Origin of the sequence: Acinetobacter sp. BMW17 (assembly GCF_001592855.1) — a bacterium.
GTDB lineage: Bacteria > Pseudomonadota > Gammaproteobacteria > Pseudomonadales > Moraxellaceae > Acinetobacter > Acinetobacter johnsonii.
In genome coordinates, this window is sequence record NZ_LSOD01000013.1 from 1 (window position 1) to 52,403 (window position 52,403).

The 52,403-nt window shown below is 43.3% G+C and carries 45 protein-coding genes, 3 tRNA genes and 7 pseudogenes; 30 read left to right on the plus strand and 25 right to left on the minus strand.

Going from position 1 to position 52,403, the window contains the following annotated elements; genetic code table 11:
• From AXW61_RS02740 to AXW61_RS02790, 11 genes and pseudogenes are all read right to left on the minus strand, one after another.
• A partial coding sequence (locus tag AXW61_RS02740; RefSeq protein ID WP_171254039.1) for a transposase domain-containing protein occupies nucleotides 1–397 on the minus strand: 397 nt, incomplete at its 3' end.
• A 94-nt stretch (nucleotides 398–491) separates the two neighbouring features.
• Nucleotides 492–1,298, minus strand: a complete 807-nt coding sequence (locus AXW61_RS02745; RefSeq protein WP_062032169.1) for a putative RNA methyltransferase — start codon at nucleotides 1,296–1,298, stop codon at nucleotides 492–494.
• Between the two features lie 69 nt (nucleotides 1,299–1,367).
• Nucleotides 1,368–2,486 (minus strand): phospho-N-acetylmuramoyl-pentapeptide-transferase, encoded by a 1,119-nt coding sequence (gene mraY, locus AXW61_RS02750; RefSeq protein WP_004691502.1) that lies wholly within the window; start codon nucleotides 2,484–2,486, stop codon nucleotides 1,368–1,370.
• A complete protein-coding gene (gene murF / locus AXW61_RS02755) occupies nucleotides 2,487–3,896 on the minus strand; it encodes a UDP-N-acetylmuramoyl-tripeptide--D-alanyl-D-alanine ligase (protein WP_062032171.1) in 1,410 nt (469 codons plus the stop codon).
• 9 nt (nucleotides 3,897–3,905) lie between these two features.
• The gene (locus AXW61_RS02760) at nucleotides 3,906–5,402 is read right to left on the minus strand and encodes a UDP-N-acetylmuramoyl-L-alanyl-D-glutamate--2,6-diaminopimelate ligase (RefSeq protein ID WP_062032174.1); all 1,497 of its coding nucleotides are present in this window, start codon (nucleotides 5,400–5,402) and stop codon (nucleotides 3,906–3,908) included.
• A gap of 7 nt (nucleotides 5,403–5,409) precedes the next feature.
• Complete coding sequence (gene ftsI, locus AXW61_RS02765; protein ID WP_004978097.1) at nucleotides 5,410–7,233, minus strand: penicillin-binding protein PBP3; 1,824 nt, start codon at nucleotides 7,231–7,233, stop codon at nucleotides 5,410–5,412.
• A gap of 12 nt (nucleotides 7,234–7,245) precedes the next feature.
• Entirely contained in the window at nucleotides 7,246–7,578 is a 333-nt protein-coding gene (gene ftsL / locus AXW61_RS02770; protein ID WP_058870427.1) for a cell division protein FtsL, read from the minus strand.
• A complete protein-coding gene (rsmH, locus tag AXW61_RS02775) occupies nucleotides 7,578–8,501 on the minus strand; it encodes a 16S rRNA (cytosine(1402)-N(4))-methyltransferase RsmH (RefSeq protein WP_062032177.1) in 924 nt (307 codons plus the stop codon). The genes ftsL and rsmH overlap by 1 nt, the downstream gene beginning before the upstream one ends.
• A gap of 187 nt (nucleotides 8,502–8,688) precedes the next feature.
• A complete protein-coding gene (locus AXW61_RS02780) occupies nucleotides 8,689–9,708 on the minus strand; it encodes a sulfate ABC transporter substrate-binding protein (protein WP_010327653.1) in 1,020 nt (339 codons plus the stop codon).
• Between the two features lie 252 nt (nucleotides 9,709–9,960).
• Nucleotides 9,961–10,829: pseudogene (locus AXW61_RS17475) on the minus strand (sulfate ABC transporter substrate-binding protein); the annotation flags it as partial.
• A gap of 17 nt (nucleotides 10,830–10,846) precedes the next feature.
• Nucleotides 10,847–11,905, minus strand: a complete 1,059-nt coding sequence (locus AXW61_RS02790) for an RNA-guided endonuclease TnpB family protein (protein WP_005401363.1) — start codon at nucleotides 11,903–11,905, stop codon at nucleotides 10,847–10,849.
• A gap of 20 nt (nucleotides 11,906–11,925) precedes the next feature.
• On the opposite strand from AXW61_RS02790, the pseudogene AXW61_RS17090 reads away from it, so the two are divergent.
• The 7 genes and pseudogenes from AXW61_RS17090 to tnpA all read left to right on the plus strand — a co-directional run.
• Nucleotides 11,926–12,081: pseudogene (locus AXW61_RS17090) on the plus strand (transposase); the annotation flags it as partial.
• 82 nt (nucleotides 12,082–12,163) lie between these two features.
• A complete protein-coding gene (locus AXW61_RS02795) occupies nucleotides 12,164–12,511 on the plus strand; it encodes a transposase (RefSeq protein WP_228254560.1) in 348 nt (115 codons plus the stop codon).
• 76 nt (nucleotides 12,512–12,587) lie between these two features.
• The gene (gene tnpB / locus AXW61_RS02800) at nucleotides 12,588–12,923 is read left to right on the plus strand and encodes an IS66 family insertion sequence element accessory protein TnpB (protein ID WP_062032182.1); all 336 of its coding nucleotides are present in this window, start codon (nucleotides 12,588–12,590) and stop codon (nucleotides 12,921–12,923) included.
• A gap of 74 nt (nucleotides 12,924–12,997) precedes the next feature.
• A pseudogene (locus tag AXW61_RS02805) lies at nucleotides 12,998–14,419 on the plus strand (IS66 family transposase); the annotation flags it as partial.
• Nucleotides 14,420–14,994: 575 nt separating this feature from the next.
• A complete protein-coding gene (gene ltrA / locus AXW61_RS02810; RefSeq protein WP_062032239.1) occupies nucleotides 14,995–16,656 on the plus strand; it encodes a group II intron reverse transcriptase/maturase in 1,662 nt (553 codons plus the stop codon).
• A gap of 104 nt (nucleotides 16,657–16,760) precedes the next feature.
• Nucleotides 16,761–16,988: pseudogene (locus AXW61_RS02815) on the plus strand (transposase domain-containing protein); the annotation flags it as partial.
• A gap of 32 nt (nucleotides 16,989–17,020) precedes the next feature.
• Nucleotides 17,021–17,284 (plus strand): annotated as a pseudogene (tnpA, locus tag AXW61_RS02820) (IS200/IS605 family transposase); the annotation flags it as partial.
• Between the two features lie 72 nt (nucleotides 17,285–17,356).
• On the opposite strand, the pseudogene AXW61_RS02825 reads toward tnpA, so the two are convergent.
• Nucleotides 17,357–18,600 (minus strand): annotated as a pseudogene (locus AXW61_RS02825) (transposase).
• 446 nt (nucleotides 18,601–19,046) lie between these two features.
• On the opposite strand from AXW61_RS02825, the gene AXW61_RS02830 reads away from it, so the two are divergent.
• The 5 genes from AXW61_RS02830 (at nucleotide 19,047) to AXW61_RS02850 (ending at nucleotide 22,604) form a co-directional block, all read left to right on the plus strand.
• Nucleotides 19,047–19,331 carry a hypothetical protein gene (locus tag AXW61_RS02830; protein WP_062032184.1) on the plus strand — a complete coding sequence of 95 codons (285 nt, stop codon included), beginning with the start codon at nucleotides 19,047–19,049 and terminating at the stop codon, nucleotides 19,329–19,331.
• 148 nt (nucleotides 19,332–19,479) lie between these two features.
• Nucleotides 19,480–20,988, plus strand: coding sequence for a glutamate--tRNA ligase (gene gltX, locus AXW61_RS02835; RefSeq protein WP_062032187.1), 1,509 nt, complete (start codon nucleotides 19,480–19,482; stop codon nucleotides 20,986–20,988).
• Nucleotides 20,989–21,080: 92 nt separating this feature from the next.
• Nucleotides 21,081–21,156: transfer RNA gene (locus AXW61_RS02840), tRNA-Glu, on the plus strand.
• A gap of 152 nt (nucleotides 21,157–21,308) precedes the next feature.
• Complete coding sequence (locus AXW61_RS02845; protein ID WP_010327661.1) at nucleotides 21,309–21,650, plus strand: membrane protein; 342 nt, start codon at nucleotides 21,309–21,311, stop codon at nucleotides 21,648–21,650.
• Between the two features lie 150 nt (nucleotides 21,651–21,800).
• On the plus strand, nucleotides 21,801–22,604 hold the full coding sequence (locus AXW61_RS02850) for a DUF4198 domain-containing protein (protein ID WP_062032189.1): 804 nt from the start codon (nucleotides 21,801–21,803) through the stop codon (nucleotides 22,602–22,604).
• Between the two features lie 67 nt (nucleotides 22,605–22,671).
• On the opposite strand, the gene ettA is transcribed toward AXW61_RS02850, so the two are convergent.
• The gene (gene ettA, locus AXW61_RS02855) at nucleotides 22,672–24,333 is read right to left on the minus strand and encodes an energy-dependent translational throttle protein EttA (protein WP_004691537.1); all 1,662 of its coding nucleotides are present in this window, start codon (nucleotides 24,331–24,333) and stop codon (nucleotides 22,672–22,674) included.
• Between the two features lie 295 nt (nucleotides 24,334–24,628).
• On the opposite strand from ettA, the gene AXW61_RS02860 reads away from it, so the two are divergent.
• The 3 genes from AXW61_RS02860 to AXW61_RS02875 all read left to right on the plus strand — a co-directional run bounded on the left by AXW61_RS02860 (nucleotide 24,629) and on the right by AXW61_RS02875 (nucleotide 27,970).
• A complete protein-coding gene (locus AXW61_RS02860) occupies nucleotides 24,629–25,906 on the plus strand; it encodes an aminotransferase class I/II-fold pyridoxal phosphate-dependent enzyme (protein ID WP_062032192.1) in 1,278 nt (425 codons plus the stop codon).
• A 308-nt stretch (nucleotides 25,907–26,214) separates the two neighbouring features.
• The gene (locus AXW61_RS02865) at nucleotides 26,215–27,102 is read left to right on the plus strand and encodes an SDR family NAD(P)-dependent oxidoreductase (RefSeq protein WP_062032195.1); all 888 of its coding nucleotides are present in this window, start codon (nucleotides 26,215–26,217) and stop codon (nucleotides 27,100–27,102) included.
• A gap of 550 nt (nucleotides 27,103–27,652) precedes the next feature.
• Nucleotides 27,653–27,970, plus strand: coding sequence for a hypothetical protein (locus AXW61_RS02875; protein WP_004691542.1), 318 nt, complete (start codon nucleotides 27,653–27,655; stop codon nucleotides 27,968–27,970).
• A 57-nt stretch (nucleotides 27,971–28,027) separates the two neighbouring features.
• Here the strand turns inward: AXW61_RS02875 and AXW61_RS02880 are convergent, their stop codons facing one another.
• Nucleotides 28,028–30,379, minus strand: coding sequence for a Tex family protein (locus AXW61_RS02880; RefSeq protein WP_062032200.1), 2,352 nt, complete (start codon nucleotides 30,377–30,379; stop codon nucleotides 28,028–28,030).
• 336 nt (nucleotides 30,380–30,715) lie between these two features.
• Between AXW61_RS02880 and ompR the strand changes: the two genes are divergently transcribed.
• From ompR to AXW61_RS02900, 4 genes are all read left to right on the plus strand, one after another.
• Nucleotides 30,716–31,480 carry a two-component system response regulator OmpR gene (gene ompR / locus AXW61_RS02885; RefSeq protein WP_004691545.1) on the plus strand — a complete coding sequence of 255 codons (765 nt, stop codon included), beginning with the start codon at nucleotides 30,716–30,718 and terminating at the stop codon, nucleotides 31,478–31,480.
• Between the two features lie 303 nt (nucleotides 31,481–31,783).
• On the plus strand, nucleotides 31,784–33,244 hold the full coding sequence (locus tag AXW61_RS02890) for an ATP-binding protein (RefSeq protein WP_005401377.1): 1,461 nt from the start codon (nucleotides 31,784–31,786) through the stop codon (nucleotides 33,242–33,244).
• A gap of 206 nt (nucleotides 33,245–33,450) precedes the next feature.
• Nucleotides 33,451–34,968, plus strand: a complete 1,518-nt coding sequence (locus AXW61_RS02895; protein ID WP_004978127.1) for an acetyl-CoA hydrolase/transferase family protein — start codon at nucleotides 33,451–33,453, stop codon at nucleotides 34,966–34,968.
• A gap of 129 nt (nucleotides 34,969–35,097) precedes the next feature.
• Complete coding sequence (locus tag AXW61_RS02900) at nucleotides 35,098–35,517, plus strand: GNAT family acetyltransferase (RefSeq protein WP_004691549.1); 420 nt, start codon at nucleotides 35,098–35,100, stop codon at nucleotides 35,515–35,517.
• 10 nt (nucleotides 35,518–35,527) lie between these two features.
• Here the strand turns inward: AXW61_RS02900 and AXW61_RS02905 are convergent, their stop codons facing one another.
• From AXW61_RS02905 to AXW61_RS02920, 4 genes are all read right to left on the minus strand, one after another.
• Nucleotides 35,528–36,280 carry a class I SAM-dependent methyltransferase gene (locus AXW61_RS02905; protein ID WP_062032203.1) on the minus strand — a complete coding sequence of 251 codons (753 nt, stop codon included), beginning with the start codon at nucleotides 36,278–36,280 and terminating at the stop codon, nucleotides 35,528–35,530.
• 144 nt (nucleotides 36,281–36,424) lie between these two features.
• Nucleotides 36,425–36,500, minus strand: a tRNA-Phe gene (locus AXW61_RS02910).
• A gap of 137 nt (nucleotides 36,501–36,637) precedes the next feature.
• Nucleotides 36,638–36,713, minus strand: a tRNA-Phe gene (locus AXW61_RS02915).
• 186 nt (nucleotides 36,714–36,899) lie between these two features.
• Nucleotides 36,900–37,277: a GNAT family N-acetyltransferase gene (locus tag AXW61_RS02920; protein ID WP_004691552.1), complete on the minus strand. Its 378-nt coding sequence runs from the start codon at nucleotides 37,275–37,277 to the stop codon at nucleotides 36,900–36,902.
• A gap of 92 nt (nucleotides 37,278–37,369) precedes the next feature.
• On the opposite strand from AXW61_RS02920, the gene hisB reads away from it, so the two are divergent.
• From hisB to hisA, 5 genes are all read left to right on the plus strand, one after another.
• Entirely contained in the window at nucleotides 37,370–37,963 is a 594-nt protein-coding gene (gene hisB, locus AXW61_RS02925; RefSeq protein ID WP_004691554.1) for an imidazoleglycerol-phosphate dehydratase HisB, read from the plus strand.
• On the plus strand, nucleotides 37,963–38,580 hold the full coding sequence (gene hisH / locus AXW61_RS02930) for an imidazole glycerol phosphate synthase subunit HisH (protein ID WP_062032205.1): 618 nt from the start codon (nucleotides 37,963–37,965) through the stop codon (nucleotides 38,578–38,580). The genes hisB and hisH overlap by 1 nt, the downstream gene beginning before the upstream one ends.
• A 290-nt stretch (nucleotides 38,581–38,870) precedes the next feature.
• Nucleotides 38,871–39,380, plus strand: a complete 510-nt coding sequence (locus AXW61_RS02935) for a DUF805 domain-containing protein (protein ID WP_062032208.1) — start codon at nucleotides 38,871–38,873, stop codon at nucleotides 39,378–39,380.
• A gap of 114 nt (nucleotides 39,381–39,494) precedes the next feature.
• Entirely contained in the window at nucleotides 39,495–40,163 is a 669-nt protein-coding gene (locus AXW61_RS02940; protein WP_062032211.1) for a 3'-5' exonuclease, read from the plus strand.
• A gap of 79 nt (nucleotides 40,164–40,242) precedes the next feature.
• Nucleotides 40,243–40,974: a 1-(5-phosphoribosyl)-5-[(5-phosphoribosylamino)methylideneamino]imidazole-4-carboxamide isomerase gene (hisA, locus tag AXW61_RS02945; RefSeq protein WP_004691558.1), complete on the plus strand. Its 732-nt coding sequence runs from the start codon at nucleotides 40,243–40,245 to the stop codon at nucleotides 40,972–40,974.
• A gap of 76 nt (nucleotides 40,975–41,050) precedes the next feature.
• Here hisA and AXW61_RS02950 read toward each other — a convergent pair whose 3' ends face one another.
• Nucleotides 41,051–41,599: an XRE family transcriptional regulator gene (locus AXW61_RS02950; RefSeq protein ID WP_062032213.1), complete on the minus strand. Its 549-nt coding sequence runs from the start codon at nucleotides 41,597–41,599 to the stop codon at nucleotides 41,051–41,053.
• 90 nt (nucleotides 41,600–41,689) lie between these two features.
• On the opposite strand from AXW61_RS02950, the gene AXW61_RS02955 reads away from it, so the two are divergent.
• Complete coding sequence (locus tag AXW61_RS02955) at nucleotides 41,690–42,565, plus strand: DMT family transporter (protein ID WP_062032216.1); 876 nt, start codon at nucleotides 41,690–41,692, stop codon at nucleotides 42,563–42,565.
• A 96-nt stretch (nucleotides 42,566–42,661) separates the two neighbouring features.
• On the opposite strand, the gene AXW61_RS02960 is transcribed toward AXW61_RS02955, so the two are convergent.
• The gene (locus AXW61_RS02960) at nucleotides 42,662–44,074 is read right to left on the minus strand and encodes an FAD-dependent oxidoreductase (RefSeq protein ID WP_062032217.1); all 1,413 of its coding nucleotides are present in this window, start codon (nucleotides 44,072–44,074) and stop codon (nucleotides 42,662–42,664) included.
• Nucleotides 44,075–44,114: 40 nt separating this feature from the next.
• Complete coding sequence (locus AXW61_RS02965) at nucleotides 44,115–45,446, minus strand: APC family permease (RefSeq protein ID WP_171254040.1); 1,332 nt, start codon at nucleotides 45,444–45,446, stop codon at nucleotides 44,115–44,117.
• A 99-nt stretch (nucleotides 45,447–45,545) separates the two neighbouring features.
• Between AXW61_RS02965 and AXW61_RS02970 the strand changes: the two genes are divergently transcribed.
• Nucleotides 45,546–45,905: a transposase gene (locus AXW61_RS02970; RefSeq protein WP_062032223.1), complete on the plus strand. Its 360-nt coding sequence runs from the start codon at nucleotides 45,546–45,548 to the stop codon at nucleotides 45,903–45,905.
• Between the two features lie 338 nt (nucleotides 45,906–46,243).
• On the opposite strand, the gene AXW61_RS02975 is transcribed toward AXW61_RS02970, so the two are convergent.
• From AXW61_RS02975 to AXW61_RS02985, 3 genes are read right to left on the minus strand one after another with little or no spacing between them, the layout of a single operon-like run.
• A complete protein-coding gene (locus tag AXW61_RS02975) occupies nucleotides 46,244–46,636 on the minus strand; it encodes a hypothetical protein (RefSeq protein ID WP_004691561.1) in 393 nt (130 codons plus the stop codon).
• A 28-nt stretch (nucleotides 46,637–46,664) separates the two neighbouring features.
• Nucleotides 46,665–47,294 (minus strand): DUF1294 domain-containing protein, encoded by a 630-nt coding sequence (locus AXW61_RS02980; RefSeq protein WP_062032225.1) that lies wholly within the window; start codon nucleotides 47,292–47,294, stop codon nucleotides 46,665–46,667.
• Between the two features lie 13 nt (nucleotides 47,295–47,307).
• Complete coding sequence (locus AXW61_RS02985) at nucleotides 47,308–48,258, minus strand: homoserine kinase (RefSeq protein ID WP_062032228.1); 951 nt, start codon at nucleotides 48,256–48,258, stop codon at nucleotides 47,308–47,310.
• Nucleotides 48,259–48,368: 110 nt separating this feature from the next.
• Between AXW61_RS02985 and hisF the strand changes: the two genes are divergently transcribed.
• The gene (gene hisF / locus AXW61_RS02990; protein WP_207778907.1) at nucleotides 48,369–49,130 is read left to right on the plus strand and encodes an imidazole glycerol phosphate synthase subunit HisF; all 762 of its coding nucleotides are present in this window, start codon (nucleotides 48,369–48,371) and stop codon (nucleotides 49,128–49,130) included.
• 140 nt (nucleotides 49,131–49,270) lie between these two features.
• Nucleotides 49,271–49,666 carry a hypothetical protein gene (locus AXW61_RS02995; RefSeq protein ID WP_240487429.1) on the plus strand — a complete coding sequence of 132 codons (396 nt, stop codon included), beginning with the start codon at nucleotides 49,271–49,273 and terminating at the stop codon, nucleotides 49,664–49,666.
• Nucleotides 49,667–50,022: 356 nt separating this feature from the next.
• Here AXW61_RS02995 and AXW61_RS03000 read toward each other — a convergent pair whose 3' ends face one another.
• Complete coding sequence (locus AXW61_RS03000) at nucleotides 50,023–50,661, minus strand: hypothetical protein (protein WP_062032233.1); 639 nt, start codon at nucleotides 50,659–50,661, stop codon at nucleotides 50,023–50,025.
• A 110-nt stretch (nucleotides 50,662–50,771) separates the two neighbouring features.
• Between AXW61_RS03000 and AXW61_RS03005 the strand changes: the two genes are divergently transcribed.
• On the plus strand, nucleotides 50,772–51,773 hold the full coding sequence (locus AXW61_RS03005) for an AraC family transcriptional regulator (protein WP_062032236.1): 1,002 nt from the start codon (nucleotides 50,772–50,774) through the stop codon (nucleotides 51,771–51,773).
• 130 nt (nucleotides 51,774–51,903) lie between these two features.
• Nucleotides 51,904–52,314, plus strand: a pseudogene (locus AXW61_RS03010) (aquaporin); the annotation flags it as partial.
• Between the last annotated feature and the right edge of the window lie 89 nt (nucleotides 52,315–52,403).

The following is a 52,403-nucleotide window of genomic DNA, read 5'->3' on the forward strand; positions in this document are numbered from 1 at the left end:
CATCTACAGCACAAACGCATAGACCGTGAAAGTTGCTATATTGTTGTTGTGAGTCTTTAAACCATGCCTGACTTAATGTCGAAAATAAAGCACTTATGGGTTCTAAGCCTAAGCGTTGTCTTGCTTGTACGGATGCACTCGGTACACAGTATTCTGCCGTACCGAAAACAAGTTGCAATTGTTGAACCACATACCAAATCGGTTGATTTCGAAATAGAGCAAGTCCGATTACCAGCCAAACAACATGTTCAGCAGGCAGTTTTCTTTTTCGAATTGATGCTTTACCTGTTTGGTCTAAGCAATCTTCAATCCAGTTTAAATCAATCAATTCACTGAATTGTGAAAGTGAAGGTAAGGTTTGTTTTAATGTTAAATCTAGATTCTGAGATAAATTCATAAAAAAAGAGCGTATTTACATACGCTCTTTTTACAGCATTTTAACTTTTTTTGCTTAACTGACTGGCATTACGCATCTGCGGGCTTTTTTATACTTATGCTTTTTTCTGAAACAGTAAAATTTGATACTGTGCATGTAAGTCAAGAGCTGCTTGTGACTCTAAGGCTTTACGGCGCTCTTGTTTTGCTTTATAGGCATAAGGGGTCATGGCAATCAGGTTTTTTAAGTCCTGCTGATTAAGCTTAAGTTCAGCATCAACAACATCATCACTCACCAAATCAAACGCATCATTCAACTGCTCTACAAATTTGCTCGGTTCATGCGGCTTCACCTCTTCGAACAAAGCCTCACGCATTGCATATAAATGCTGAGGCGCAGGCGTCACCACCAACAAATATCCTTGCGGCTTGAGTACCCGTAAAATCTCCTGTTTTGGAATCGGGCTAAACAAACTACTACACAGATCAATCGATTGATCTAGCACCGGTAAAGTTGCCCCTGTACCCACCACCCAAGTAATGTTTTTATTGATTTTCGCAGCCACTTGAACCGCATTTTTTGCAATATCTACACCGACACATTGCAGCACTTCAGCCTGCATCGCATCGGTGTAATAGCCTTCACCACAGCCGATATCGAGTAAATTTTCAATACGTAACTCACGTACCTTATTGACCACCGCTTGCTGTAGCGGCGCGTAATGACCTGCACTTAAGAAGGCACGGCGGGCTTGTACCGACTCAGGTGTATCCCCCGGATTTTTGCTGTGCTTATGTTGAACGACATGCAGATTGACGTAGCCTTGTTTCGCCACATCATAACTATGTGAATTCGCACAGCGCCATGTTCTTTCGTTTAAAGTTAAAGCCTCACGACACACAGGACACATGAGCAGATTCATTATTTTCTCCAAGACATTACCTCAAGCATAAAAAAAGCCGGCAAATGCCGACTCTTTTCATACTTTTGCTTAGCGCAATTTTAAGGTCATTAGCCCTAAAACTACCAGCATAATTGTGATAATCCAAAAACGAATCACCACTTGGGTTTCACGCCAGCCTTTTTTCTCATAATGGTGGTGTAATGGCGCCATCAGGAATACCCGTTTATTGCGCATTCTGAGGGAACCAATTTGCAAGAAGACTGAAATCGCTTCGACCAAAAACACACCAGCCATAATGGCAAAGACAATTTCCTGACGAACCATGACCGCAATTGTACCGAGCATTGCGCCCAATGATAATGCACCCACATCACCCATGAAAACCTGAGCAGGGTGTGCATTAAACCAAAGGAAGGCCAAACCTGCGCCAATCATAGCTGCACAAATCACCACCAATTCAGAGGCAAATCGTACATAAGGAATATGTAAATAATTGGCAAAACGGACATCACCAGCCAGATATGCAAATACACCTAAACCCGCTGCAACCAGTACCACAGGCATAATCGCTAAACCATCCAATCCATCGGTCAGGTTCACGGCATTTGATGCACCATTAATCACCAAATAGGTGAAAATGATAAAACCAATACCCAACGGAATCACCGACAAAGGAATACTTAAATCTTTAAAAAATGGAATTAGCAGATCCAGCATATTTGCGGTATGTACAGGATTGCTCTGTTGCTGCGCAATTACATATAGTGCAATACCAGCACCCAATGATGCAAGCGAGGTCCAAAAGAACTTTTTACGGGCAGGTAAGCCTGCATTGTCTTTATAGCGAATCTTGATCCAGTCATCGGCCCAACCCACTGCACCAAAAATCACCATCACTGCCAAGACAATCCATACATATGGGTTGGATAAATCTGCCCACAACAGTGTAGAGATACCAATTGAGAGTAAGATCAACACACCACCCATGGTTGGTGTGCCCATTTTTTTGGCATGATTTTCAGGAGCATATGAACTCACGGCTTGACCATATTTGAGTGCTTGCAACTTGCGAATCATCACAGGACCGAGCACTAGACCAATGGTCAGTGCGGTTAAAACACTGAGCAAGGAACGCAATGTTAAATAACGAACCACCTGAAACGAACTATGGTAGCCCGCCAGTTGTTCAAATAACCATAACAACATTTAGAGTTTCTCCATCAAATCAGCCATCAACGTTTCCATATGGGTATAACGAGAACCTTTAAACAGGAAACTCATAGACTGGGGTTGATGTGTTTCAATTAAACTGAGTAAGAACGGCAAAGCCTGCTCTTGAGTTAAAAAAGCCTGCATTTTTTTGCCATATTGAGTGCTGCGTGCGCCTTCTTGTGCCGCAGGTGCAAATTCACCGACAGCCACTACGAAGTTCAGCCCTTTCACTGAGACCAAATCACGCCCCAGCATATAGTGCTGCTGCGCAGCAGAGCTACCTAGCTCACCGATATCGCCCATCACCATCACTCGAACCCCCTCTTGCTGTGCAAGCACTTCAGCAGCGGCACGCATCGAAGTTGGGTTAGCATTGTAGGTATCATCAATCAACAAATGACGGCCTTGTTGAATAAAGTTCAAACGCCCTTTTGCACCGACCGCTTGCTCAAGGCCAAGCACGATATCATCCAAGCTAATACCAATCGCTAAAGCAAAAGCTGCCGCAGCAGTTGCATTTTGAACATTATGCTCCCCAGCAAACGGTAAATTCACCTGACGCACGCCTTGCGGGGTATTTAGCTTAAACGTTGCCGATTGTGCCTGTAACTCAATCTCAGTCGCAAAAATTTCACCACCCGCACCAAAGCTGAGCACCTGTTCAGTTTGTACTGCTTGGCGAATGCTATCGGCAAAATCATCAGCTGCAGGAACAATAGATGTGCCATTTGGGGCAATATGCGCGTAAATCTCAGACTTGGCACGGCAGATGCCATCGCGCCCACCAAACTCACCCAAGTGTGCTGTACCAATATTGATAATGCCTGCAACCAAGGGTTGGACCAAATTCGAGGTATAGTCAATTTCACCTTGATGGCTTGCACCCAATTCCATCACTGCATATTGATGCTCAGGACGTAATTCCAATAACATGACTGGCACACCCAAGTCGTTATTCAGATTGCCACGGGTCACCAACGTTGGTGCTATACGTGACAAAATACTGCCTAACATTTCTTTGGTGGTGGTTTTACCACTACTACCCGTCAGCGCAATCACTTTTAACTGTGGATTTTGTGCACGACGATAAGCCCCCAGCTGTCCCAATGCCAAACGTGTATCAGGCACCACCAACTGACAAATCTCTGCATCTATAGGCTGACTCACAATGGCCACTTGGCAACCTTGTTCAGCAACTTGCGTAATAAAAGCATGTGCATCAAAACGTTCGCCTTTGAGTGCCAAGAAAGCATCTCCTGCTTCTGCATCACGTGAATCCGTCAAAATACGTTTGATATCGCTGTTCGGCGCTTGATCATTTAGCCAATAACCTTGGGTAGCTTCGAGCAACTGTGCGGCGGTCCATGACACTAAAGGCACTGTGCTGGTTGTTGAGGTATGCATATGATTTCCTTAGTGTGCAGGATAAGCAGAATCAATAGTGTGGTGCTGTGCATCAATCGCGGATTGCACTTCGACGACATCGTCAAACCAATGCCGAACATCCTCTATTTCTTGATAGTTTTCATGACCTTTGCCTGCAATCACGACAATATCACCCGCTTGGGCCTGTTGAACGGCAAATTTAATCGCTTCACGACGATCATGGATTTCATGAACCACACGGTTTGAGAAATTAATCCCCGCTTTCATATCAGCAAAAATTTGCTCAGGATTTTCGGTCCGTGGGTTATCTGAAGTCAACAACACCACATCTGCTCCGTTTAATGCTGCTTGGGTCATGAGTGGGCGTTTGCCACGGTCGCGGTCTCCGCCACAGCCAAATACTGCCCAGAGTTGCTGTTTCACATGACGCTTTAACGTGCTTAAGACTTGCACCAGAGCATCAGGCGTATGCGCATAATCAACCACAAACAAACGCGCATCATCACGAATCACCTGCATACGACCTGGTGCACCCTTGAGCTGTGCTGTCGTAGCAACCACATCGGCTAAATCAAAACCCGCTTGTTCAACCATAATTAAACTTGCGACCAAATTTTCAATATTAAAATGACCCAATAATGGGTTCTGTACCTGATATTCGGCCTGTGCCGTACACAAGCTAAAGTTTGCACCCGTCAGGCTATATTGAATATTCTTCACCTGATAGTCTGCAGGCTGCGTGGTTGAATAGGTTAAAATTTTCGGTTGAGCTGGATTATTTTTTGCCGCTTGAATCATGACTCCAGCATGCGCATCATCCAGATTAATCACTGCAACTTTCAATGATGGAAATTGAAACAAGTGAGATTTAGCTTCGGCATAAGCCTCAAGCGTGCCATGGTAGTCCAAATGGTCGCGACTTAAGTTGCTATATGCAGCAATTTCAATTTCACTGCCCGCTAAACGGCCTTGTTCCAAACCATGTGAAGAGGCTTCAATCGATGCAAATTCAGCCCCTTGCTTGGCATAGCCATGTAGTGCATTTTGTAAATGCAGCGCATCTAAAGTGGTATGCGACGATGCTTCTAAATTGGGTAAAATGCCATTACCTGTGGTTCCCATTACCGCACATGATTTGCCTTGTAGCATCAACAGTTCTGCGACTAAACGAGAAATGGTGGTTTTACCATTGGTTCCTGTCACTGCTAAAATACGAGCAGGCTGTACTTGGCTAGTGGCCAACAAAAATTGCTTTTGCCAACCTCCCATCAAGTGGCGTACATTCGGCACCATAATACTGTTTTCAAGCCCAAGCTTAGTTTCACTCACCACTGCTAGAGCCCCTTTATCCAAGGCTATTTGTGCAAACTGCACTGTTTTTTCAGGTTGTGAAAGTGATGTCAGCGCAATAAAAATTTGCCCTGCCTGTACTTTACGACTATCAAGAACAAAACCTTGAAATGGCTCTGCCATCCATTCAGCGCTGAAGTTAGCGGTGTAGAGTTGTTGAAATGTAATGGACATTCATCACCTATCTCTTGATTACAGGAGCATCTAAAGGTTTATCTAAAGGCACGTTCATTAAACGTAAGGATTCTTGCATAACACGGGCAAATACAGGCGCGGACACCGTACCACCATAGTAGGTCCCTTGCGGGTTTTCGACCACCACCACCATCGCTAAACGCGGGTCGCTAACGGGTGCTACACCAGCAAAAAGTGCACGATATTCATTGGTTGAGTAGCCTTTACGGTCAGCACGCAACTTATGTGCGGTTCCTGTTTTACCCCCCACACGGTAACCCGGAATAGTCGCACGAGTCGCGGTACCACCTGGTAAGGTTGCTGTTTCCATCATCAACAAAACTTGATCCGCAATTTTTGGATCAATCATTTGTTCACCACGGGGCGGTGCATCCAACTTATACAAACTCAAAGGCATTTTCACACCTTTGTTGGCCAACATGGCATAAGCATCCACCAGTTGCAGCACAGTCGCATTTAAGCCATAGCCATATGCCATGGTCGCCACTTCCGATACATTCCATTTACTTGGCGGAAGAATTAAACCACCACTTTCACCCGGGAATTTAACCGCAGAACGCTGACCAAAACCAAGACGTTTATAAAAAGTCGGTAAAGTTGCATAAGGGAGAGACAAGGCAATTTTAGCCACACCCACGTTAGAGGATTTTTGGATAATCCCACCCAAAGTTAGTGGACCGTAGTTATGTGTATCTCGAATGGTGTGGTTACCGACTCGCATCGAACCCGGAGTGGTATTAACCACAGTATTCGGCATGTATTTTCCGCTTTCCAAAGCCATTGAAATGGTCAAAGGCTTCATGGTTGAACCCGGCTCGAAAGAGTCAACCGCACCACGGTTACGCATGGCGTCTTTATTGGACAAACTATTTTTATCGTTCGGGTTATACGACGGCCAAGACGCCATCGCTAAAATTTCACCTGTTTTCACATCGACCGCAATTGCTGTTGCAGAACGTGCATTATTGGCTACACCAGCAGCGGTCAGTTCACGGTACATAATGTATTGAAGGCGCGAGTCAATACTGAGCGTAATATTTTCGCCTGGCTCAACTTCTTTAATTACCTCTGCATCTTTAAAACGATTGCCCTTTTTATCTCGAACAATTTGCTGCTCACCATCAATACCCGACAGGCGTTGATTCAGCTGCATTTCTAAACCTTCAATACCCGAACCTTCACTGTTGGTCAAACCAATAATTTGCGCATTCGGTTGTGGTTGCGGATAGTAACGCTTGTAGTTCTTTTCGGTATACACCCCTTGGAACTCACGTTTCGCAATCAGTTCAGCTTGCTGAGGTGGCACTTCTTTTTTCAAGACCAAGTAGCGAGAACGCGGACGTTCATTCAGCTTCCGCTTCAGTTCTGCACGATCCATGCCCACAGCATCAGCCAGTTCATCCAGATTTAGGTTTTTGTCTGGTAATTGACGCTTCAATTTACGATTGTGCGGATCTTTGGCTAATTCAGCAGTAATCTCATCAAACAGTTTTTTATTATCAAAATAATCACGTGGATCAATCACCACTTTCATGATCGGCGTACTGATCGCCAAAGGCACACCATGACGGTCATAAATCACACCGCGCATGGCTTTAATTTTTTCAGTTCTTAAAATATTGGCATTGGCTTTGTTTTGCAAAAACTCAGTATTGATGACCTGTACGTAAAAAGCACGTCCAACCAAAGCAATAAAGCAAGCTAAAACCACCGCCCACATGAGATAAAAGCGCCACATTTCAACCTGTAGAGCCGATTTTTCAGTCACCGCTTGCTGTTTTTTACGAGTGGGTTTACGCTTTTCTACCATGTTACAGCGGCCTTATTTTTTGTCTTCTGAAGTCGTGGGTAAAGAAATCACTACGGTTTGCGCCGCAGGTGGTGAATACATGCGCAGTTGCGTCACCGCGCGCGTTCCAATTTGTGCAGTTGCGCCAAAAGTTTGCTGTTCAATCAGCAAACGGCCCCACTCTGCATTTAAGTCATCACGCTCGCGCATAAAAGAGCTCATTTCACGATAGTCATGACGGTATTCAAACACTTGAAACACCACCATCATGGCACTAATAAATACCAGCACCAATAAAATGGCATAGGCAATCAGCTTCTTAAACTTTAACTTTGTTGGAATTTTTTCAACGACTTCAGTTTTCATTATTCGCCTTTAAGTGCTAAGCGCTCTGCAACTCTAAGCCATGCACTACGTGAACGTGGATTGGCTTTAACCTCGGTATCACTTGCTTTCACACGTGATACTTTCTTTAAACGACGTGTATCGGGTCGTTGTTGTGGCATACCCCAACCCATGTCTTCCTCAAGTGTCGACTCTTTTTGAATAAATTGTTTAATTAATCGATCTTCTAAGGAATGGAAGCTAATCACAGCCAAGCGACCATTCGGTTTTAATACGTCTACCGCTTGCGGTAGGAAAACTTCAATATCTTCTAATTCTTTATTAATGGCAATACGAATTGCTTGGAAAGTTCGTGTTGCGGCATGTTTATTTTTTTCCCATTTCGGGTGCGCCACTTTCACAATTTCAGCCAACTGCGCGGTGGTTTCAATCAACCCAGCTGCTTTAATAGCTTTGGCAATACGACGGCTATAACGCTCTTCACCATATTGGAAAATAATATTGGCTAACGCCTCTTCCTCAATATTGACCAACCACTGCGCTGCAGTTGGACCTTTTGAATTGTCCATACGCATATCCAGTGGTCCATCTTTCATAAAACTAAAGCCACGCTCCGCCTGATCAAGCTGCGGTGAAGACACGCCCAAATCGGCCATAACACCATCGACCAAGCCAATGCCGCGTACTTCTAACTCATGCTTAAGGTCAGCAAAGCTGGCATGGATAATTTTAAACCGTGGATCTTCTTGTTCTAAAATCGCGGCTGTTTCCAGTGCTTGCGGGTCTTTATCAAAACCATAGACACGTGCATTTTCATCCAGCTTAGACAACAGCAAGCGTGTATGTCCGCCACGACCAAACGTCCCGTCAATGAAAATCCCTGTATTGCGATCTGCTACCAAAGCATCAACAGTTTCGTGAAGTAATACAGAAATATGCGACATAAAGACTCAATATGATCGGAAGGAAAAATGTAACTGCACATTATTACCTTGTTTTAACAAAGCTCCAAACGACTTTTTGTAGGGAAATATTACTTTTCATAGACAAAACCGTTTTTAAACGGCATTCATTATCAAAAAAGCCTCCCAAGGGAGGCTTTTTAAGCAGTAGCTGAAATAATGAACTGGATTATTTACGGCTATTATAGATTTGGTCGAAGGTCGCCCCATTCATAAAGTGGGTCTTTTGAGCATTGGCCCAACCACCAAACACTTCATCAATGGTGAAGGTTTTTAACGGTGGAAATTGCGCTTTATATTTTTCTAAAACCGCAGCATTACGCGGACGATAGAAGTGTTTCGCCGCCATTTCCTGACCCAGTGGTGAATATAAATAGTTGATATAACCCTGTGCTAACCACTTGTTGCCATTTTTCGCCACGGTCTTATCCACGATTGCCACCGAAGGCTCGGTTAAAATCGAGATCGATGGATAAACAATATCGAACTGATTTTTACCTAAAGTTTTTTGTGTCACTAAGGCTTCATTTTCCCAAGTCAATAACACATCACCAATGCGACGTTCTGCAAAGGTGGTCATAGACGCCCGTGCCGCAGAGTCCATCACTTTCACGTTATGGTACATTTTACCCACGAACTCTTTGGCTTTGACCTCATTGCCACCAGGTTGTTTCAGTGCATAACCCCAAGCAGACAGATACACCCAACGTGGTAGACCGCCTGTTTTAGGATTAGGCGTAATAATTTGTACACCCGGTTTGGTTAAATCAGACCAGTCCTTAATTTTTTTCGGGTTGCCTTTGCGTACCATGAACACAATGGTCGATGTATAAGGCGCAGAGTTATTTGGGAACTCTTTTTGCCAACCCGGCTGAATTTGACCTGATTTAACAATTTCTTCAATATCATTGGCTAAGGCCAAGGTCACCACATCCCCTTTTAGACCATCCACGACCGAACGGGCTTGTTTACCTGACCCCCCGTGTGACTGTTTAAAGTCAACCGTTTGTCCTGTACGGCTTTGCCAATAGGCACCAAAGGATTTATTGAACTCATCGTAAAATTCACGTGTTGCATCATAGGATACATTGAGCATAGTACGGTCAGCCGCTTGAGCTGATGTCATACTGAATGTCAGACCTGTTGCCACTACGGCAGCAGCCCAAAGAGATTTCAAATGCGTTTTCATGGCGTATTAAATTAAATATCAAGAATTATGCTAAATATATGAAACAAAATCATAAATCGCAATTCGCTTTTGTTTTTTAAATACCCGTTATTTTTACATCACTAAGACTTAGTGAATTGTTTTTATTTAAAATAATAGCAAACACTTTACTTATTCTTATTATATACATTTTTATGCTTAAAATATAATAAAAGTGGATATGCCTATATCCACTTTTATGTCGGAACGTGATCGCGTCAAACCACAGCACGTTTATTTTTCAGTATAAATTTGATCAAAGATCGCACCATTTACAAAGTGAGTTTTCTGCGCTTTGGCCCACCCTCCAAAGACATCATTAATATTAAAGGTTTTTTGCTTTGGAAATTGCGCAAGGTATTTGTTCGCCACTTGTTTATTTCGTGGACGGAAGAAATGCTTCGCCGCCAACTCCTGCCCTTTTGGCGAATACAGATAGTTTAAATAGCCCTTGGCCAAATTTCGATTGCCATTTTTGTCCACCGTTTTGTCTACAATCGCAACTGACGGTTCCGCTAAAATCGAAATAGACGGATAAACAATATCGTATTTGTCTTTACCTAGGCCTTGGGTTGCCAGTAAAGCTTCATTTTCTCAAGACAACAACACATCACCTATGCCTCGTTCAGGCAAACGTGGTCAATGAACCTCGTGCACCTGAATCAAGCACTTTGACATTTTGATAAAGTTTTTTCACCAATTCTTTGGCTTTAGCATCATTACCTCCCGGTTGTTTTAATGCATACCCCCAAGCAGATAAATAGATCCAACGCGGCGCACCGCTTGTTTTTGGATTTGAGGTAATGATCTCACCCCCGGCTTGGTTAAATCATTCCAGTCTTTAATTTGTTTGGATTACCTTTACGCACTAAAAAAACAATGGTTGAAGTATAAGGTGCAGAATTATTTAGAAATTCTTTTTGCCAGTTTTTATCAATTTGTCCAGTATTCACAATTTCATTGGCCAAGGCCACCACATCTGCTTGGAGACCCGTTGCAACGGCACGTGCTTGCTTGCCCGATCCACCATGAGACTGTTTAAAGTTGACCTCCTGCCCAGCTTTGCTTTTCCAATACTGTCCAAAGGCTTGGTTATATTCTTGTTGACATCCTCCCAGACCTAAAGAACGGGGATTCCTCCTCCGAGACGCTCATGTCCGAGCGCAAGAATATTCAGTGCGGAATTTATATCCCGATCATGGAGCGTACCGCACTCCATACACTGCCATTCTCTTATTCCAAGACCTGCTCTACCTTTCGGACTGCTAGAGCGTGAGCCACAGCACGAACATGTTTGGGTCGTATAGGCTTCGTTGACTTCTCCATACCATACTCCTGCGTTCTCGCATTTATACTTGAGCATGGTTCTTAGTGTTGTCCAACTGGCATCTAACACTGACTTCGCTAATCTAGTTTGTGCTAATGCTTTAGCATTCACATTGCCAACAAAGATTGCTGCATGTGCATTCACCAGTTTATGGCTGAATTGATGCAACATATTTTGGCGTATATTTTTAATCTTGGCGTGAATCGCTTTGACACGTTTCTTATTTTTTGCTCTTTGAGCAATGCCAAGTTTTTCCTCATATTGGCGATAGATTTTAGGAGCTTCGAGTTTCACACCATCTGAACAAGTGGCTAAATCTTTCAAACCCAAGTCTATGCCAATTGAGCCTTTAGCTATAGCTTTAACTTGTTGAATATCATCAACCACAAGGCAAACATACCAACGTCCACGACTGTCTTCTACAAATGAGCCTGTTTTGACGTTGTATTTGCTTAGTCCGTAGCTGTCCCATAGTTTGAATTGGTGCTTGCCATATTGCACATAGCCATCGGCGTATTTAATGGCTACTTTCTTAAAAGGTATCCAGCCTAATGAGCGTCTTGCAGATTTGTTGTTACTGACACGCCATTTTAGCTTGGCTTTTTTAAACTGCTTTCTTCGTGTAACTAATTCTTCTGCAATTGCCTGTATGGTTTGGCTATGTAAGTTACATTCTTTTGATGTGCCTTTCGTGTATTGAGCAATATCGTATGCTGAAAAGAATTGTTGTTTACGTTGTAGGTGCTTGAAACACAAATCATTGACATAATTCCAAACAAAGTTCACCTCTACTGCTAGTTGGTCTAGCATCTTGCAATGTTTGTCTTTTATTCGTAATTTAAGTGTTTTCATTACTAAAATATATTTGGTCTATGAGCAATAGTCAAGAGATTAGAACAGGTCGTCATTGTGTTTTTAATATGCACGTTCATTTAGTCTTTGTCGCTAAATATCGTAGAGATGTTTTTACCAAAGCAATGCTTGAAACAATGCGTGAAGTGTTTGAGCGTGTTTGTTTAGACTTTGAAGGTAAGCGTCCGCTGAACCCCACTTTTTCTAACTCATTAATACCGCGATAGTGTCCACTAAAATTTAAGTGGACACCTATTTATGGATTTAAAGACAGTTATAGACAGCACACCAACGCTAAAAAAGCCCCGTCGAACCTTCACGGCTGAATTTAAACATCAACTTATTCAGCAATGTCAGCAGCCAGACACATCAGTGGCCAAGGTGGCAATGCAACATCAGGTCAATGCGAATCTGTTGCATAAATGGATTCGTCAGTCCAGATCAATGGTTCCATCATTAACACCCCATCTATTCCACAGACCGACTTCCTTCCCGTCATTCTTCACCCGACTCCAGTCAGACAAGAAGCACCTCCGCCACCTGTACCAGAGAAGAAAGTTGTCGCTCATATTAGGATTCCACTACATGAGGAACCAGGTTCCGTAAGGGGTCAGATGATCGAGATCGACTGGCCGGTGGAGTCAGTAACTGAATTACTGGTGCTGATCCAGGGTTTGACTCAATGATCCGTATTGATGAAATCTGGCTTGCTACCCAGCCGATGGATATGCGTGCAGGTATGGATACTGTCATGGCTCAGGTGCTGAGAGCCTTTGGCTACATCAAACCGCATTGCGCTTACCTGTTCTGTAATAAACGTGGCCATCGCATGAAACTGCTGGTACATGATGGATTGGGTATCTGGCTGTGTGCCCGGCGGCTGGAACAGGGAAAATTCCACTGGGTTCAGCTTCATCAGGGTGAAACCGTAGCCCTCAGTCCGGAACAGTTACAGGCATTGATCCAGGGTTTGCCTTGGCAGCGCATTGGACGACAGCAGGTGGTGACTATGCTCTAAACCAGGCTCGTCCATTCTGCCATCCTCCAAACGTTCTATTTCCTCTGCATCATGACCTCAGGCATACTGCGGTCATGAATACGCTGCCTGATTTAAGCCAACTGACCCATGAACAACTGCTGGAATTTACCAGACAGTTGGCGATGCAGCATCAGTCTCTGGCACAATCTAAACAACAACTGGAACAATCAAATCAGCAATTAGATGCCAGAGTTCAACATCTTGAAGTCACCAATCAGCAATTAGATTCTAAAGTTCAACATCTTTCTATTCTCAATCAAAAATACGAGCATGAACTTGCGCAGTTTAAACGGCATAAGTTCGCCCAGAAGAATGAACACTTAACGGCCAAACAAATCCATCTGTGGGATGAAGCGGTCGAAGAAGATATCGCAGCAGTTGATCTGGAACTGGAGCGGCTGAATGCAGATAAAACCGATGCAGCGACACAGAAAGCCACAGTCAACAAACCTAAACGTCGACCACTGCCAGATCACCTGCCAACCCTCCGTATTGAGCACGAACCTGCCTCAACGCAATGCAGCTGTGGCTGCACATTGCGTCGTATCGGCGAAGATATCAGTGAAAAACTAAATTTCAGGCCGGCACAGTTCTATAAGGAACAACATATCCGTGGTAAATGGGTCTGTGATCAGTGTGACATCCTGACTCAACAAGCGATGCCTGCGTATGTTATTGATAAAGGAATCGCTACACCTGAATTGCTCAGCCATGTGCTGGTTTCCAAATACGCTGATCATTTACCGCTATATCGTCAACGTCAAATCTTTCTACGCGCAGGTATTTATCTCTCCCGATACACATTATCTGACTGGATTGGACGCTGTGGGGTAGAACTTGAACCTCTGACCAATGCCTTAAAACAGCTTGTGCTTCAACAGCGGGTGATTCATGCAGATGAAACACCAGTCATCATCATGCAGATGGGGGATGATGAGAAAAAACCGAAGAAAGGTTATGTCTGGGCCTATGCCACCACACAGTACAATCCAGTTCAGGCGGTGATCTATGACTTTCAAGATAGCCGTTCAGGTCAGCATGCTGAAGAGTTCCAGAAAGGCTGGCAGGGGCATCTGGTCTGTGATGATTACAGTGGTTATAAAGCACGCTTTAAATCAGGCCAGGTCATTGAGGTGGGCTGTATGGTGCATGCACGTCGTAAATTGCATGAACTGCATGTGACCAAAAAAAGTCAGGTCGCTGAACAGGTATTAGTGCTGATTCAGAAACTGTATGCCATAGAAGCATAACTCAGGAAAAAGACGGATGGTACAGCAGAACACCGCCGCGAATACCGACAACAGCATAGTCAACCGGTGATGCAACAACTGTATGAATGGCTCAACCAACATCAACTGACTGTGCCATCGAGTTCTCCAACCGCCAAGGCGATCAATTACACTCTAAAGCGTTGGCCAGCTTTAAGCCGCTATCTGGATGATGGCAATCTACCGATTTGCAATAACTGGGTGGAAGTGCGACACGAAGTCGCTTAATGAAGTTGTTCCCCCTGCGGGAACCACCCGTGTCACCGGGTGAATCTAGAAGGCTGAATAAAGAGCGCCTTCGACAATGTAACGAGGCACCGCAAGGTGCGGGGTATCAATCGTGAGAGGCGTACCCTTCTGGCAGCCATAGCCGGACAAGGGCTAGATAATCGGTATGGTGAACACATGTGAATCTGCGTAACGATCGTTAAGTTGAACGAGCGGAAATGGCTGATACGCTCGAACCAAAACGGTAATGGAGGTGGGAATTGCGTCTTTCGATTACGCATTCGTGACCCATACGCCTCCCGGTCGATAGCAGGCACCTAAGCCGATGTACTTCAGTAAGCGGAACGTGGAAATCCCGTATTACTCCCATTGGGAAAGCAGTTTGCAAAAACTGCCCATGGTGATGCGGGCGAAGGAACGAGGAAAAAGCGAATGCCAGTCTGTAATGGGTTGGATAGAGGTTGAAACATTACCCCACGCGAAAGCGGGCTGACGTCCTTATGGTCTCTCATCACAAGAGAGTGTGTAGAACCCTTTTAATGGAGGGAGAGCAAATGAATGCAGCAGTATCAGCGTGTGCACCTTCCAGCACATCGTGGGACAGCATCGATTGGATTGCTGTACAGCGTCATGTCAGAGGGCTGCAAGCGCGTATTGTGAAGGCGGTACAAGACGGCAGGCATAACAAGGCGAAAGCTTTGCAATGGCTGCTGACTCACTCGTTTAGTGGCAAAGCATTGGCCGTCAAACGAGTGTCTGAAAACAAAGGCAAAAACACGGCTGGGGTCGACAAGGTGACTTGGAATACACCCAAGGCCAAGACCGGTGCGATGATGTCGTTGAAGAGGCGAGGTTACACGCCCCTTCCGCTTCGGAGAGTCCTTATTCCGAAGAAAAATGGCAAGATGAGACCTCTCGGGATACCCACGATGAAATGCCGGGCCATGCAGGCGCTCCATCTGCTGGCTTTGGAACCCATCGCGGAGACCATCGCTGATCGGAACTCTTATGGGTTCAGACCGCAACGCTCAACCGCGGATGCTGCAGCACAGTGCTTTGGTGTGCTGTCAAGAAAAGTAAGTGCGGAGTGGGTGCTAGAGGGTGACATTCAAGGCTGTTTCGACAATATCAGCCATGACTGGATGATCGCCAACCTCCCAATGGACAAGGTGATTCTACGGAAATGGCTCAAAGCCGGTTACGTCTACCAAAGCAAGCTGTTTCCCAGTCTTTCCGGAACACCGCAAGGAGGTATTATCTCCCCGGTGCTGGCCAACATGACCTTGGACGGACTGGAAACGATGCTGGCGAAGAGGTTCTCTAACGCCAAATGGACAGGCAAAAAGCTGCAACTGGTACGGTATGCGGATGATTTCATCATCACGGGGTATTCTAAAGAGTGGCTCGAAAATGAAGTTCGTCCTGCCGTGGTTGAATTTCTGGCGCAGCGCGGTCTCGTGCTCTCTCAGGAAATGACCAAAATCACGCACATAGGGAACGGGTTCGATTTTCTTGGCTGGAACGTACGTAAGTACAACGGCAAGCTACTGATCAAGCCGTCAAAGGCAAACATCAGTGCTCATCTTGACAAGCTGCGAGCATTAATCAATGCAAACAAAGCGACACGACAGGCCACTTTGATCGGTTTGCTCAACCCGATTCTAAGGGGTTGGGCCAACTATCATGGTCATGTCGTTGCCAAGAAGGTTTTCAACCAGGTAGACAACGCGGTGTGGGAAATGCTCTGGCGATGGGCTGTACGTCGCCACCCTCGCAAAACACTCCGATGGGTCAAAGATCGGTATTTCAAAGTACAAGGAGCGCGTCGATGGGTGTTCTCATGTGATGAACAGTCCGCCGATGGTCGGAAGCGACAATACACATTAGTGTCTGCCTCGGACACGCCAATTGTGCGACATATCAAGATCAAGGCTGCTGCTAACCCTCATGACCCCGCATGGGATGAGTACTTCGAATCCCGATGGGGTAAAAGAATGCTGGTCTCCGCAAAGGGGCGAGCCAAGCTGTATCGGGTGTGGCTAAAACAAGGTGGTCGCTGCTGCGCCTGTCTTAAACCAGTCACCAAAGATACACCATGGCACAGCCGTCATATTGTGAAGCTAAGTCATGGTGGAACGGATGCAGTTGCTAATCTTGAGATTTACCATCTGTATTGTCCGAGGAGTGTTCAGTTTGCCAATGTCAACGATGTATAACCGGGTGCCGAATGGCGCCTTAGCAGAGGCTTGAGCCGTGTGCTGGGAAACTCGCATGCACGGTTCTTAGGGGGTTGGACGTAGGTAACTGCGTCTGACTACCCGACAATCAAATGCGACCTTGGGCGTTGGGACGTAAGAACTGGTTATTTGCCGGCTCGCTGCGTAGTGGTCAACGAGCGGCCAATATCATGACCCTGATCCAGTCAGCAAAACTGAATGGGCTGGATCCGTATGCCTATCTCAGTGATGTGCTGAAAAGGTTACCGACCCATAAAGTGACCCAAATAGAAGAATTACTGCCACACCGCTGGAAATCCAACCCAAGTTAAAAAATAGCTATGGGGTTCAGCGCACGCTTACCTTTGAAGCCGAGTTGGCAGAATTTGATGGTGAAGATGATCATGTCCATCTACTTGTGCATTATCCGCCAAAGGTCGCTATTTCTAGCTTGGTAAATAGTTTAAAAGGTGCTTCCAGTCGTATTTTACGAACCAAGCACCCTGAAATTAGAAGCAAGTTATGGGGTAATGCTTTGTGGTCGCCTAGCTATTTCGCTGCATCATGTGGTGGTACACCTATTGGGATTATCAAACAATATATTCAGCAACAGCAAACTCCGCATTAGCAATCCTAGCTAATCCCCACAAGGGGACTAGCGGATTGCAGCCTTACATCCCCGCCCTGAAGGTATAGGTATCTACACATCTTCGTGTGGATACCCCAACGCAATTTTAGCCATTTCCTTTAACTCATCCACCGAATAACTTTCCAGTAGCTTCAAGGTGTTTAATAAGATTGAAAGTCCAGCAAGTATTGATGGTGCACTTTCTCTTTTCCCTCGCTTTTGCTGTCGCCCAGATAGTCGTGTTAGTACGGCTCTTACTCGATTAGTTTGTTCATCATTACAGCGTTGTATTCGCCATGTCAGTACGCAGGCCATACTCGCAACAAGTAGTTTTCTTAAAATTGCTTGAGGGGTCGTTTGGAGCCACGATTCAACATCATGACCCGCTTGTTTTAGAAGCTTGAAGTAGCTTTCAATTGACCAACGCCAATAATACCAATTAGATAGCTCTGTACAACTGATCTCTTTTGCAACATTACTCAGTAAGCTCCAACGACTTAAAACCTTGCCTGTAGCATCTTTGACCTGCGCAACAACTAAACGGACATCAACGGGTTCACCAACCTGAGGAGCAACTCGCTTTCCTTCTGTATTACGTTGTTTAGGTTTGGCACTTCGTGTGATTCGAATGTCAGCCTCACCAACATGGAGTATGACTTTTTGACCTTTATATTCAATACATTTGATTTCGTGGGTTGCCACTTGATCAGTAACATCTTTAAGTTTAAGTGTTTGTCCTAGATATTCAACAGTATTACTTTCTTTACCACGAATTAACCACTGATAGCCTTTCTGTTCAAACTCACGATAATGAGCTACTGAATCTCCTTCACGATCAATGATATGCACCATTTTCTGCTCAATAGGCATCGCCTCTATATGATCGTTTTGCTGCATTAGTGCATTTAGATGTGTTTCTGGATCGGCAAATTGATCATCAAAGGTAGAATAACGCCCAGTCGAATCCGATAGTGTTTGAGCGATTGGAGCAATCGGCAAGCCTTGCTCTGCATCAACAAGGAGGCTGCTTTGTAATTCATAAGATAAATCATTGGCATGAGTACGTTTTATGCGGTTTATTTTATTGTCATGCTTTACATATTGTAGTTGTGACCAATGTGTGCAACCAAAATATATTTATGCTTAAGCTGGGCTACTTGATCAAATACAAGTTTTTCAATAGGTTGATTTAACTGATGAAATGAAACATTTTCATTATTTAAAAAACGCCAAACCGCCTGAGTAGTAGCAAAGCTCGATTTCTGGGTGGTTGCGAGATCTTTTATAGCAGGAGCTAAAGAAGCAATAGGGTTCATCATGAGGTTCACAAGTTGCTCGTATCGTTTAACCAATCGAGCATCTAATCGAGTTATCGTAAAGTTTAATGCATGCTGCCTACGATAACTCGATTAGGAATAATTGTGTAGATACCTATGTCCAAAGGGAGAGGTTTTACGGCTATACTGATAAAAAGATATATCTAAAAGGACTATTTTGTGCACTTTTAGGGATAAGCCCATATCCATCCTCCACAGATCAAGCTCAAAATCTCCATGCTATCTCCACAGTTATTTGGTACAAAAAGCCAAATGATTTATATTTGATGTTTAAATGTCAATTTAGCCCAAATTTGTTTATAATTTTGTAAATTGTGTGACACATTTCTACTTTTTTATTTGTAAAATCGGTTAAATTGAAAATAGATTACCAATGACTTTAATAAAAATCTGTTCCAATACCATGTTGAGAGGGGGAAAAGGACATGAAATCAACATTTTTACATACCGTTACGTTGAGTATCGGCTTGGCTTGTTTTAGCCAACTGGGACATAGTGCAGCCATTCAAAGCAATGATAAAGCGACGATGCCAACTGAGAAAACATCGTTGATCGAAAAAGCGCTCAGCCAACAAAAAGGCAGTGACCGAACCACAATGACGGATACTGATTTAAAAATCATGACCTCAATCAAAGTTGCACCGACACAAAATTTCTTTGCTACACAAAACCAGCGCTTTAGCCGTTTTGTGCAATCATTGTTCCTCTAAATTAAAAATAAGCAACAGCGTCATAACCTCTCTCAAGTTATGACATTTGCACATAAAAGCCTGATCACTGAATGTTGAATTAAGCATTAAGTGGTCGGGATTTTTCGTTATAATAGACCTCAATTTACATTCTGAATCATAATTGGCTATGACTGTTCGTACTCGTATTGCACCCTCTCCAACTGGCTTCCCGCATGTGGGCACAGCGTATATTGCGTTATTTAACTTATGCTATGCCAAGCAACATGGTGGTGAATTTATTCTGCGGATTGAAGATACCGACCAACTTCGTTCGACTCCTGAATCTGAAAAAATGATTTTAGATTCATTGCGTTGGTTAGGATTGAATTGGTCTGAAGGTCCAGACATTGGCGGGCCACATGCACCGTATCGCCAGTCTGAACGCATGCATATTTATAAACAATATGCACTGGATTTGGTTGAAAAAGGTCATGCGTTCTACTGCTTTGCAACGAGCGAAGAGTTGGATCAAATGCGTGCAGAACAACAGGCACGTGGTGAAACACCAAAGTACGATGGTCGTGGTTTAAAATTATCTGCTGAAGAAATCCAAAGCCGCCTTGCTGCAGGTGAGCCACACGTGATTCGTATGAAAGTGCCAGAAGAAGGCATTTGTACAGTCAATGACTTACTGCGCGGGGAAGTAGAAATCCCTTGGGCACAAGTGGACATGCAAGTCTTGCTTAAAACAGATGGTTTACCGACCTATCACCTTGCCAATGTTGTCGATGACCATTTGATGCAAATCACCCACGTTTTCCGTGGCGAAGAATGGTTGCCTTCTGCACCTAAACATCAGTTGCTGTATCAATACTTTGGTTGGGAAATGCCTGTACTGGGTCATATGCCATTATTACGTAACCCAGACAAATCAAAACTGTCGAAACGTAAGAACCCAACTTCTATTAATTACTACAAAAATATTGGTGTCTTGCCTGAAGCCTTGTTGAATTACTTAGGCCGTATGGGCTGGTCTATGCCAGATGAACGCGAAAAATTCACATTGGCCGAGATGATTGAACACTTTGACATTCAACGTGTATCCCTCGGTGGTCCAATTTTTGATGTAGAAAAATTGAATTGGCTCAATGGTCAATGGATCAAAGGCTTAAGCCCTGCTGAACTGTTAGATACTTTATTGGCATGGAAAGCCGATCGTAAGATGCTCGAAGACATCGCCGCAGCAATTCAACCTCGCATCAACTTACTTTCAGAAGCGGTGAACTGGTCTGCACATTACTTTAACCAGTTCCCAAGCTTGACCAAAGAACAGTTTGAAAGCAAGAAACTGAGCGAAGAGCAGGTTCGTCAAAGTCTGCAATTTGCGATTTGGCGTTTGGAAAGCATGTTCACATGGAACAATGACACCGTAAGTCAAACCTTGATGGACTTAGCCAGCCAAATGGAAATTAAGCTCCGTGACTTTATGCCAGCGTTCTTTATTGCCATTGCCGGTTCAACCGCTTCGACCCCAGTTATGCAAACCATGGTCACCATTGGCCCTGACTTAACCTTCGCGCGCTTACGTCATGCCCTTGAAATTGTGGGTGGTCCTAGCAAAAAAGAAGCAAAAGTTTGGGAAAAACTCAATGAAAGCCTAAAATTGCCGAAAAATGACGCAGTTGATGAAGCTTAATTGATTTTTTAGTTGACGCATGGGCGTTATATCCCTAATATAGCGCTCACACAGAGAGACGGTGTTAACCACTCAACGTGATGCCTCAATAAGTCCCTATCGTCTAGAGGCCTAGGACATCGCCCTTTCACGGCGGTAACCGGGGTTCGAATCCCCGTAGGGACGCCATATTTAAGATGGCAACATCTGGTAAAAAACCCAAGCATTATGACTTGGGTTTTTTATTGCCTCAAATTTATCAGCACTTCATTACCACGCTTTTTTGGCTTTCTGCTCTAATCCGATTAGAATACAGCATAGATTCGAATTTTGGAGTTGTAATGCAATATCGTTGTCCTCAATGTCAAAGCCCAAAAATTATGCCTGTTGCTCAAGCAGGAGCTCCAGCAACACGCCCTGTCGTGCCTAAAAGTCTGGTTTTTTTGGTTCCAGCCATTTTTGTATTATTACTTTTGGTGCTCATTAGCATCGCAATGTGGCTATTTGGGGATGGCGCTGGCTCAACATTACAAATTGCAACGGTTGTGGTTTTCATCGTGTGTGTGATTGCAGGCTTCCTATTTTACCGCGACCTTCCTGATTTTAAGATTTCAATGCAAGGCTTCATGCAGTCTCAGAAAAAATGGAAATGCCGTGAATGCGACCATGAGTGGGAAATCTAAGTTTTAACTTAGAACCTGCATCCAAAAGGGGGAGTCTATGCACTCCCTTTTTATCTACTCAAAGAATAAATAATAATTATTATCACCTGTTAGTTTTTCTCGATATAATCAAAAACCTCATCTTACGAAATATTTTTAGGCCTAGTCTCTATGAAAAACGCTCTACTCTGCACACTCTTGTTCTGTTCAGTGGCTCAAGCGCATGAACCCTATGTCGCTCCACTGGCGTATCACACTGAAAATACCCAAGTCCCTGTATTGAGCGCCTATGCGGAACAAGCCTTTCATCCTGAATATGCCCTAAAAGATATTCCATTCAGCGCTTTCCAACCAAACCAAACACAGACGACGATTCAAGCACAGAAGCACTTAGAATCTGCAACTGCATTTGATCTTAAGCTACCAGAAAAAGGCACCTATACCATTTTTGCCAAAACCTCATATCCAATTGAATATGTACAACATAATCATCAATGGAAAATATTTGCCGATGTCGCAGCAGACAAAGTCCCTGCCTTAAGCGAGCGTGACTATGTCATTCCAAGTGACTTTAAAGGCAAAGTGCCAAGCAAAGTCTCTACGGTTCGCGAATGGAGCATTCAAAGCTATGTGAGCAAAGACAGCACCTCACCTGTTGCTGTAACGCCAGCCCCAATTCAAGTCAACTTCAAAACCCATCCAAACCAAATCACGGTGCAACAGCCTGTACAACTGCAAATTACTCAAGCAGGCAAAGCCCTAGCGCATGCAGAACTCATGGTTCGTGCTCAAGGTGAGCTTGAGCAACAAGCGAAAAGCACACCTGTCGACGCACAAGGCCATGCCACACTCACGTTTGCACAAGCTGGGCAATACCTGATTGAAGTGAGCGAAAAAGTCGATATCAAAGCAAAACCTAAAAATCAGTATTACACCATTATTAGCTTACAAGTGAATGCCCCTAAAACGCCTTAAGCGGCAATTGCTAAGCATAAAAAAACCAGCCCGAAGGCTGGTTTTTTTAATTGAATTAACGGAAGCGTTAACCGCCAATTTTCTTGTATTTGGTGCGTTTTTGAACCGCAGCATCACCCAAACGCGCTAAACGATAGGCTTCATATTCAGCATAGTTACCTTCGTAGAATTCAGGCTGTTCGTTCTCAAACGACAAGATGTGCGTTGCAATACGGTCAAGGAACCAACGGTCGTGCGACACCACCATTACAGTACCAGGGAATACAAGAATTGCATCCTCAAGCGCACGTAAGGTTTCGATATCCAAGTCGTTCGATGGCTCATCCAGCAAGATGACGTTTGCGCCCATTTGCAGGATTTTCGCCAGTTGTAAACGGTTACGCTCACCACCTGACAACTCACCTACACGCTTCTGCTGGTCTTGACCTTTAAAGTTAAAGCGACCGATATAGGCACGTGATGCAATTTCATAATCGCCAATTCTTAAGATATCTAAACCGCCAGAAACTTCTTCCCAAACGGTTTTGTTGTTATCCAAAGTGTCACGAATCTGACCCACATACGCTACTTTAACCGACTCACCCAAAGTCACCGTACCGGTGTCTGGCTGTTGTTCACCAGTCATCATACGGAATAGTGTGGTTTTACCCGCACCGTTTGGACCCACGATACCCACAATTGCTGTAGGCGGTACGGTAAAGCTCAGGTTTTCGTACAGTACGCGACCATCAAATGATTTGCTGATGCCTTCCACTTCTACGACTTTATTACCTAGACGTGGGCCAGGTGGAATATAGATTTCAGAAGTTTCGTTTCGCTGTTGGAATTCACGTGAGTTAAGCTCTTCAAAACGCTCCATACGCGCTTTGTTTTTCTTTTGCTGACCTTTAGCATTAGAACGAACCCATTCAAGTTCTTTCTTCAATGCTTTAGCAAAAGATTCTTCTTGCTTATTCTCTTGTTCTAGACGCGCATTCTTCTGCTCTAACCAAGAAGAATAGTTGCCTTGATATGGAATACCCATACCGCGGTCAAGCTCAAGAATCCATTCTGCTACGTTATCCAAGAAATAACGGTCGTGCGTAATCGCCACAATCGTGCCGGCAAAGTCTTTCAAGAAACGCTCTAACCAAGACACAGATTCTGCATCCAAGTGGTTCGTTGGTTCGTCTAGAAGTAACATGTCTGGCTTAGATAAAAGCAAACGACACAATGCAACACGACGACGCTCACCACCTGAAAGTAGTGTGACATCCGCATCCCAAGCAGGAAGGTTCAAGGCAGCTGCAGCTTGATCCATTTGGTTGCTAAGGTTATGCGCATCCCATGAATGGATAATCGCTTCAAGTTTTTCTTGCTCTTTTGCCAATGCATCAAAGTCTGCATCTTCTGCTGCATATTCAGCAAATACTTCGTCCAAACGTGCCAAAGCATCCAATGGTTCACGTAAACCATCTTCTACGTTTCCACGGACATCTTTATTTGGATCAAGTGGCGGTTCTTGTTCTAGGTAACCAATTTTGATACCCGGTTGCGCACGCGCTTCACCAGAGAAATCTTTGTCTACGCCCGCCATAATACGAAGCAAGGTCGATTTACCTGCACCGTTTAAACCAAGTACACCAATTTTTGCACCCGGGAAAAATGACAAAGAGATGTCTTTTAAGATTTCGCGCTTAGGCGGAACCATTTTAGACACTCGGTTCATCGTATAAATATATTGGGCCACGTAGGACTCCTCAATAGAAAAACCAAAAAATCGCAAGAAGCGAAAAAATATTTGCGGGCATTATACGATGAATACGTTGAAAAAATAAGGCATGAAACCGATCTTCAATGCAATGTTACAACTTTCAGCACGGTTGTTTTTTAAACATCACTTTTATCTCACTTTTCTGCAGACAAGAAGCTGCTCGCATCTCATCTTTATGAATTTTTTAGATAAATATTCATTATTTTCACACTTTCACTCATATTCATTAATGCTAGACTGTGCAATATTTAACTCACGTAGATGAAGTCCCATGACCTATAAAGATGAAACTTTGGCTATCCATGCTGGTTATAGCCCCGAAGCCACCACCAAAGCTGTGGCCGTACCGATTTATCAAACCACGTCTTATGCCTTTGATAATACGCAACATGGTGCGGATTTATTTGACCTAAAAGTCCAAGGCAATATTTATACCCGAATTATGAACCCGACCACTGCGGTGCTAGAACAACGTTTAGCCGCACTCGAAGGCGGTATTGGCGCGTTGGCCTTAGCCTCTGGCATGGCAGCCATTACTTACGCCATTCAAACCATTACCGAAGCAGGGGACAACATTGCTTCTGTTTCGACCTTGTACGGTGGCACCTATAACCTGTTTGCCCACACTCTACCGAAACAAGGCATTGAGGTACGTTTCTTTGATTATCAAGACCCTGAAGCCCTACGTGGTTTAATTGATGAAAAAACCAAGTTGGTCTTTGTTGAATCGATTGGCAATCCACTCGGCAATATCATTGATCTAGAAGCGATTGCCAAAATCGCACATGAATATGGTGTACCTGTGGTGGTCGATAATACTGTCGCAACGCCTGCACTGCTGAAACCCTTTGAATATGGGGCAGATATTGTGGTGCATTCCTTGACCAAATATATTGGCGGGCATGGTAACTCGATTGGTGGAGCGATTGTCGACAGTGGCAAATTTCCTTGGGGCAAGTATCCTGAGCGCTTTAAAGTGCTGAATACGCCAGACCCAAGCTATCACGGCGTGAACTATGTCGAAGCTTTAGGCGAAGCAGCTTATATCGCGCGTGCCCGCGTGGTGCCATTACGCAATACCGGCGCTGCGATTAGCCCTTTAAGCGTGTTCTTGATTCTACAAGGCTTAGAAACGCTAAACCTACGTATGGAACGTCATACTAAAAATGCGCAGAAAGTCGCAGAATATTTACAAGCCCATCCCAAAGTGAAATGGGTCAACTATGCCGGCTTGAAAGATCACCCTCAGCATGGCTTAGCGCAAAAATATGTCAAAGGGCAACCTTCGGCAATTTTATCCTTTGGGGTACAAGATGGGCGTGAAGGTGGTACGCACTTTATTGATGCTCTGCAACTCTTCACTCGCTTGGTCAATATTGGTGATGCCAAAAGTCTGGCCTGCCACCCCGCCACCACCACACATCGCCAACTGAATGAAGCAGAATTAAAGTCTGCTGGAGTAAGTCTTGATATGGTGCGTTTATCTGTAGGTATTGAACATATTGATGATTTGATTGCAGATTTAGAGCAGGCCTTGGCTCAAGTCTAAAATACAGAGTGCTAAACTTAAAACCTCAATCACATGATTGAGGTTTTTTATACGCTTGTCTTTTATATTTATAGCCCTTTCACTTTGATTGAATTCATGTTAAAAACAAGTCATTAGAAGAAATAAAATAGAGCTTTTACTCTAATTTTATTTATTATTTCAATAACTTATGCAGTGATATTTTTAAGCAGTTTAGGTATTATACCGTGAAGGAAAGCCGCTACATTTCTCAGAAAATGCAGCCTTAATAATCGAATATAAAAACAGCCATAACCCTCAAATATTTGACTTAGATCAGGAATGATAACGTGAATTCAAGAATGGATAGACTTTTTAAAGAACGCGTAAATGGAAAAACCGTCTTAATTACAGGTGCTTCAAGTGGTATTGGTTTAACCGTTGCACACAAACTGGCTGACGCAGGAGCACACGTCCTTTTAGTTTCGCGCACCAAAGAAACATTAGAAGAAGTTAAAGCAGAAATCGAAGCCAAAGGGGGTTCAGCCTCTGTTTTTCCATGTGACCTAAATGATTTAGACTCGATTGATGAAGTTTCTAAGCAGATTTTAGCTTCAGTCGATCATATTGATATTTTAATTAATAACGCAGGTCGTTCGATCCGCCGTGCTGTACATGAGTCAGCGGAACGCTTCCACGACTTTGAACGCACCATGCAGCTTAACTACTTTGGTGCGGTACGTTTAGTCATGAACATCCTGCCACAAATGATGATTCGTCGTGATGGGCATATTATTAACATTAGCTCGATTGGCGTATTGGCAAATGCCACTCGTTTCTCAGCCTATGTAGCGTCTAAAGCGGCACTAGATGCATTCAGTCGCTGTCTTTCTGCCGAAGTGCATTCACATAAAATTGCGATTACTTCGGTTTATATGCCTTTGGTACGCACCCCGATGATTGCGCCAACAAAAATTTATAAATACGTTCCTACCCTTTCGCCTGAACAGGCAGCAGATCTGGTTGCTTATGCGATTGTGAAGCGTCCGAAGAAAGTCGCAACCAACTTAGGTCGTTTGGCATCGATCACTTATTCAATTGCACCAGATATCAACAATAAGCTGATGTCGATTGGTTATAACTTATTCCCAAGTTCTACTGCGTCAGTAGGTGAACCGCAAAAACTCAACTGGGTACAAAAAGCATATGCACGCTTGTTCCCAGGTGAACATTGGTAAGTTTTCTTACAATTTACCCAACCTTTGATTAAAGGTTGGGTAGCTAAATTTTTCGCAACTCTTTTATAGTTCTTAATATTCGCTTAAGAAAAAAAGTCCACCATAAGAGCAACAATAAAAGGGGGAAAAGAAATGCAGGCACTTTATTTATTCAAGCTTTTTTGCTTCATCTTTGCTGCAATCACTGCTTTTAATCTGTATACAGAACTCACCCTCTCTCATATTTCAATCTGGCAAGTGCTGATTCATGGCGGTTTGCTGATGATCTTACTCGAATTTGGCTTTAAGAGCCAACGCGCATCTCAACAGCCTACCCCACTGACGAGTGAAATATACTCGCTAGAAACAAAAAATAAGCCAACCTCACAATCATCAAGCATGTATTGCAATATTTTTTCAAAAATAGGTTTAGTCTCCATTTTTTCCAGCCTAATTGCACAAAGCCTAATCAGTTAAGACTCATACTTTTTTTGTGGACAAAAGATAAAGACGACGTGACCCTTCTACTTTTTGTGTTATAAACAGCCGTCTTTTTTTATTTTGTGAATTTATGCGCGCTTTTACTTTCGTACTGCAATATGTGTGTATCGCTTTTGCGATTTATCTCTGCTACCGAGTAGGCAGTAGCCTGTATTTACAAGATTATGTGATGATGGATATCGTGGCCAATGTCGGGACGATTCTAATCTGTATCGATCTTGCTGTTTTCCTGTGGCATAGCCGCAGCACCCAAGCCATAAGCCTCAAAGATTATGCGACGAGACTAGAACAACCCGCTCCAACTTTTGTCAAAGTTTGCCGAAAGCTTGGGCACTTTGGCATTATGCTGATTATCACCAGTTGGATCGTGCCCATCATCAACGGATAAAAGCAACCATAAAAAAACCTCCCACTTGGGAGGTTTTTTTTATTCAAATCTTAAAGATTATTTCGAACCTTTAATCCCTGCTTGAAGTAACAATGCACCTAAACCACCAATTTTATTTTCTTGAGGTTTAGCCGTTTGCGGCTTCTTGTTTGTTTGAGCACGCTCGCCTTGCAAACGTGCTTGTTGTGGACGTTTACCTTGTGGTTTACGTTCACTACGCTCTGTATTTTCACGACGTGGTTGACGCGGAGCTTTAGGCGCTTCAGCACCTTCAGGGCGCATCGACAAATTCACACGATTACGCTCAGCATCTACTGTGAGTACACGCACTTGTACAATTTGCCCCGGCTTCACCACTTTATGCGGATCTGCAACGAATTCATTGGCTAATTCTGAAATATGGACTAAACCATCTTGGTGTACACCCACATCCACAAAAGCACCGAAATTCGTCACATTGGTCACGACGCCTTCAAGTTGCATGCCTTCAGTCAATTGCGCAACTTCCGTAATGTCTTCACGGAATTTTGCTGTACGGAATTCTGGACGCGGATCACGACCTGGTTTTTCCAGTTCAGACAGTACATCTTGAATGGTTGGTAAACCAAATTTCTCATCTGCAAATTCTTCAGCATTCACTTGGCGAATAATTTCAGAGTTACCAATGATGTCTTTCACTGTCGTCGCTTTTGCTTCAACAATTTTACCGACCAATGCATAAGACTCTGGGTGAACAGCAGAAGCATCCAGTGGCTCTGAACCATCTTGAATACGTAAGAAACCTGCCGCTTGTTCAAAAGTACGCTCGCCTAAACGTGGCACTTTTTTCAAATCTTGGCGGTTGTCAAAACGGCCATTTTCTTTACGGAAATCAACAATTTGCTGCGCAATCGACTTATTCAAACCTGCGATATAACCCAAGATAGCAGATGATGCAGTATTAACATCCACACCTACCGAGTTCACACAGTCTTCAACGACTGCTTCAAGGGTTTTCGCTAAGCCCGTTTGGTTCACATCATGCTGATACTGACCTACACCAATCGATTTTGGATCGATTTTCACCAGTTCAGCCAATGGGTCTTGTAAACGACGTGCAATCGACACTGCACCACGAATCGATACATCTAGCTCTGGTAACTCCGCAGAAGCCAATTCAGATGCTGAATAAACCGATGCACCCGCTTCTGATACAGAAACACGTGTCAGTTTTAAATCACTGTTTGCAGCCATCATTTCAGCCACAACGCTTTCTGTTTCACGGCTTGCTGTACCATTGCCAATGGCAATCAGGTCAACATTAAACTCGCGGCATAAACGGGCAAGTTCTGCAATTGAACCCGCTTTATCATCTTTGGGTGCAAATGGATAAATCGTGCTATGTGTAAGTACATCACCCGATGCATTCACCACAGCCAATTTCACCCCTGTACGGATTCCAGGGTCTACACCCAACGTTGTACGTGCACCCGCAGGCGCAGACAACAACAAATGACGTAAGTTTTCAGCGAAAACATCCATTGCTTCAGATTCAGCTGCAAGACGTTTTTCGGTGAGCAACGAATGTTCGATGCTTGGACGAACCTTGCCTAACCAGAACAATTTAGCCGTTTGTTTTAAGTAATCTTGACGTGCTTGCGGCTGTGCAGTGTCAAGGCTGTATTCTGTTTCAATACGCGCCAATGGTGCATCATCTTCACCATCAACTTTTAAACCTAAAACGTTTTCTTGACGACCACGTAACATAGCCAATAAACGATGTGACGGGACTTTATTTAAATTTTCAGAAAAGTCGAAGTAATCGCGGAATTTTTTGCCAACTTCTTTTTTCTCATCACTTGCCACTAAACTTTTTAAAGTGGCCGTTTTTGCAAACGTGGCCTTAAGTTCAGTGGTCAGTGCAATATTCTGCGCCCAGTCATCAATTAGAATATGTTGAATCGCATCCAACTGACTGTCTAGATCTGGATAATCTTCATGGCTAAAGCCTGCCAATGCATCAGCTGGATCAACCGCTTCTGCAAAGATTTTCTCTGCAATCGGGCCTAAGCCTGCTTCTTTGGCTTTAAATGATTTACTGGTCCGTTTTGGACGGTACGGTGCGTAAATTTCTTCTAAGGCATTTTTAGTTTCAGCAGCATTTACACGTGCCAATAAATCATCAGACAATTTGTCTTGTTCTTTTAATGATTCGATTACCTTGTCGCGACGTTCAAATAAGTCACGTAAATAAGCCAAACGTGTATCGAGCTGACGTAACTGCGCATCATCTAAGCCTTGCGTGACTTCTTTACGGTAACGCGCAATAAATGGAACGCTAGCACCTTCATCAATCAAATTGATGGCAGCCTCGATTTGATTTGGACGTACGGCAATTTCTTTTGCCAACTGCTGAACTAAGTCAGTCATCGTATGTGATCCCACAAGGATATGTACTAAAAGCCATGATTATAAAGACCAAGACTATAAAATCCACAACTGTTTTTATTAATTTAATGGCTTAAATGTGACATATTTCAGGCAAATTTCATAAATCCATCTCATTTTCAGTGTTAAATCTTATTTTTAGGTATTCTTTGCCATTTTTTTCTATGGGCTAAGATGTATACATTTAGTATCTATGTCTTGATTTTACCTGCAATATTTGTTGCTTTAGAGCATAGTAAAGACATACAAATGAGTCGTATACTCAAGACTATCCCGACTTTTGTTTACGATGACAATAAAGAATAAAGGAGCACTTCAATGAGTTTAGTTGTACCTGCTGAAAAAACAGATGCTGTACATAGCGATGCAGATCGCGTTGAACGCATTTTAGTGGTAGATGACGATGTGCGTTTACGTACGCTACTTCAACGCTTTTTAGAAGATAAAGGCTTTGTGGTGAAAACAGCGCATGACGCAACTCAAATGGATCGTCTCTTACAGCGCGAACTGTTTTCACTGATTGTGCTCGACTTCATGCTCCCTGTTGAAGATGGTTTAAGTATCTGTCGTCGTCTACGCCAATCCAATATTGATACGCCTATTATTATGCTTACCGCTCGTGGCAGTGATTCAGACCGTATTGCAGGTCTAGAAGCGGGTGCAGATGACTATTTACCGAAACCATTTAATCCAAATGAGTTGTTAGCACGTATTCGCGCTGTACTGCGCCGCCAAGTGCGTGAAGTTCCAGGCGCACCAAGCCAACAAATGGAAGTGGTCAGCTTTGGGCCATGGTCACTTGATTTATCAACACGCACTCTAACGCGTGAAGGTCAAGTCGTGACCCTAACTACAGGTGAGTTTGCGGTACTGAAAGCCTTGGTACAACATCCACGTGAGCCTTTAACTCGCGACAAATTGATGAACCTTGCGCGTGGTCGTGAGTGGGGTGCAATGGAACGTTCGATTGATGTTCAAGTATCGCGCCTTCGTCGTCTTGTAGAAGAAAACCCTGCTCGCGCACGTTATATCCAAACGGTTTGGGGTGTGGGTTATGTGTTCGTTCCAGATGGCGCGGAATAATTCAAAACTGAAAAATACGGCTTCGGTCTTTTTAAGCTGAGTAGCAATAATCAGCACGACGGAGTCCTAAAATTAAGCTCAACTTTATCGATTAACCTGCGGTTCGCCTTACTTTTGTTTCGACAAAAGTAAGCAAAACCATTGTCATCTGCAAAACTCGGCATATTTCTGCATTTCAACATCATGCTCGCAGAAACTTTATAACACCCAGACCTCCTGCCTCGAACAATTGCAGATGACTTTTCGCGTATCGCATACCTGTCACCATTGAACTATGTCTCTTACATAGAAACAGGAAATCACGTGAAACTCGAACCCATCGACCCTCAAAAATTTACAGATTACGAAGCGTATTCAGAACGTAAACGCACGCGTTGGGAACGCTTTTTAGATAAAATCAAGCCGCGTTCTGCTGCCATGCGCACCACCGTACTGGTACTCTTCATTGTATTTTTCAGTTTATTTATGTCTTTGTGGTTCTTTTGGCGCACCTTATATCTTCCAGAAATTCAACAACATGCTCGTTATCTTGCTGTTGAAATAGAAATTCTCAACAACCCCGATTTACGGATTTATCATCAAAATACTGAAGTCGATGTCGATGACTGGCTAAGAAGCCGCGTCGGGATTGAATACGTCACCGATCCCAAAGAATATCCCAATGTTAAAGATAAGGTGATTGCCGAATTCTTTACCAACCAAATTGAAGCAAAGCTGGCCAAAGAATTAAAAGTCGAACATGCCACAGTATATTTCCAATTTAAACCTAGCCCGCGCATTTGGATTCAAACGCCTGAAATGAACGGCAACTGGGTACGGGAACCACTGAAAACCTATGCCAACTACAGCCCTGAGTTAATTTTCGGTTGGCTGCTTGGCGTACCCCTTATTGCAGCAGCCATTATTTTAACCTTGGTTCGTCAGCTCAATCGCCCGCTGCGTCGTCTGCAAAATGCTGCCAACAGTTATAGTAAAACAGGCACAGCACCGTATTTAGAGACCAATCACGGCCCCCAAGAAATTCGTGAGGTCAACCAAGCGTTTAATCACATGATTTACACCCTAGATCAGACTGAACGTGACCGCCGGATTATGTTGGCAGGGATTTCACATGACTTACGCACCCCACTGACCCGTATTCGACTCAGTGCAGAAATGATGCCCGATGATGATTTTTTAAAAGAAGGGCTGATTTATGACGTTGAAGATATGGACGCGATCTTAAATCAGTTCATTTCCTATATGCGTGACGGCTCAGATGAGGAAATTCAAGACACCGATTTAAATATGCTGTTACAAGAATTGGTGGTGCAATTCAAACCGCTGGATATTCGTTTTGAACCTGCTGAATTACCGATTATTCAGGCACGTAGTCTATCTCTTAAACGCCTGATTGGTAACTTGATTAATAATTCAAAACGCTACGGTGCTGAGCCGATTGAACTTTCCGCAACAGTGGAAAATGAACATATTTTAATTAGCGTAGCAGACCATGGTGAAGGCATTCCTGACGATCAAATTGAAGAACTTATGCAACCTTTTGTTCGCGGCAATGAAGCCAGAACAGTCCAAGGCAGTGGTTTAGGTCTCGCCATTGTGAAACGCATTGTTGATATTCACCAAGGTCAACTAGCCATTCATAATCGAGAACAAGGCGGTCTTGAAGCGATTATTTCGCTGCCTCTTCATCACAATCAAGATGCTGAAATTTCCAGCAACAACCCACTCGAAAAATTAAAGCAAACCTTGGTTGAGCATTTTTAAACTTTGTACAATAGTTGATCAAACGATTTTGTTTAACTATTCAACAATTTAATTTTACCAAATATATTTCAACCACTTACAAATCATCAGAATCCCTTATACCCACATTTTTTCAAAAAATTAGACCTTAGCCTAACAGGTATGCACAATGTCGTTCTTGATCGGTACAATCGGTGCCAGATCCAGAATATTAACGAGAGTAAACCATGTCTTTAGATCGTATCCGTTTAGCTTCACTTCACGATAAAGTCATCAGTGCAGAAGAAGCGTCTGCTTTTATTGAAGATGGCATGACTGTAGGTATGAGTGGCTTCACTCGTGCTGGCGAAGCGAAAGCTGTACCTTTGGCATTGGTTAAACGTGCACACACAAATCCTTTAAAAATCACATTAATTACTGGTGCTTCTTTAGGTAATGACCTAGACAAGCAATTGACTGAAGCGGGTGTATTGGCACGTCGTTTACCGTTCCAAGTGGACAACACTTTACGTAAAGCCATCAACAATGGCGAAGTGATGTTCATTGACCAACACTTGTCTGAAACAGTTGAGCAAATGCGTAACCTTCAGTTGAAAAAACCAGATGTAGCAATCATTGAAGCGGTTGCAATTACTGAAGATGGCGGCATCATTCCAACAACGTCGGTAGGTAACTCTGCAAGCTTCGCAATTTTCGCAGAAAAAGTGATTGTTGAAATCAACACCAACTTAAGCCCTGCATTTGAAGGCTTACACGATATTTACATCCCAACTTACCGTCCAACACGTCAACCGATTCCATTGACTCAAGTGGATGAGCGTATTGGTACGCACGCGATCAATATCGATCCTGCAAAAATCGTCGGTATCGTCATCAACAATGACTTGCACGACTCTCCATCAACGGTAACGGCTCCAGATGATGAAACTCAAGGCATTGCAGACCACTTAATCGCATTCTTTGAAAAAGAAGTAGCTGAAGAGCGTCTACCGAAAAACTTAGGCCCATTACAAGCAGGGATTGGCTCAATTGCCAATGCTGTACTCACAGGCCTTAAAGATTCGAACTTCGAAGACCTCGTGATGTACTCAGAAGTGTTGCAAGACTGTACTTTCGAATTGATCGATGCAGGTAAAATGAAGTTTGCTTCAGGTTCATCAATTACCCTTTCTGCAAAATACGGCGAGAAAGTATTTAATAACCTTGAAGCGTACAAAGATAAATTGGTTTTACGTCCGCAAGAAATTTCGAACCACCCTGAATTGGTTCGTCGTTTAGGTATTATCGGCATCAATACTGCGCTTGAATTTGATATTTACGGTAACGTAAACTCAACTCACGTTTGCGGTACGAAAATGATGAATGGTATCGGTGGTTCAGGTGACTTCGCACGTAATGCACACTTGGCGATCTTCGTAACCAAATCAATTGCGAAAGGTGGCGACATCTCTTCAATCGTACCGTTTGCATCGCACATCGACCATGCTGAACACGATGTTGACATTCTTGTGACTGAACAAGGTTTGGCTGACCTGCGTGGTTTAGCACCGCGTGAACGTGCTCGTGCGATTATCGACAACTGTGCACACCCACTGTATCGTGATGCATTAAACGACTACTTCGATCGTTCATGTGCAAAAGGTGGTCATACACCTCACCTTCTACGTGAAGCGTTGTCTTGGCATTCTAACTTTGAAGAAACAGGCCACATGCTTCCTGTTCAAGCAGAAGCAAAATCTGCTTAATTTAAAGTTTAAAAAAAGCGCCCTCTTGGGCGTTTTTTTTATGTCTGATGAAAAGTGCAATAAAACACTTATCAAAATAAAAAAACTCAATTAATCTAAAGGCATCCGAAAAATAAAAATGCCAAGCTCATGTTCATTATTCGCCCCTATCTCGAAACAGATTTAGAAGACGTCATTGCACTTTGGGAGGTGTGCGACCTTACTCGCCCTTGGAATAACCCTGAAATTGATATTTTTAGAAAAACTGCGCAAAAAGATGGTTTATTTTTACTGGCTGTTAAAGATGAACAACTCATCGCCACATTGATGGGTGGTTATGATGGCCATCGCGGCTGGATTAATTATTTGGCAGTACATCCACACTTTCAACGCAATGGGGTCGCAACCGCACTCATACAGCAGCTCGAGAAGCGCCTGATTGCGTTAGGTTGCCCTAAACTACAACTGCTTGTACGTAAAGAAAACATCGACGTGCAAAGCTTCTATGAGCAACTGGGCTATGAGGAAATCGAAGTCGTGTGCTTTGGTAAACGTCTGATTGCCGATTAAGCTTAGACACTCAATGCGCCGATACAGGTAGACGGCCCAATCTTAAAAAAATTGGAAATTTAAGCGCAAAGACTTGGTTCGCATAATCATCAACGGCAAAGAATGCTTTGAACTCATATAAGGGGTCATCTGAATTTTTCGCTCGATAATGTTTCAGTGCAGACCATGTATTTAAATAATCCAACAATTGAGCAGCAGACCATTGAAACGACATCGACAATTCAGGCGTCGCTATTTCCTCAAAGGGAAAAGGAATGGTTTGATAGGCCTCGTCGATATAACGACGTTCGGCATCCCAATAGCCTTTCAAAGTCTTAAAATAAAGTCGCTCAATACAACCCTGTAACTCAGGTTGCTGCAGCTGAATTAAACCATAGCCAATGACCGCCAAAATGCCTTCAGGTCGTAAAGTCCGCCGCACTTCTGCATAAAAGCTATCAAAGTTAAACCAATGAATGGCTTGAGCCACCGTGATTAAATCAAAACTCTGCTCGGCAAAACTGGTGTGCTCTGCAGACTGAACTTGATAACTAACATTTTCAAAATAAGGTGCATGTTGTAACTGATGCACACTGATATCTGTCGCCACCACGGCATCAAAATGCGGCGCCAACAATTGAGTTAATTGCCCCGATCCTGCACCACAATCCCATGCAAATTGAGGAGTCGCCACATGCTTGAGTATTTCTTGAATCAAACTCGCTGGATAACTAGGACGTGCGAGTTGATAAAGCTGACTTCCCGATGAAAAGCGGTCTTTCATAAGCCATTCTCAGTCTTATTTTTGACTCAAAATTAGCACATTTTCGATTAACTAAAGCATGTTGTTGTCCAACACCTTATACAATCCTACTTTTCATGGGACAAAAAAAAAAGCCCCAAACATTGTTTGAGGCTTTTTTGAATATGGTGGCGAGACCCAGGATCGAACTGGGGACACACGGATTTTCAATCCGTTGCTCTACCTACTGAGCTATCACGCCGATGCCGTGTATTAAGCCGTATCTCGGATGAATAGTCAATAAAAATCATCACTTTTTTTATTTGATCGAATAAATTTCAGGCAAAAAAAATCCCTGATGGGATCAGGGATTGAAATCTTTGAATAAGATTTTGAATATGGTGGCGAGACCCAGGATCGAACTGGGGACACACGGATTTTCAATCCGTTGCTCTACCTACTGAGCTATCACGCCGATGTCGCGTATTAAACAGTTTAAGCGAAGCAGCGTCAAGTCCGTTTTCAAAAAAATCATTTGAGTGTTTACTTTTACAGCAAACCCAGCACCCTTCGTACATTTTTTGAGTCATTCTTTGTACTTAGAGCGCGTCACCATCACTATTCATGAAAAAAAGCAGCCCAAAGACTGCTTTAAAAAAGCTTAAATTTTACCAATGTGCTCTAAGCAACGGTGAATTGCACCACAGCCCGGCTCAAACACTTTCACACCTTTGGCTTCTTCCATACGACAAACTTCTTCAACCAGCCGCTCCGCAACCCCTCTTCCACGGTTTGCAGGATGTACTACGATGTATTCTAAGGTTTTATTTTCACCCTGCCCACTACACCAAATGGCACCAATGACTTTAGTATTAAATTCTGCAGTGTAAAGTAAGGTATACTGAGCTAGATTTTGCTCAAGTTGTTCTACGGCATCATGCCCATCGCCAAATTCAGGACTGGTGTCGTACAGTCGCTCTAGCTGGCTGCGCAACTCTTCTTTTTCCAGTGAAGTATAAGCGTGTACGGTAATAGGCATTGATAAACCCTCCTGAGCAATCTAATATGCGGTGACTTCGTTACGGCGAAACATTTTACATCAATTATTTGACGTCTTTGAGGAACGTGTCTATGACAGAACGTATCAGTGAAGTGGTAAGAAATACCAACGAAACCAAAATTCGAGTTCGTGTAAACCTCGATGGTACGGGTCAAGGCACGCTCAACACAGGTATTCCCTTTTTAGATCATATGATTGATCAAATCAAGCGACATGGCTTATTTGATATTGATATTGAATGTGATGGCGACTTGGAAATTGATGATCACCACACGGTTGAAGACTGTGGTATCACGCTTGGACAGGCTTTTGCTAAAGCTTTAGGTGACAAAAAAGGTTTACGTCGTTACGGTCATTTTTATGCACCGTTAGATGAATCTTTAAGCCGTGCTGTAGTGGACTTATCGGGTCGTCCGGGTTTGTTTATGGATATTCCATTTACCCGCGCCATGATTGGTCGTTTTGATGTGGATCTATTCTCTGAGTTTTTCCAAGGCTTTGTGAACCATGCGCTCATGACGGTACACATTGATAACCTCAAAGGTAAAAATAGCCACCACCAAATTGAAAGTGTGTTCAAAGCGTTTGCGCGTGCACTTCGTATGGCCTGTGAAATTGACCCACGTGCAACCAACACCATTGCTTCAACCAAAGGTAGTTTGTAATGACCCGTATTGCCCTTCTTGACTATGGTATGGGTAACCTACACTCAGCAGCAAAAGCGCTTGAGCATGTTGGTGCAACGGTCGATGTGACCAATGATCCCAAGTTAGTGGCTCAAGCTGATAAAATTGTATTCCCCGGCGTAGGTGCTATGCGTGACTGTATGCAAGGCATGCATGAAGCAGGGATTGATGAAGTCGTTCGCCATGCGGCATTTAATAAGCCTGTATTAGCGATTTGTGTCGGTATGCAAGCGCTGATGCAATGCTCTGAAGAAAATGGAGGAGTGGATGCTCTCGGTATTTTTGAAGGAAGCGTGAAACGCTTTCCTGATGTAGACGGCTTGAAAGTACCCCATATGGGTTGGAACCAAGTTCATCAGGCTGATCCGAGTCATCCAATGTGGAAAGACATTGAGCAAGATGCACGTTTCTACTTCGTGCACAGCTTCTATGTTGAACCGAAGAACTCTGGCATTGTGGCTGCAACTTGTGACTATGGTTTAGAGTTCTGTACCGCGATTCACCAAGAAAATTTGTTTGCGACCCAGTTCCACCCTGAAAAAAGTCATACCGCAGGTTTACAACTGCTGAAAAACTTTGTGGAATGGAAAATCTAACTCACGCCTAGATGTGTTCGATTTTAAAAAGCTCAACTTCGGTTGGGCTTTTGTTTATCCAAAATTGATGCATCTAGGCTCAAAATCAATCAGAAACAGCTTAAGTAAATGAGGCGTGTAACCTCACTCCTGTACCCTTCAATGTATAAAATCTTTGCTTTACAGCAGACTACTGTACTCAAGATGGCTGAGATGCCTTTTCATTGTCACCAAATTTGATTATGATTTGCCTGCTTTTTAGACATTTTTATTTATAAAAAACTTAATTTACAACGATAAGGTAAGTCACTATGACTCAATATGTACAAGAATCTGCGCTGAATGCCGCAGGTCGTTTCGGACGTTTTTCATATCTCGCATGGAACTGTCTACTTGCCATTGTAGCTGCGATTATCATTGGTATTTTTGCCGTGATTTTTCCAACAACTTTCATCAATATGGAAACAGGCAACTTTGGTGGCGGCATGATTTTTCTTGCTGTGACTTATATTGCAATCTTCTATTTCACCTTCGTATTTACCATTCGTCGCCTACATGACCGCAACCATACGGGCTGGTTATCACTGTTGATGTTGGTGCCTCTTGCCAACGTGATCCTAATGCTATACCTGATTTTCGCACCGGGTGATGATCGCAGCAACAGCTATGGCTCACCACGCCCAACCGCAGGTTGGGAAGCTGTTTTAGCGTGGATTTATATCCTACTTTTTGTCGTTGGTATTTTAGCGGCAATTGCTCTGCCTTCTTATCAAAGCTATATACAGCGTGCAAATCAATCACAAATCGAAATACAACAATAATAAAAAAACTTCAACCATCATCGATTGAACTTAAAACCTGCTTCTCGCAGGTTTTATTTTGCCTTTAAAATCAAAAACCACTAGTCTGAAATAAAAGCATGCCTTAGATATAACATGAATAATTCCCTACCCAGTCTCCCTATCCCCAACAAAGAACAAATTCGAATTTTGCCTCGTTTTCAAAATTTGCCAAAACAAGCAATTCATGTCATTCAAAACTTAGAGCAGTGTGAAGCAATCCGTGCTGAACTGGAACAGATTTCTATCTTCGGTTTTGACAGCGAGTCCAAACCGACCTTTCAAGTAGGAGAAGTTTCCACGGGCCCGCATTTAATTCAACTGGCCAGCGTCGAGCATGCTTATTTGTTTCAAATGAATCCACCCATTTGGAACTTCCTTGCGCCATTTTTGGCGGATCCAGACCAGCTCAAAGTGGGCTTTGGTTTAAAAAATGATGCCCATCTGTTCCACAAAAAAGGTTTTGAGCTCAAGGGCGTGGTTGAGCTGTCAAAGTGCTTTGCAAGCTTTGGTTTGACTAACCCTGTTGGCATTAAAAATGCCATCGCCCTGCTGTTTCAACTCAACTTCCCCAAAAGCAAAAAAGTCAGTACTTCAAATTGGGCGAGGAAAATACTCACGCCTGAACAAGTTGACTATGCCGCTGCCGATGCCTATGCCGCGCTGTTGGTTTTTGAAGAATTGCGGCGTTTAGAGCGACTCCCAAAAGATATTTCCAAAGAATTAGAAAAAACAACAAAACCTTGTCGTCATGAAAAGCTGTAACAGATGCTTAGAAAATTGCCAATACTTTGCTAAGATGACGGACATTGATTTTATTTAAGATTTGGCTAGGAGCGAAAGCATGCTGATCATCCCTGCAATTGACCTGAAAGATGGCAAATGTGTTCGTTTAAAACAAGGTCGTATGGAAGACGATACGGTTTTTTCTGATGATCCTGTTGCAACTGCACAGCACTGGGTAAATGAAGGCGCGCGTCGCTTACATTTGGTCGATTTAAATGGTGCTTTCGCTGGTACGCCAATTCATAAACCTGTGGTTGAAGCCATTGCTCGCGCACAACCTGAACTGCCAATTCAAATTGGCGGCGGTATTCGCTCACTAGAAACCATTGAACACTACTTAGAAGCGGGTGTGTCTTTTGTCATTATTGGCACAAAAGCTGTTCAAGACCCTGAGTTTGTTGAAGAAGCATGTAAGAAATTTGCAGGTCATATCATTGTCGGTATCGATGCCATGAATGGCATGGTGGCCACCGATGGTTGGGCCAATGTGACGGATGTGAAAGCAACAGATTTGGCCAAACGTTTTGCCGATGCAGGCGTATCGAGCATTGTCTATACCGACATTGCACGTGACGGGATGATGCAAGGTGTGAACGTTGAGCAAACTGTTCAACTGGCACAATATTCTGGCCTACCTGTGATTGCATCAGGTGGTGTGACCAACCTTGATGACGTGCGTAACCTCAAAGGCCAACCGGGTATTTTGGGTGCAATTACCGGCCGTGCAATTTACGAAGGCAGTTTAAACCTACGTGAAGCACAATTGCTGTTAGATGAACAATCGCTCTAATTGTAAAATTTAAAAAAGAGGTCTTTTGACCTCTTTTTTATGCGCTAAATATCAGTTTTTAAGATATGCATCTTATTTAATAAATCGCATTACGAATAAACTTTAACGGTACAGTTCCACGGTTGATATATTGGTATTCGATGGCACTCGAAAACACAATCGACTCACCTACACCCAAGACTTTCATCTCACCCGCCAAATCCAAAGTTAGCTCACCCTCCATCACATAGAGCATCTCACGCCAACCGACTGGGTCGGGTTCTGCACTATAGTGCTCATTTGGGGCAAGCACCCATGTCCACAATTCAACTTTTTGTGTTGCTGCCGCCGAGGCCATTAATTTTGCTTCACTGTGTGCTTGTGTACCCTGCCAAGCCAGAACGTTGACGACCGCTTGACCTTGCTGTTCAGGCGCAGCAATAATCTGTACAAAATCGACCTCAAGCACATCGGCAATCAAGCTGAGTTTCGCCAAACTAATATTGTCCTGTCCTGATTCAACCCCAGCCACCATGCGACGGCTTAAACCAGCCAAATCCGCCAATTGTTGCTGGCTCAGGCCTTTTAAGCTTCGATAATGACGCACATTTTGACTGACGTGTTGTAGTACCGCAGGAGACTTCATAGAGATAAATCAAAAAACATTGAGCAATATATTGCACACAAAAACAAAGCATGACAAGCTATGTGCAATATATTGCACACTAGTTATTTTATGTTGAATACTCAGCTCGGCTCTAAAGCGCCTGTCATTGCGCTGATTCTAATTACCTTTATTTGGGGCGGTACCTTCTTGGCCGTGAAATATGCCTTAAATTTCAGCTCACCCATGTTCTTTGTGGGTTGTCGTTTCGCCTGCGCCGCGACAATTATTGGCTTATTTTCCTATCAACATTTAAAACACATCACCCGACAGGACCTGTGGGCAGGTGCACTCATTGGCTGTATGGTCACTATTGGCTATGGCACACAAACGGTCGGGCTACAAACAGTCAGTAGCAGTGAATCAGCCTTTTTAACTGCATTGTATGTGCCGCTAGTTCCAGTACTACTCTGGCTGATCTTTCGTAAAGTGCCCCATTTTATGATTTGGATTGGTGCGCTCTGTGCGTTTATGGGCTTAGTCTTACTCACAGGCAATAGCCTGAATTCAATTTCACTGAATTTTGGCCAGACCTTAACCCTACTCGGTGCAATCGCTATAGCGATGGAAATTATCCTGATTGGCTATTTTGCTCCAACAGTCGATATTGGTCGAGTGACGGTGATTCAACTGGCAGTTGCCTCTGTGCTCGCCTTTGCAGCCATGCCATTGGCAGGTGAACACCACATTCCAGACTTTTCATGGCCTTTACTGAGTATCGCACTCGGCTTGGGTCTTGCCAGTGCCGTGATTCAATATGTAATGAATTGGGCACAGCGCTCAGTCAATCCATCTCAAGCGGCAATTATTTATGCAGGAGAGCCTGTATGGGCGGCACTGTTTGGGCGTCTTGCAGGAGAACGCTTAGCACCACTGGCTTTGTTGGGCGGACTTTTGGTGGTGTTTGGCATTATGATCAGTGAATGGAAACCAAAACTATTGAAATAGAAAAAGAACGTCGAACAACTTTAGCCTATCTCCTAAACGAAAAAACTGCTGAATCGAGTGATCAATGGCCACCAATTCAGCAGTATGGTCAGGTGGTTAGAATGACACCATCTTGCCCGGATTAATCATTGCTCCGAGTCCATACATGCTTTTGGCTATTGGAATGACCAACGGCGCCAGTGCACGACCAAAAGGAATGTTTTGATGTTGAATACGGGTCAACATATTAAAGTCATCACTTTGACCGCAGAAATCATCCGCAATGGCTTTACCAATACGCACTGTTTGCGCAACACCATGTCCACTCCACCCCTGAACAGCATAGATTGGGTATTGGCTACCAAATTTGCGACTATCCGCGGCACCATTAACGGTTAAATCTGTCATTCCACTCCACACAAAATCAAGCTGGACTTGCTCTAACTGAGGAAATACGTGTTGAATACGCCCTAGCAAATAGTCATGCGTTTGTTCAGGACTCCAACACGAACCCGTGCCTTCACCGCCAAATAACAATCGGTTTTTTGAGACCCCGCGGTAGTAGTCAATTTGAAACTGGGTGTCGTATACAGGCAGATCCGTCGGCAATAGCTCTTTCAAATCCAGTGCTAAAGGGGCAGTGGTACACACATAAGTATAAAAAGGAATGGTGGTTTGATTACGTTCTTCTAATAGTTTAAATGAGGCATGGTGTACGCCCATCACCACACTTTTACGTGCTTTAATTACCCCTTGCTCTGTGGTCACATAAATACCATCGGCACGTTCTTGGATTGACTGCACTTCCGTCTGTTCATAAATCGTGCCGCCGTTTTGACAAAAGCCATAAGCCAAACCACGCGTCAGGGCTAAAGGATGAATATGCCCCCCAAGTTGATCCAACTGACCGCCAAAATAGTTGTCGGATTGCACATGCTCATGTAATTCATCTTGGGTCAGCATTGAGGTATTTTTTTCATCTAAATACTGACGTGCTTTCATCCCTTCACGCAGTGCATCTAAATGTCCAGGGTGTACCGCAGCCGTCAAGTGTCCATGTTTACGTTGCACATCTAAGTCATATTTTTCAGTGATGCTATCAATCAAAGCCATCGCTTCCGTTGAGGTAAAGTGCCATAACTTTTTAGCCTCTTCAAAGCTGAAATGCTCAATCATGGTTTCGGCTTCCCAACGTGCCAATCCCGGGGTGAGTTGCCCACCATTGCGCCCTGAGGCGGCACTGCCCACTCGGTTTTTTTCAACCAAGACCGTATCGACACCCTGCTCCGATAAATGCAGTGCAGCCGATGCTCCCAGTAAGCCACCGCCTATCACGACCACGTCACATTCGATATCTGCATTTAAAGGCTCAAACTCATGCCATACATGCATTGAACTTTCATAGTAATTGGCTGGATGACTAAACGCAGCACACTGCAGGTTCAACCAATTCCACTCTTTACCACTTTGCGTTGCAGAACTGGCTTTGTATTCAACGTCGTCTAAAAATGTCGGTTTATCCATATTCATTTCATTCACACTCAATATCTATCTCATTTTCATGCAGGGTTTAATATGCATTTCCAATCACAATGTTTTGTCTTTTCAATTTCTTATAAATAAATAGACCAATGCCTATCGCCAGCCAAGAGCAACCAAAAATTAGCGCATTTCGTTCTAAATTGACCCAAAGGCAAAGCATCACCAATACAGATAACAAGGGAAGAATCAAATTGAGGCATTTGTTTTTAATGCCTTGGGTTTGTTTTTCCAACAGATAGAACTTCACAAAAACCGAGAAATTCACCGCTGTAAAGGCAATCAAGGCACCGAAGCTAATCATGCTGACCACCGTCGCAAGATCTAGAAAAATGGCCGATAGCGAAATCAAGCCAATACTTAACACGGCATAAAGTGGCGTACCTAATTTTGCATGGAGCTGCCCAAAGGTAGCTTTAGGAAAAATGCCATCTTTCGCCATAATATGAATCAGACGTGAAGCGCTAGCATGGGTGGCTAAACCCGAAGCGAAGGTATTCATGATTTGGGCACATAAAAATACGGCTTGGAAAAGTGCTCCCCCCACATAGAGGACAATTTCAGGTAAGGCTTCGTCAGGGTTGTTAAAACGCACATTGCTTGGAAAATACAGCTGGATAAACCATGAGGCACTAATAAAAATTCCGCCCCCGAGCAACGTGGTAAGCAGCACGGCACGGGGAATATTCTTTTGGGGATCTTTGGTTTCATGGGACATGGTCGTGACCGCATCAAAACCCAAAAATGAAAAACATAAAATCGATGCACCCGCAATCAAAGGCAAAACAGAACTGTCCCCATTAAACAGCGGGGCTAAAGTCAGTACATGATCATAGCCTTGTTCAGAACCCACGCCTTGAATGACTAGATAGATAAATAAAACCATCAACAGCAAGGGCAAAAGCACAAACACCAAACTCAAGTTCGCCAAAATATTGACTCGAAAGCAGTTGATCAAGGTGACTAAAACTGTAAATAAAATCACCCAGACCCAATAAGGTACACTCGGGATCACAGCTTCTAAGTAAATACTTGCCAGTAAGGCATTCACCAAGGGCAACAAAATATAATCTAGCAGTGAACACCAGCCGACAAAAAAGCCTGCTTTGGCTCCACACGACTGTGCCGTGTAGTTATAGGCAGAACCTGAGTCACCACTAATTCGGCTAAAACGTGCATAACTAAATGCGGTCAGTAACATTGCAACCAACGCCAAAATATAAGCCAATGGCACACGCCCATCGGTGATCCCAGACACAATCCCAAAGGTATCAAACACTACCATCGGGGTCATATAGGCCACACCAATAATGACCACTTGCCATAGTGACATTTTCTTTAAAGAAAAATCTGCATTTTTCACCGAAATCACCATCTTTCATTTTTTAACCTAGTGATTTTGGTTTTTGCAACAACTATGCCATATAATAAAAGCTTCGCTATTTTAAAAATATTGAATTAAATGCCAAAGTACGATTTAGAAACTCGAAAAGCAGCGATTCAACGCTATAAACTCACTGATTATAAGGTTGCAGTTTGCAAGGAATTTAACATCTCTCGTGTGACCTTAGACGCATGGATTAAGCTCGAAGAAGAAACAGGTGGCTTGTCTCCAAAAGTAGCCAACAGCCGTGGAGCACCCAGCCATATTAAGGATTGGAATGAATTTCAAGCCTTTGTTAAAAATACAAAATTTCAGAATATTAGCGATTTAGTTCCACTTTTTGAACAACACTTTGGCTATTCTGTTTCTTATGCAGTTTTGGTTCGCGCCATCCATGTTTTGGGGCTAAAACGTCGTCGCGGAAGATTCTACGCTTAGTCAAAAAAAGGACTATTCTTTATAATAACCACCATACATATATTTATATAAATAACTGTACATTAATGTAAGGTTAATTTATTAAAAATGTAAATTATAATTATTAAAAAAGTAATCACTTATCAATAAAAATGTAAGTTATAAATATTAAAAAAGTAAATTTATTAATATAAAAAAGTAAAGATTGAAATTCAATTTTGTAAGGTACTTTTAAAAAGCCTGCGCAAAAATAGACATACTGCTGCATCAGCTTGGTTCATCTCGGTGCATAAATCTCATCCCAAAAGATACAGACCTAAAAAAAGGGCACACTGCCCTTTTTTAAATCCCATCACTTGTTATTGATACATCGGTTGATTGTCATTTAAACGAATAATGCCTTTAATGGCACGATACACAATCCACACCCACGACAACCCAATCACAGACACGCAGAAGGTTGAAGCACCGAGTGCGACACCTGCGAAAGCGGTGGCATTTTCACCCGTAAAGAATAAGAAAATAAATGGCACAAAGGCAATCACGTTCCAAATCAAATACCACCAAAAGGTGCGAATCTGCCAAGTAAAATGGCTCTCAAAAATGGAACCACGCACAGAGCCACGCTTCACATAATTAATCACTAAAGCAATGATGGCTAAAATCCCTGCGGAAAAAATCGCAACGATATACAAAATATAAAGAATAAAAGTCAGACTACGATTCGGATCTTGATCGACTGAATAATTCATATTGTCCCTCATGAAGTGGGCTTGAACTTTAAATAGGCAAACTATTGAAAGGAGAAATAAGCCATAAAATTAAAAGAATATTGAATAGAATTGTACAAAAGTAAATCTTTCTAAACGGTTGTTTTTGTGTTTTATGTCGTAGCTTTTGCTGCGCTAACCATGCTGCAGGCCAACCCCCCAAAAATGAAAGGAGATGCAACGTATTTTCAGGTACACGGCGCTGTCCATTTTGCGCAGCTTCTTTGTCTTGCGCATAGAACCAATAACTGGCCGCATTCATCACACTAATCAACAGCAGCACCAATCCACTCAAACGCCCCAGGAGTACCAATAGCGCCAAAAACACGATGTATGCCACCGACGCAATTTGCATTGGACTCCAACGTTGACCCTGTTCGGTCTTTTTCGGGGAGGCTTTTTGGGTACGACTCTTTTGGGTTTGTGATGCTTTTAAATAACTGACTTGCTGTGCACGATAACGCCCTTGCGCATCCACAAGCACGTTGTATTCCAATGCACATCCTAAAATAGGACGAGGACCTTGCCGTGCAAAGTCCTTGATATGTAAAAACACGCGATCTTTGCTGTCATCGTTGGGCTGAATAAAGCCATAGCCTTTTTCATCAAACCATTCAACGAGTCGTCCTTGGTCACGCATTTTTCTTTCCTATTTAAGCAGTTACAAATTTTAAGCGGTCAATCACCATATTACGCATTTCGGCAGGATTTTTCTGCAAAATGTCATCCCCCGTACGGCCTTGTTCAGCATTTTTTTGTGCCACTTGTAAACGCATCATCCAAAAACGCGCAGCAGCCATCGCCAAATACAATTCTAGGCAAGATTTTTCATCGGCAGTCAAAGGACGAATGCTTTCATAGGCGTTTAAAAATGCGATGGCCTTGTCTTCATTTAAGTGCACACTTGGATATTCTGTACAGAAGTCATTCAGGGTAATCGCAATATCAAACAAAAACTCATCTTTATTCAGTTCATAAAAATCTAAAATGCCTTTAAGCTGATTGCCCTCAAACAAAGTGTTGTCGCGGAATAAATCCGAGTGGATAAAGCCCTTTGGACGATTTGGATAAACCGCCGATAATGCGTCATACAGACCCAACAACTTACTGAGCAGTGCTTGATCCGCCTCACTTAATGTCGGTTTCATCTGTAACGCTACAGCAAGCCAGTAGTCATGGTCACGGTATTCTGCACGCTCCAATGGAAAGTCTTGCAGTGCGACGTGCATTTGCGCTTGTGCAACTGCAATCGCCTCGGCTTGCTCAAGGGTCGCAGGCATGGGATGTATGCCCATCATCCGTGGGGCAATTTGCGCAGGTTTATCTTTTAAACTATGAATGGCTTTGCCTGAGTGACTTAAAGGTACAGGAACCGCTAAACCAGCCTGACCTAAATGCTCAAGTACAGGAACTAACTCGCCTGCGCCCTGTTCATCCATTTCTTCAAATACAGTCAATGCATACTGCACAGCATTTTCACACACAATAAAATAGTTCGTATTTTGAATACCGCCTTGAATTGGGATCAGATCGATTACCTCAAGTCCATAAGGTGCTGCAAACGCCTGAACTTCCTGTAAAGTCAAAGTGGTATAAACCGACATATAAAACCTGCAAAAAAACTTACATAAGTTTGATAGAATACCCGCTCCGACTATTAAGGTGTAGCATCTAAGTCGCGAAGTTTCATAATCGGCTGTTATTTTTGGAAAAAATTATGCTAGCTAAACGTATTATTCCTTGCCTCGACGTAGACAACGGTCGTGTAGTGAAAGGTGTTCAATTCCTTGATATTCGTGATGCAGGTGACCCAGTAGAAGTAGCACGTCGATATAACGAACAAGGTGCTGATGAAATTACCTTCTTAGACATTACCGCAACTTCGAATGGTCGCGACACGACTTATCGTACGGTTGAACGTATGGCTGAAACAGTTTTTGTTCCCTTAACGGTCGGTGGTGGCGTTCGCAAAGTTGAAGACATTCGCCTCTTACTCAATGCTGGCGCGGACAAAGTCAGCATTAACTCAGCAGCGGTGTTTAACCCAGAATTTGTACAAGAAGCATCGCAACGCTTTGGCGCACAGTGTATTGTGGTTGCCATTGATGCAAAAAAAACAGGTGAGAACAAATGGGAAATTTTTACCCATGGCGGCCGTAAACCAACAGGTATTGATGCAATTGAATGGTCAGTGAAGATGGCTGACTTTGGTGCAGGTGAACTGCTGATTACCTCGATGGATGCCGATGGTACCAAAGCAGGTTATGACCTCGAGCTGATGCGTCAAATCAATGACCGCGTCACCATTCCAACCATTGCTTCGGGCGGTGTCGGTAACTTACAACACTTGGCCGATGGTATTTTAAAAGGTGGCGCAGACGCTGTACTGGCTGCTTCTATCTTCCACTTTGGACAACACACCATTCCTGAAGCGAAGAAATACCTTGCAGAGCAAGGCATCGAAATGCGTCTATAAACAGACCATAACCGTAAAACCTATGAAAAGAGTGCTTTCGAGTACTCTTTTTATCATTTTAAAGATGAGAAAAAATGTATCACTTAGAACTAATCTTATTTATTTGTGGTCTATTGATCTGTTTTGTTTTCATCCTTTTGATGAAGAAATATGCTGACCGCCCTTTCGGTATGCTGGCCGTACTGTTACTCCTTGGTTTATGCCTGTTTAGCTATATCAGCTTCTGCAAATATCAGTTTAAACAGTATTATGAAAAAGCGCTGATTGCACCTGACCAAATTCGGGCTTGTGGTATTTTTACACAATGGTCGGAGGTCACCCATTATCGACGGCACAACATCAGTACTGAAAAAGTGTTTTACTTTCAGAGTAATCGGCAAGGTTTTTTATTTAGCAATAGTCCGCGTGCCAGACAAAGCTTCCCTGATCTCAAAACCTTAAACATCAACGAACATGTTTGCTTTCAGTTTTCTCCTAACTATACCGATGAAATGGATCGCTATATTTTAACCGACTTTAAAAAGCAGGCGAATTAAAAGGCTCAATTACGCTGTACTTCAGCACCACTTAGCTAATGCTAAGTCGCTAATGCTAAGTCGGAAAGTACTATCGCTTCTATTACGCAGCAAATGTTAAAGCTTAGAATGTTCGCTGGATCTTGACCGAACTTATGCTCTCAATTTTTGAGATAAAAAAAGGGAGTCTTGCGACTCCCTATAAACCTAGAATAACTACAACATTGTCTTGTTAAACTGGAAAATGAAAAATGACGTACTAGTGCTCATGAGATGATTTCACATCATCAACAGCTTTACTATAGAATGTTCAAATGACGAAATATTGACAATACATACCAATATTATTGACAAATCACGACAAAATACCTATTCAGTTATCCTGCAACCGTTTCAGTCGTCTGCGCTGAGTTCAGCGTAATCACTTCAGGTGCCTTAACCCATTTTGCAGGGAAGACCTGATTGACCCACTGGGTGAGCTTATTCGACACCACTTGGGGTAAAGCAATACCCAACGGATTTTGCTCTTGCAAATCCAGCGAGGAAATGACCCGCGTTCCTAAAATATAATCAAACCACGGCTTGGTCACACACCAGTTGGCATCCTGATTGGAGTTCATATGATGATCATAATGCCAAGGAATCTTACGCATTGCCCAGTCTGGCTCTAAGTGCGCACGGCGGTGGATATAATAATAATTTCCTGCACTGTACAGCACAGACAAAGTCATGCCTTTGGAGACAGGATAAAATAATGTCCCAAACACACCCGCCACGACAGCGAGTGACACGATTTCATTTTTGGTACGCCAGTTGCTCCAACCTTCAACATAACCATGATCGTGAAACATGGTTTTCCGCACTTCTCGATGATGCTCCCAATGCGATTTCATGCTGTCAGGCACAGGGCTATAACGTGGCTTTCCAGCACGGTGTGTTCCATGCAAGATATATTTATGTGCAACCCACTCAAACGCATTGGCAACCACCAGTCCTGCGACGAAACCCTTCCACATGGCAAATTCCTCCTATATTCAGATTGAATATAATGTGGAAACTATGCTAAATATTGACCCTAGCATTCAAATTCATTGACAAATTACGACAAGAACAATAGAGCCAATAAATGCAATATTTCAAAGACTACACAGGTTCTGTCTACGGTGGACTGGGGCATTTACTCTATGCCTATTGCCAAGCCGTGGACTACCCAATTTCTGAACAGCTTGAAAAAGCACAGAACTTAGAACGTTTTGATTATGCCCTGTGGTTAGAATTACTGAATGATCTTGACAGCCATCTGCACATCCCTGCGCTCGGACTTGAGATTGCAAAGTATGTACAGCCCAAGCATTTAGGCATTTTGGGCTATATTGCGCTGTCCTGCGAAAATTTAGGCGAAGCGCTCACCCGTTATCATGACTTTCACCGTCTCATTTATGATGGCAGCTCGCTATATGTTGCAGTTGAAGGTGAAAATCTATGCTTTGGTTGGGTGGAGATGCCGATTGAACTCACCACACAACTCAGCAATGAAGTGGCAATGGCGCTGATCATTCAGTTTATGAAGCACTTTGTCGCCCATGATGACATCCAGCTCAGCGAGGTTCATTTTACTCACCCTGTCCCGAAAAATACGGCACTGTATGAGCAGTACTTTAATTGTAAAGTTCGCTTCTCTCAAAGCCGGCCGATGATGATGATTCCCCTCAGTGAATTATCCATGCCCTTTCAGCAAGGTGATCAAACCCTTCAAAAATTGCTCTTACAGCAAGCCGAAGCCTTACTGGAAAAACTCCCTAACTCTACTCACATCGACCAGCGCTTACAGCATGCGATTTTAACCGGGCTACAAAAAAACCAATATCAAATTGAACATATTGCTCGGCAACTGAATTTTTCAGTCCGACAGCTGCAACGTTACTTACAACAACAAGGCACGACCTACCAACAGCGGATGCAAGAAGTCCGACGCATCTTGGCGGAGCAATACTTAAGAGATCCACACCTCAGCTTACAGGAAATTGCACTGTTGCTAAGTTACTCTGAACAAAGTGCTTTTCAACGTGCCTTTAAACACTGGACCCAAGTCACACCTCAGCAGTGGCGTATCCAGCATTTTCACTAAAATCGGATCTGTTTGATCCACGTCATCAGGATGTCATGCTTTTTTTGTTAAATTGATTAAAAAACGAGCATTTCTCATTAAATATAAAGTTCTACGCGAATAAAACATCAATAACTACAAAAAGTGCATTATGAATAAATATCTTGCTGAATTCATCGGAACGTTTTGGTTGGTCTTCGGAGGCTGTGGCAGTGCCATTTTTGCAGCAACTTTTCCCGAGTTGGGCATCGGCTTTCTTGGCGTTGCACTTGCCTTTGGTTTAACCGTTTTAACCGGTGCCTTTGCACTTGGACATATCTCTGGCGGGCACTTTAACCCTGCGGTCAGTGTCGGCTTATGGGTCGGTGGACGTTTTGATACCAAAGATCTGATCCCCTATGTGGTCTCCCAAGTGGTCGGAGCAGTTTTAGCCGCTTGGGTGTTATACCTGATTGTCCAAGGACAAGCGGGTTTTGCTGGTACAGGTGGCTTTGCGACCAATGGTTATGCCGAACTGTCACCAGGAAAATACTCGTTAATCTCCGCTTTAATGATTGAAATTGGGCGGTGTTTCAAAAAGTATGCTGAAAAAAACAATATGGCTTTTGATAAAATAGAGGTATGAAAATAACGCTACAAATCAAATGTCCT

Coding starts and splice junctions, on each gene's coding strand:
- ftsL (WP_058870427.1), bottom strand. CDS start 7,578: ATGAAAACTGAAGTCGTTGAAAAAATTCCAACAAAGTTAAAGTTTAAG.
- hisB (WP_004691554.1), top strand. CDS start 37,370: ATGACAGAACGTATCAGTGAAGTGGTAAGAAATACCAACGAAACCAAA.
- AXW61_RS02935 (WP_062032208.1), top strand. CDS start 38,871: ATGACTCAATATGTACAAGAATCTGCGCTGAATGCCGCAGGTCGTTTC.
- AXW61_RS02745 (WP_062032169.1), bottom strand. CDS start 1,298: ATGAATCTGCTCATGTGTCCTGTGTGTCGTGAGGCTTTAACTTTAAAC.
- AXW61_RS02860 (WP_062032192.1), top strand. CDS start 24,629: ATGACCTATAAAGATGAAACTTTGGCTATCCATGCTGGTTATAGCCCC.
- AXW61_RS03005 (WP_062032236.1), top strand. CDS start 50,772: ATGCAATATTTCAAAGACTACACAGGTTCTGTCTACGGTGGACTGGGG.
- gltX (WP_062032187.1), top strand. CDS start 19,480: ATGACTGTTCGTACTCGTATTGCACCCTCTCCAACTGGCTTCCCGCAT.
- AXW61_RS02790 (WP_005401363.1), bottom strand. CDS start 11,905: ATGAAAACACTTAAATTACGAATAAAAGACAAACATTGCAAGATGCTA.
- mraY (WP_004691502.1), bottom strand. CDS start 2,486: ATGTTGTTATGGTTATTTGAACAACTGGCGGGCTACCATAGTTCGTTT.
- hisA (WP_004691558.1), top strand. CDS start 40,243: ATGCTGATCATCCCTGCAATTGACCTGAAAGATGGCAAATGTGTTCGT.
- AXW61_RS02905 (WP_062032203.1), bottom strand. CDS start 36,280: ATGAAAGACCGCTTTTCATCGGGAAGTCAGCTTTATCAACTCGCACGT.
- ftsI (WP_004978097.1), bottom strand. CDS start 7,233: ATGGTAGAAAAGCGTAAACCCACTCGTAAAAAACAGCAAGCGGTGACT.
- AXW61_RS02830 (WP_062032184.1), top strand. CDS start 19,047: ATGAAATCAACATTTTTACATACCGTTACGTTGAGTATCGGCTTGGCT.
- AXW61_RS02795 (WP_228254560.1), top strand. CDS start 12,164: ATGGATTTAAAGACAGTTATAGACAGCACACCAACGCTAAAAAAGCCC.
- AXW61_RS02780 (WP_010327653.1), bottom strand. CDS start 9,708: ATGAAAACGCATTTGAAATCTCTTTGGGCTGCTGCCGTAGTGGCAACA.
- AXW61_RS02845 (WP_010327661.1), top strand. CDS start 21,309: ATGCAATATCGTTGTCCTCAATGTCAAAGCCCAAAAATTATGCCTGTT.
- AXW61_RS02875 (WP_004691542.1), top strand. CDS start 27,653: ATGCGCGCTTTTACTTTCGTACTGCAATATGTGTGTATCGCTTTTGCG.
- murF (WP_062032171.1), bottom strand. CDS start 3,896: ATGCATACCTCAACAACCAGCACAGTGCCTTTAGTGTCATGGACCGCC.
- rsmH (WP_062032177.1), bottom strand. CDS start 8,501: ATGTCGCATATTTCTGTATTACTTCACGAAACTGTTGATGCTTTGGTA.
- AXW61_RS03000 (WP_062032233.1), bottom strand. CDS start 50,661: ATGTGGAAGGGTTTCGTCGCAGGACTGGTGGTTGCCAATGCGTTTGAG.
- AXW61_RS02920 (WP_004691552.1), bottom strand. CDS start 37,277: ATGCCTATTACCGTACACGCTTATACTTCACTGGAAAAAGAAGAGTTG.
- AXW61_RS02850 (WP_062032189.1), top strand. CDS start 21,801: ATGAAAAACGCTCTACTCTGCACACTCTTGTTCTGTTCAGTGGCTCAA.
- AXW61_RS02895 (WP_004978127.1), top strand. CDS start 33,451: ATGTCTTTAGATCGTATCCGTTTAGCTTCACTTCACGATAAAGTCATC.
- AXW61_RS02950 (WP_062032213.1), bottom strand. CDS start 41,599: ATGAAGTCTCCTGCGGTACTACAACACGTCAGTCAAAATGTGCGTCAT.
- AXW61_RS02760 (WP_062032174.1), bottom strand. CDS start 5,402: ATGTCCATTACATTTCAACAACTCTACACCGCTAACTTCAGCGCTGAA.
- AXW61_RS02975 (WP_004691561.1), bottom strand. CDS start 46,636: ATGAATTATTCAGTCGATCAAGATCCGAATCGTAGTCTGACTTTTATT.
- hisH (WP_062032205.1), top strand. CDS start 37,963: ATGACCCGTATTGCCCTTCTTGACTATGGTATGGGTAACCTACACTCA.
- AXW61_RS02985 (WP_062032228.1), bottom strand. CDS start 48,258: ATGTCGGTTTATACCACTTTGACTTTACAGGAAGTTCAGGCGTTTGCA.
- ltrA (WP_062032239.1), top strand. CDS start 14,995: ATGAATGCAGCAGTATCAGCGTGTGCACCTTCCAGCACATCGTGGGAC.
- AXW61_RS02955 (WP_062032216.1), top strand. CDS start 41,690: ATGTTGAATACTCAGCTCGGCTCTAAAGCGCCTGTCATTGCGCTGATT.
- AXW61_RS02940 (WP_062032211.1), top strand. CDS start 39,495: ATGAATAATTCCCTACCCAGTCTCCCTATCCCCAACAAAGAACAAATT.
- AXW61_RS02995 (WP_240487429.1), top strand. CDS start 49,271: ATGAAGAAATATGCTGACCGCCCTTTCGGTATGCTGGCCGTACTGTTA.
- AXW61_RS02960 (WP_062032217.1), bottom strand. CDS start 44,074: ATGAATATGGATAAACCGACATTTTTAGACGACGTTGAATACAAAGCC.
- tnpB (WP_062032182.1), top strand. CDS start 12,588: ATGATCCGTATTGATGAAATCTGGCTTGCTACCCAGCCGATGGATATG.
- AXW61_RS02900 (WP_004691549.1), top strand. CDS start 35,098: ATGTTCATTATTCGCCCCTATCTCGAAACAGATTTAGAAGACGTCATT.
- AXW61_RS02970 (WP_062032223.1), top strand. CDS start 45,546: ATGCCAAAGTACGATTTAGAAACTCGAAAAGCAGCGATTCAACGCTAT.
- AXW61_RS02980 (WP_062032225.1), bottom strand. CDS start 47,294: ATGCGTGACCAAGGACGACTCGTTGAATGGTTTGATGAAAAAGGCTAT.
- AXW61_RS02880 (WP_062032200.1), bottom strand. CDS start 30,379: ATGACTGACTTAGTTCAGCAGTTGGCAAAAGAAATTGCCGTACGTCCA.
- ompR (WP_004691545.1), top strand. CDS start 30,716: ATGAGTTTAGTTGTACCTGCTGAAAAAACAGATGCTGTACATAGCGAT.